This is a genomic window from Rhodococcus sp. MEB032, from assembly GCF_030208925.1.
Lineage (GTDB): Bacteria > Actinomycetota > Actinomycetes > Mycobacteriales > Mycobacteriaceae > Rhodococcus_F > Rhodococcus_F qingshengii.
Window position 1 is genome coordinate 115343 of record NZ_JARVSY010000015.1, and the last position, 57671, is coordinate 173013.

Sequence of the window (57671 nt, forward strand, 5' to 3'; positions counted from 1 at the left end):
GGCTTCCTGTCCGAGACGGACATGCGGAACCTGCGGGACGTCGTTGAAGACGCCGGTGTGAACCGGGTTGCCGGAGAGTGCTTCGAACGTCGCGCGCCCGACGAACTCCAGAGCGGATTCGGTCGGAATCACGCGGACGTGATGACCGCTCTCGGTGAAGCTGCGGATGATCGAGCACGCCTTGTACGCGGCGATACCCCCACCGACACCGACGACAATGCGCTTACGTATCGATGTGGGCGCGTCGGACACTCCCCCGACACCCGAACGAGGTTCGGGTGCGGCAGATGTGGTGCTCACTCGCCTTCGGTGTGCTCGAGGAGATCAGCGTGGATTTCACGCAACGCGATGGACAGCGGCTTTTCCTGCAGACCGGGCTCGACCAGAGGTCCGACGTATTCGAGGATGCCGTCACCGAGCTGGTTGTAGTAGTCGTTGATCTGGCGCGCGCGCTTGGCCGAGTAGATGACCAGGGCGTACTTGGAAGAGGTGCGTTCGAGCAACTCGTCGATCGGCGGGTTGGTGATGCCGAGCGGGGTGTCGTAGGCAGGCAGAGCGCCCTGACCTGCTGCGGACGCGGCTGAAGTGCTGCTCACTCTTGTGTCTCCTGAATTAGATCTTCATTGAAGAACTAGTTTTATCGATCCGGATATCTGAGAAACGGGGTGGAAATCGGTTCCCGAAGGGTGCGGAATCAGTTCCCAACCAACAAGGATACCAACTCATCGCAAGCACGGCTTACATCCTCGTTCACGATGACCGTGTCGAACTCGTCCTGTGCGGCCAATTCCACTCGGGCCGTCTCGAGTCGGCGCGCCACGACGTCTTCCGTTTCGGTTCCACGTCCGGTCAGCCGTTGCACCAGAACGTCCCAGCTCGGTGGAGCCATGAACACCAACAGAGCCTCGGGCATCGCCTTGCGGACAGCTCGTGCTCCGGCGAGATCGACCTCGACGAGAACGGGCTTTCCAGCTTCGAGCGCTTCTTCGACCGGAGCTGCGGGGGTGCCGGAGCGCTGCAGGCCGCCGTGGATTTCCGCCCATTCGAGAAGTTCACCGGAGTCGATCATCCGTTGAAATTCTTCACGGGAGGTGAATCGGTAGTCCTTGCCGTCCACTTCACCTGGACGGGGATCGCGAGTGGTCGCCGAAACACTGAAAACGAGTTCAGGCAACCGAGTTCTCAGCTCGCGAACGACGCTGGACTTACCGACAGCCGAAGGGCCGGCCAGTACAACCAGCCGACCCCTCCGCACTGCGGTCTTGCTCTCTGACACTGTTGCGTCAGCAATCATCAGACACTGCCGCGTCAGCAATCATCACTTGTCGGCTCAGGCCTCGAAGTCGAACTTGGTGAGCAGAGCCTTGCGCTGCCGATCACCGAGGCCACGAAGGCGACGGGTCGGTGCAATCTCCAGCTCGGTCATGATCTCCTGAGCCTTGACCTTGCCCACCTTGGGCAGCGCCTCGAGCAGTGCCGAAACCTTCATCTTGCCCAAGATTTCGTTGTCTTCGGCGTCCTTGAGGACCTGCTTGAGGTCGGTGCCGCCACGCTTCAGGCGCTCCTTGAGCTCAGCCCTGGCCTTGCGGGCAGCAGCTGCCTTCTCCAAAGCAGCAGCGCGCTGCTCATCAGTCAACTGGGGAAGGGCCACGGTTCCTCCGTCTCGTCGTGTGCAAATTTTGTCTATTCCGCTGATAACCAGCAGCGATAGCGACCGTACTCACGCCTGGCGCGAATTGCTAACCCACCCCCCGCGGTCCGATGCAGATCGCGGTGGGTTATGCGCGTCGAATCGATGTCACGGATCGTCACCGTTTTCGGCTGGATCGAGACGAATTCGACGCCACACGAACGTGCGTACAGTACCGAAATAGACTGTAACACAATGTATTTCGACCCATAGCGTGCGACACCCCCGTGCGAGTGTGCGAAATCGTTACCTGCGGGAATGAACGTGGTCGCCGACACATCCAAAATTTTCGAGCATTTTCGGCGCCTATGCGCGTGTCGCGGCCCGTTTTCAGGTCTGCAGCGACGATTTCGGATCGCCGGCGTCGACCGTCTCGGGTTCGATGCGACTCACGCCGGGGGCGGCCAGAGCGAGCACTACCGCGAGGCTCGCCCAGAGCAATGAATTCTCCAGCACGAAGCCGACTACCGGGATATCCATGTCCGCGCCGACTCGAGGAAGCCGAAACAGCACTACGACAGCGGTGAGACCGATCGCGATCCAGGACCACACAGGGACCGATCGAGTGCCCTCCCCCACGCCCGACTTGATCGGAACGAGGAGTACACCCACCGCCGGCACCAACCACACGAAGTGGTGCGTCCAGGCAATGGGAGTCACGATTGCCGCCAGCAGAGCCACCACCGTGAAACCGGCGAGATCGCCCCGCAGGCGCTGAGCGCGCCGCGTCGCGACAATTCCGAGGACACCCAACACCGCACAGGCGACGAGCCACGCCGGACCCACCAGGCCCTCGGGAAGTAGCCGCAAAGCCATTCCACGCACGGACTGGTTACCGAACACGGACGGGTCACCGACGGCGACGCGCCCCGAGAGTGAGGCGATGTCGCCGAAGTAGTCGATCGTCTGGCGCGGGAGAACCGCAAAGCCCAGAGCCGTGGCGCCGAGGAAGCCGGCGAGGCCGCCCGCAACTGCTTTCCAGCGCCCGGTGATCACGTAGTAACCGATGTAGACGAGTGGCACCAGTTTGACCGCGCCGGCGATCCCCACCAGCACACCCTCGGGAATCCACCGTGGTCGAGCCAGCACGTCGATCAAGCACAGGAGAGTCAGAAACAACCCGACCTGGCCGTACCCGAGGTGATCGGAGATCGGCGATGCCGCCGTCCACAGGACCAGGAAACCCACGTAGACGACGACTGGCCGCTTACGTGTGAACGGGACTTCGCGATAGCTGAGCACGATGATCGCGGCCAGCATCAGGAGGCTGACGAAACTCCATCCCCACTGGACCGCACCCCAGGAACCCAGGGCGACTGGAACGGCGACGAGCGCAGCGAAGGGCGGATACGTGAACGGCAGTCTCGCGTTGAACGACTCGTCGTACAGGTTCGACCCGTCGAGGACGGCCTGACCCGCCGTCCGGTACACGGCGAGATCGTCGCCGTGTACGCCGGTGACGGATTGGAACCCGGTGGCCAGCAGCGCGCACGCCGCGACGAGAAGTCCGATCTGCCACCAACGATTCACCGACGGACGGTACCACCGGGTTCCACCGCTCGAACGAGCCTCGAGGTCACTCACGGATCAGTTCGCCAATGCGGCTTCGATCTCGTCTCGGTCACGCATTGCTGCCTCCCGAAGTGCCGATACCGAAGGACCATGCTTGAGCACCCCACGGGAAGTGTTCGGCAGCAGGAGCTCGGTCGATCCCGCGAAGATGTCTGCGAGATCCGCTGCCGTCGCACCCTGAGCGCCGAGTCCCGGAGCGAGAATCGGGCCGTTGAACTGCGACAGGTCCAGACCGTGGTCCCGAGTTGCACCGACCACCAGTCCGACGGTGTCACGGCCGTCGCCGTTCGCATCGACCGCAGCGTCGACGATCGACTGAGCCACGCTCACACCGTCAGTCGACGACTGTTGAAGTACGCCGCCTTCCGGATTGGAGGTTCGTGCCAGGACGAAGATCCCGCGGGCGTTCTGCCGTGCCAGTTCGAGTGTCGGAGTCAGCGCCCCGAATCCCAGGTACGGCGAAACGGTGACCGAGTCGGAGGCCAACGGCGAATCACCCAACCAGGCTTGCGCGTACGCGTCCATCGTCGAACCGATGTCACCGCGCTTGGCATCCGCGACGACCAAAGTTCCCGCATCACGAAGAACCGAGATGGTCCGCTCCAACACGGCGAAGCCGGCGCTGCCGTAAGCCTCGAAGAACGCGACCTGAGGTTTGACCAGTCCGACCTCACCGGTGAAGGCCTCGACGCAGATCTCGGCGAAAGTCTCGAGACCTTCGGCCGTACGCGGCAGTCCCCACGCGTCGAGAAGCGCGGGATGCGGGTCGATACCGACGCACAGCCGCCCCCGGTCCGCGATCGCGGACCGGAGACGCTGCCCCCAACTGTGACTCACGACTGCTGTGCCGGCTGACGAAGACCTGCGTGCAATTCCTGCAGGGAGTGAACTCCGATGTCGCCGCGAATGGCTGCTTCGATGCCCTGCACGGCAGCCGAGGCGCCCTGCACCGTCGTGATGCACGGGATGTTCGACGCAACCGCTGCGCTTCGGATCTCGTAGCCGTCGACACGCGGGCCGTTGTTGCCGTACGGCGTGTTGATGACCATGGCGACCTCGCCGCTGCGGATCTGGTCGACGATGGTCTCGGCACCGGCCGGAACATCTTCACCCGACTGCTTGTACACCTGCTTGCACTCGATACCGTTGCGCCGCAAAACATCTGCGGTTCCTTCGGTGGCAAGAATGGTGAATCCGAGGTCTGCCAGGCGCTTGACCGGGAAGATCAGCGAACGCTTGTCCTTGTTGGCGACCGAGACGAACACCGCGCCCGTGGTGGGCAACGAACCGTAGGCGGCAGTCTGCGACTTGGCAAAAGCCGTACCGAAGTCGAAGTCGATTCCCATGACTTCACCGGTGGACTTCATTTCCGGGCTGAGCAAGGTATCCACGCCGGTACCGTCGGCGCGGCGGAAGCGGTTGAACGGCAACACAGCTTCCTTGACCGCGATCGGTGCACCGGCCGGGGTGTTTCCGCCGTCGCCCTTCGCCGGCAGAATGCCGCTCGCACGCAGTTCCGCGATGGATTCGCCGAGCATGACGCGGGCGCATGCCTTGGCCAGCTGGACGGCCGTCGCCTTGGACACGAACGGAACCGTGCGGCTGGCGCGGGGATTTGCTTCCAGCACGTAGAGGATGTCGTCCTTGAGGGCGTACTGGACGTTGAGCAGGCCCTTGACGCCGATGCCCTTCGCGAGAGCCTCGGTGGAGCGGCGGACGTTCTCGAGATCCGCCCGGCCCAGAGTGATGGGCGGGAGCGCACACGCCGAGTCACCGGAGTGAATGCCGGCTTCCTCGATGTGCTCCATGACGCCGCCGAGGTACACCTCGGTGCCGTCACACAGAGCGTCGACGTCGATCTCGACCGCGTCTTCGAGGAAGCGGTCGACCAGGACCGGACGATCGTCGGAGATCTCCGTGGCGCGCGAGATGTAGTCGGCGAGGGAAGCCTCGTCGTAGACGATCTCCATGCCGCGACCACCGAGCACGTACGACGGACGCACCAGCACCGGGTAGCCGATGCCTGCTGCGATCTCGCGGGCGCCGTCGAACGTGGTGGCGGTACCGAACTTCGGTGCAGGCAGACCGGCTTCGGTGAGCACGCGACCGAATTCGCCGCGGTCCTCCGCCAGGTCGATGGCTGCGGGGCTGGTTCCCACGATGGGGACGCCGGCAGCTTCGAGACGCTTCGCCAGTCCGAGCGGGGTCTGGCCGCCGAGCTGGACGATGACGCCGGCAACGGTGCCCGACTGCGCCTCCGCGCGGTAGACCTCGAAGACGTCCTCGAACGTCAGCGGCTCGAAGTACAGGCGATCAGCGGTGTCGTAGTCCGTGGAGACGGTCTCGGGGTTGCAGTTGACCATGACGGTCTCGTACCCGGCCTCGGACAGCGTCTGCGCCGCGTGGACACACGAGTAGTCGAACTCGATGCCCTGACCGATGCGGTTGGGGCCGGATCCGAGGATCAGAACCTTGGGTCGCTCGGTCTGCGGAGCAACTTCGGACTCGGCCTCGGGATCGAGCTCGTAGGTCGAGTAGTGGTACGGCGTCTTGGCCTCGAACTCTGCGGCGCAGGTGTCGACGGTCTTGTAGACAGGGCGCACGCCCAGCTGATCACGCAGAGCGCGAACGGCGTCCTCACCTGCGTGCGTGTCACCACCGAGTTCGGGGCGCAGAGCCGCGATCTGGCGGTCCGAGATGCCGTGGTACTTGGCCTGACGCAGGGAAGCCTCGTCGAAAGACTCTGCAGCGCGCAGCTTTTCACCGAGCTCGTGAATCTGCTGGAACTGGTCGAGGAACCACGGATCGATCTTGGTGGCGTCGAAGAGCTGCTCGACAGTTGCGCCGAGCGCGAATGCCTTCTCGATGCCGTACATGCGGCCGTCCTGCGGAACGCTCAGATCGGCGAGCAGTGCATCCAGGCTCTCCGTCTCGATGTCGGCGCCGGTCCAGTAACCCGCACGCTTGGTCTCGAGCGAACGCATGACCTTGCCGAAAGCCTCGGTGAAGTTGCGGCCGATGCTCATGGCCTCGCCCACCGACTTCATCGTGGTGGTCAGAGTTCCGTCGGCACCGGGGAACTTCTCGAAAGCGAACCGCGGAGCCTTGACGACGACGTAGTCGAGCGTCGGCTCGAAGCAAGCCGGGGTTTCCTTGGTGATGTCGTTGACGATCTCGTCGAGCGTGTAGCCGATGGCAAGCTTGGCCGCCATCTTCGCGATCGGGTAACCGGTCGCCTTCGACGCCAGAGCCGACGAGCGGGAGACACGCGGGTTCATCTCGATGACGACCAGGCGGCCGTCCTTCGGGTCCATCGCGAACTGGATGTTGCAGCCGCCGGTGTCGACGCCCACCTCACGCAGAATGTCGATGGAAAGGTCGCGCATCGCCTGGTACTCGCGGTCGGTCAGCGTCATCGCCGGGGCGACGGTGACCGAGTCTCCGGTGTGGACACCGACCGGGTCGACGTTCTCGATGGAGCAGACGATCACGACGTTGTCGCGACTGTCGCGCATGAGCTCGAGTTCGTATTCCTTCCAGCCGAGGATGGATTCCTCGATCAGGACGTTCGCCGTCGGCGACGCGGCCAGACCGCCACCGGCGATGCGGTTGAGATCGTCGACGTCGTACGCCATGCCGGAACCGAGGCCGCCCATGGTGAAGGACGGACGCACGACAACCGGGTAGCCGAGTTCGGCGACCGTGGCGTGTACTTCGTCCATCGTGTAGCAAACTGCGGACTTCGCGGATTCGCCACCGACCTTGGCGACGATGTCCTTGAACTTCTGGCGATCCTCGCCGCGCTGGATGGCGTCGAAGTCGGCGCCGATCAGTTCGACGTCGTACTTCTCGAGGATGCCCTGCTCGTGCAGCGCCACTGCGGCGTTGAGCGCAGTCTGACCGCCGAGCGTCGCGAGGACGGCGTCGATCTTGTTGCCCTGCAAGGCTTCCTTGGCGATGACCTTCTCGAGGAACTCGGCCGTGATCGGCTCGACGTACGTGGCGTCGGCGAACTCGGGGTCCGTCATGATGGTGGCCGGGTTGGAGTTGACCAGGCTGACGCGCAGGCCCTCCTCCTGGAGGACGCGGCAGGCCTGGGTGCCCGAGTAGTCGAACTCGCAGGCCTGACCGATGACGATCGGACCGGAGCCGATTACCAGGATGTGCTTGAGATCTGTACGGCGTGGCATTAGTTCTTGACTCCGGTTTCTTTCCGTGCGGAGAGCAGGCTGGTGAAGCGGTCGAAGAGGTACGCGGCGTCGTGCGGGCCGGCTGCCGCCTCGGGGTGGTACTGCACCGAGAAGGCCGAATCGTCCAGCAGGCGAACACCTTCGACGGCTCCGTCGTTGGCGCAGGTGTGGCTGACCACCGCGCGGCCGAACGGGGTGTCGAATTCCTGACCGGCTTCGCCTTCGAGCGCGAAGCCGTGGTTCTGAGCGGTGATCGCGATGCGACCGGTCTGATGCTCGATCACCGGGATGTTGATTCCGCGGTGGCCGAACTTCATCTTGTAGGTGCTCAGGCCCAGGGCGCGGCCCAGGATCTGGTTGCCAAAGCAGATACCGAACAGCGGCAAGCCCTGTCCGATGACCTCTTTCGTGAGGTGGACTGCGCCGTCGGCGGTGGCTGGGTCACCGGGACCGTTGGAGAGGAACACTCCGTCGGCCTTCAGGTCGAGGATCTGTTCGAGACTCGCGTTGGACGGCAACACGTGGACGCGAATACCGCGCTCGGCGAACATGCGCGGGGTGTTGGTCTTGATACCGAGGTCGATGGCGGCAACCGTGTACAGCGCCTCCCCGCCCTTCGGCTCGACGACGTAGCCGCTGGTGGTGCTGACCTCACCGGCAAGATCGGCGCCGAGCATGGTCGGCTGATCCTGAACCCGTCGGACCAGTTCGTCATCGGCGGCGATGGCTTCACCGGAAAAAATTCCGGCCTTCATCGAACCGCGAGTACGCAGGTGGCGAACCAGGGCACGAGTGTCGATCCCGGCGATTCCGACGATGCCCTGCTCTTCGAGCTTGGCCTGCAGCGAACCAGTTGCACGCCAGCTCGAGGTGACGCGCGAGGGGTCACGAACGACGTACCCGGCAACCCAGATCTTGGCGCCGGCACGCTCGCCGGTCGGTCCGACCGACTCGTCGTCTTCGTCGTTCCAGCCGGTGTTGCCGATCTGCGGTGCGGTGGAGACGACGATCTGGCGGTGGTAGCTGGGATCGGTGAGCGTTTCCTGGTAGCCGGTCATTCCGGTGCTGAACACCGCTTCGCCCAGGGTCTGTCCAACCGCACCGAAGGTGGTTCCGCGGAACACCCGTCCGTCTTCGAGGACCAGTACTGCGGGGCTGTTGTCAAAGCCGCTCATGCGTTCTTTCCGTTCTGCTCGATGTCGCCAGAGCTTGCGTCTTCGTTGTCATTCGTCTTGTTCGAAGCGGTCTTGTTCGAAGCAGTCACCGGCTTGACCCAGTCCGGATAAACCGTCTTGTCGTCACCGCGCACGCCCGTGTCGATCTCGGTTCCGCTCGGCAATTCCCAGCGAATCACCAGGACGCCGTCCTTGCTCATGACCTTGCCGGCAAGACCGTTCTCCGTGCGGATCGCGCGGATCGACTTCTCCGGAATCCAGATCGCCGACGCGCCGTCACGCTCGACCAGAATTCCGCCGCTGTAGCGGCTGATCTCGCAGGTGGCGCGGAAACCGAGGTCGCCGACGGCGATACGGTCCTGCCAACTGGGTGCGATGGTGCTGCCGACGTACAGGCCGGTGGTCGGCAGGACGAGCAGTTCACCCAGGGTTGCCGGTACCGTCGGCAGTTCGCCGATCTTGTCTTTCTGGCGTCGAGCGCGTCCACGCCAGCCGACGTACATCAGGCCGATCATCGCGACCCAGAAGATCGCCAGACCGATGATCCACAGTGCTCTATCCATGACGCGCTACTCCTCGCTACTCCGCAGCCGCACATTCCCGTCGTGTGCGGTGATGCGGCCACGTAACAGTGTGGTCGTGACCCGAGCGGGCAATGTCATCGACTCGTACGGAGTGTTATGCGCGACACTCGCCAGGTCGGGACCGTGGACCGTCCACTCGGCCGACGGATCGACCAATGTCAGGTTCGCGGGCTCCCCCACCTCGATGGGACGGCCCTGATCGTCGAGGCCGACGATTGCCGCGGGGCGCTCGCTCATGACCCGGGCAACACCGCGCCAGTCCAACAAGCCGGGCTGGACCATCGTCTGCACGATGATCGAGAGTGCGGTCTCGAGGCCGAGCATTCCAGGGCGAGCGGCTGCGAACTCGCAGCACTTGTCCTGCTCGGCGTGCGGAGCATGGTCGGTCGCGACGCAGTCGATGATTCCCTCGGCCAGACCCTTGCGCAGCGCGGCAACGTCACTGGCCTCACGCAAGGGCGGGTTGACCTTGTTGATCGCGTCGTACGTCTCGAGCCGTGAATCGTCGAGGAGCAGGTGATGCGGGGTGACCTCGGCGGTGATCGAAATCCCTTGGCTGCGAGCCCACTTCACGAGTTCGACGGTTCCGGCGGTGGAGGCGTGGCAGATGTGAACGCGGGCGCCGGCGTCACGCGCGAGCAGTGCGTCGCGGGCCACGATCGATTCTTCGGCTGCTCGCGGCCATCCGGCCAGGCCGAGACGCGCGGCCGTGGGGCCCTCGTGGGCGACCGCACCGACGGTCAAACGCGGCTCTTCCGCGTGCTGGGCGATCAGGACGCCCAGTGAGCTGGAGTATTCGAGCGCGCGACGCATGATCAGTGGGTCGTAGACGCAGTGGCCGTCGTCGGAGAACATCTTGACCTTGCCGACGCCTGCGGCCATGGTCGCCATCTCGGCGAGTTGCTTGCCTTCCAGGCCCGCTGTGACTGCGCCGACGGGGTGGACGTCGACGAGGCCGACTTCCTGCCCGCGTCGCCAGACGTGATCGGTGATGACCACCGAATCGGCGACGGGACTCGTGTTGGCCATCGCGAAGACCGCGGTGTATCCACCCAGAGCCGCTGCCGAGCTTCCGGTTTCGATGGTCTCGGTGTCTTCGCGGCCGGGCTCACGCAGATGTGTGTGCAGGTCCACGAAGCCGGGAAGCAGGATCTGCCCGCCGGCATCGATCACCTCGGATGCCGTGGCCGGATCGAGGTCCACGCCGATCTCGAGGATCGTGCCGTCGCCGACGAGTACGTCGGTGGGCTCACCTTCTCCGTAGATCAGGACTCCGCGGAGCAGGACACTCACGGGTGATTCTCCGTTCTCGTTTCTGGTCACAGCGCACCGTCCTCCGACCCGACCAGCAGTCGGAACAAGACAGCCATGCGCATGTGTACGCCGTTGGTAACCTGTTGCAGTACAGCAGTTTTGGAGGAATCGGCAACGGCGGATGCAATCTCCATGCCGCGCAGCATCGGGCCGGGGTGCAGGACCACCGCGTGATCGGCCAGCATCGCCAGCCGCTTCTCGGACAGGCCGTAGTTGATCGAGTACTCGCGCTGCGACGGGAAGAAGCCACCGTTCATGCGTTCGGCCTGAACCCGCAGCATCAGCACCGCGTCGAGTCCGGGCAGTTCCGCGTCGAGCGAATGCGAGACCGTGACCGGCCACGTGCGCGCACCGACCGGCAGCAGTGTCGGCGGCGCAACAAGAACAACCTCGGCACCGAGCATCGAGAGCAGCAGTGCGTTGGAGCGGGCGACACGGCTGTGCAGGATGTCGCCGACGATGGCGATCCGCTTGCCCTCGATGTCGCCGAGACGCTGGCGAAGGGTCAAAGCGTCGAGAAGCGCCTGAGTGGGGTGCTCGTGCGTGCCGTCACCTGCGTTGATGACTGCCGGGCCACCGTCGTCGGCCGCTCCGGTCCACTTTGCGATCTGGTGGGCGGCGCCCGAAGCCGGGTGGCGCACGATGAGTGCGTCGGCACCGGCCGCGCGCAGGGTCATCGCGGTATCGCGCAGGGATTCACCTTTGGACACCGAGGAACTGGATGCGCTGACATTGATGACGTCGGCACTCATCCATTTGCCTGCCACCTCGAAAGACACCCGGGTGCGCGTCGAGTTCTCGAAGAACACCGTCATGACCGTGCGTCCGCGCAGCGTCGGGAGCTTGCGTACCTCTCGTCCCAGAAGTGCCTGCTCGAACCGTTCTGCCTCGTCGAGAAGTTCTACCGCGGACTCACGATCGAGGTCCGCGATGGAAAGTAGGTGCTTCACGCGCTCTTACCCCCGGAGATGACTACCGCTTCCCTGCCGTCGTGCTCCTGGAGGAGAACCTTGACGTCCTCGGACCTCGCGGTCGGGACGTTCTTGCCGACGTAGTCGGCGCGCAGCGGGAGTTCGCGGTGACCACGATCCACGAGCACTGCGAGTTGGACCGCGCGGGGGCGGCCCAGATCGCGCAACGCGTCAAGTGCCGAGCGCACGGTGCGACCGGAGAAGAGGACGTCGTCCACGAGAACGACCAGCGCATTGTCGACGCCACCTTCGGGGACGGACGTGCGCTCGAGCGGGCGGTGCGGCTTGTTCCGGAGATCGTCGCGGTAGAGGGTGATGTCGAGAGATCCGATGGGAAGACGCACACCGGAGAATTCTTCGATCTTGGCGCGCAGTCGCGTGGCGAGGGTGGTTCCACGCGTCGGGATCCCGATCAGGACCACACGAGGGGCAGTTCCCTCGGGTCCGTCGAGTGCGGTCTTCTCGATGATCTCGTGAGCGATCCGCGCGATGGTCCGGCCCACATCCTGGGCGGACAACAATTCGCGGGTTTCGCTACCTGCCTCGGCACCGACCGGCGCCTTCGAGTTACCTGGACCTGCAAGATCGGATGGGCGAGACCCTTCGGGTACGCTCATGCAGCGACCTCCTTCTCCGCCTCACTGGACGGATCGTTAAAGGATGTCTGACGGTCCCCACCCTATCAGCCGACAGACCTGATCCCGCCGTGCGAGCAGCGACTCCGACCGGTTGTGTGCAGACACACAACGCGCTCGGTGACACTCGCACGGCGGTGGTGGAACAAAACTTGCTACTCGGTACCCGAATCCGATTCCTGCGCGCGCTGGGAGGTCGCGGCCGCAGCCGATCGAACCTGCGGCGCAACGAGAACGACCTGGCCGAGGATTCCGTTGACGAATCCCGGAGAGTCGTCCGTCGAGAGCTGCTTCGCGAGTTCGACGGCCTCGTCCACGGCGACAACCGGCGGAACGTCCGTCGCGTGGAAGAGCTCCCACACGGCGATACGCAGAATCGCACGGTCGACGGCGGGCAGACGCTCGAGCGTCCAGTCCTGCAGATGCGAGGAGATGACCTGATCGATCCGGTCCAGATTCTCCGCAACGCCGGACACCAACGTGACGGTGTAGGCCGCGACGGGTGCTACCGCGTCGTCCTTGACGGACAGATCGGAACGCTCCGACGCCAGTGCGACCGGATCGAGGTCACGTGCCTCGGCTTCGAAGAGGAAGTCGACGGCACGCTTGCGCGCCTTGTGGCGTGCACCGAGTTTCTTATGTGTGCCGGACACTCAGGAATTCACACGCCCGAGGTAGTTGCCGTCACGAGAATCGACCTTGAGCTTGTCACCGGTGTTGATGAAGAGCGGGACGTTGATCTCGGCACCGGTCTCGAGGGTGGCAGGCTTGGTGCCGCCGGTGGAGCGGTCGCCCTGCAGGCCCGGATCGGTGTGCTTGACGACGAGCTCGACGGTGACCGGAAGCTCGACGAAGAGGGGAACGTCTTCGTGGGTCGCGACCTGGACTGCCATGTTCTCGAGCAGGAAACGCGACTGGTCGCCGACGGTGGATTCGCTGATCGACACCTGGTCGTAGGTGTCGCCGTCCATGAAGATGTAGTCGCTGCCGTCGTGGTACAGGTACGTCATGTCACGACGGTCGACCGTGGCGGTCTCGACCTTCACACCGGCGTTGAACGTCTTGTCCACTACCTTGCCCGAGAGCACGTTCTTGAGCTTGGTGCGCACGAAGGCAGGGCCCTTGCCGGGCTTGACGTGCTGGAACTCGATGATCGTCCACAGCTGGCCTTCGATCTGCAGAACCAGACCATTCTTGAAATCACTGGTGGAAGCCACTTGCTTCGCGTCTCCTAGGGGTCGGGAAACCGTCTCAGACGACGGTAAGGTCTTTTGCGGTCAGTGTGAGCAGCTCTGGCCCCTGCTCACGAACAACGAGCGTGTCCTCGATCCGTACACCTCCGCGCCCGGAGAAGTACACGCCCGGCTCGACGGTCACCGCCGCGCCGGAAAGAAGTGTACCGGTGCCGAGCTTGCCGATCCCCGGTGCTTCGTGGATTTCGAGCCCCACACCGTGGCCGAGGCCGTGCAGGAACAACTCGCCGTAGCCTGCATCGTCGATCACCGCACGGGCGACGGCGTCGACTGCCGCACATTCGACACCCGGCGCGAGCGCGTCGCAACCGGCAGCTTGCGAACGCGCGACGAGCTCGTAAATCTCCCGTTGCCAATCGGAAACGGACTCGAGCACGTAGGTCCGTGTCATGTCCGAGTGGTACCCACCGACCTGGGCGCCGAAGTCGAGTTTGACGAAGTCACCCGACGCCAGGATCGCGTCGGTCGGTCGGTGATGCGGAATCGCCGAGTTGGCGCCGGCCGCCACGATCGTCTCGAAGGAAATACCGTCCGCCCCGTTGTCGAGCATCAGATTTTCCAGCTCGCGGCCGACCTCTCGTTCCGTTCGGCCAGGTCGCAGGCCACCGCGAGCGATCAACTGCGCCAACGCGACATCGGCTGCGGTGCACGCGGCTCGCAACAACTCCACCTCGTACTCGTCCTTGACCATGCGCAATTGTTCGACGAGTCCGCTCACCGGTTCGAACCGGATCTTCGGCGCTGCTTCGGTCCAAGCCCGATGTTCGGCGAACGTCGCCACATGTGACTCGAACGCGAGAACGGGCGCCGTGGACTTCTCGATCAAGTGCGCAGCACTCGAACGGGCGATTTCGGCCCGAAGGTCCGGCACCTGCTCTGACACCTGCGTCACGTAGCGGCCGTCGGTGCATATCACCGTCTCACGCTCGTCGGACGCTGAATCCGATGCACTGACGACGAGCGCCGCATTGGAACCGGTGAAACCGGTGAGGTATCTGATGTTGAGGAGATCTGTGACGAGAATCGCGTCGAGTTCGCGCTCCGAGAGGAGGCGTCTGAGGGATTCACGGCGTGTTCTGAAGTCGACCGGCATCCCTCGAACCTACCGCCCGCGCAGACCTGCCGATCAACTCGAAACTCGCGGTTACAGCAATAACTGTGGGTTAGGCCACAAGGTGTAATGGGTTCTAGTTAGGCTGTACCCATGAATGCGTGGTTGGTACGTGGCCTCGGCATGGCCCTGATACATGTTGTGTTTCGTGCGTTGCTCGGTGCAGCGATCGCACAGTGGCCACTTCAGGGGTCCACCCTGCGCTGGCTGTCCCTGTTGATCGTCATCGTCTTCGCCGCGATCTGGGGTGGTATCGACGGCATTCGTGACCGCCGGAACTTCCCCGAACCCGAGGACGGCGCCGATCTGACCATGCTGTGGCTCAAGGCCGCATTGGTCGGCGGGTTCGTCGCCGGCGCTGCCAGCTGGGCACTCAGCCTCGTCCCCTCCCTCGAACTCACCCAGCAGGGCTTGTTCTTCGAGGTGACCTCCGGTGCGGCGTTCACGATCCTTCTCATCTTCGTCCCCGCCATGATCGCCATCACCGTCGGACGCTTCTTCGTCAGCCGTGAACAGCGCAAGAACGGAACAGCTCCGCAGACCCCGTCCCACGAGCGTCACCACGAACCGGTGCCCGTCAGCGAGGGCTACGACTCCCCCACCGAGCAGCACGCATACAGCGGAGCCGCGATGTCCGTCGAGGAATCCGACGCCGATACCGCGGTCTTCCCGGCGATCGATCTGGGCAAGCGCGAGCAGTAACGCCCACCGTCCACACAACCGAATGCGGCCCCGAGGATATTTTCCTCGGGGCCGCATTCGTGTGGCTGTTTTTTCGACTTCCCTCGTTCAGCCTCGCTCGGCGAGGAACCTGATCGCCAGCGGATACGCGGCGACGCCGAGTCCGACGATCACTCCGGTCGCAATCGGACTCAGGTAGGAGTGGTGCCGAAACTCTTCTCGCGCATGAACGTTCGAGATGTGTACCTCGACGAGACCTGCGGTCAGTTCGGCGCATGCATCTCGCAGGACCACCGACGTGTGCGTCAAGCCACCGGCATTGAGGATCACCGGTTCCCCCGCGTCCGCCGCGTCGTGGATCCAACCGAGCAGATCGCCTTCGTGATCGCTCTGACGGACGATCACCTCGACGCCGAGCTCCTTGCCTGCCGCGACGCACAATTCGATCAGATCGTCGTGTGTGGTCGCGCCGTAGACCTCGGGCTGACGCTTACCCAGACGCCCCAGATTGGGTCCGTTGACGACGTTGATCCTCACAACAGGACCGTTCCGCCGGCCGGCCGCGCATCGCGGGCAATCGCGGAGTACGCCGCAACCAGCAGACTCGGATCCGGCCCCTCGAGGCGACCCGGCTTGGCCAGTCCGTCGAGGACCACGAAACGCAGCAGCCCGGCACGGTTCTTCTTGTCGGTCTGCATTCCCTTCATCAGATCGCCGAACGCATCACCGTCGTACGACGTCGGCAGCCCGACGAGATCGAGGATCGACTTGTGACGATCCGCGGTGGCGTCGTCGAGTCGGCCCGCGAGCCGTCCGAGTTCGGCAGCGAAGACCAGGCCGACGGAGACAGCGGCACCGTGGCGCCACTTGTAGCGCTCACGACGTTCGATCGCGTGGCCGAGGGTGTGGCCGTAGTTGAGGATTTCGCGCAGATCCGACTCACGCAGATCCGCGGCCACGACCTTGGCCTTGACCTCTACGGAGCGCCGAATCAACTCGGGCAGAACAGTTCCCGACGGATCGAGAGCTGCCTTGGGATCGGCTTCGATGAGATCCAGGATCACCGGGTCGGCGATGAATCCGGTCTTGATGACCTCGGCCATGCCGGCAACGATCTCGTTGTGCGGCACAGTCTCGAGCGTCGCGAGATCGATGAACACCGCTCCCGGTTCGTGGAACGAACCGACGAGGTTCTTGCCCGCTTCGGTGTTGATACCGGTCTTGCCGCCCACTGCTGCGTCGACCATCGCGAGCAAGGTGGTGGGGACGTGAACTACCTTGACACCGCGCATCCACGTAGCCGCGACGAAGCCGGTGAGGTCGGTCGCCGCTCCCCCGCCCAAACTCATGATCGCGTCGCTGCGAGTCAGGCCGATCCGGCCGAGCACGTCCCAGCAGAAGCCCGCGACAGCAAGATCCTTGCCGTCCTCGGCATCGGGGATCTCGATACGGTGGGCGTCGATTCCCTTCTCCGCCAACGCAGCCCGTACGGCCTCCGCGGTCTCTGCCAGCGGCGGCTGATGGAAGATCGCGACAGTGCGCGCGCCGTCGAACTCGGCAACGAGATCACCGAGCAGGCCGCGGCCGATCACGACCGGGTAAGGACTTGCGGTCTTCACCTCTACACGTACGGGTTCGGTCACTGCTCCACTACTCCGCTCCGGTTGTTCATTTGTCTTGAAGTTTCGACACCAGTTGCCCGACGACACGCGCCGGACTTCGGCCGTCGGTCCGAATCCGAATCGTGGCCGAACGCCGGTACAGCGGACGACGACGCCTCATCAACTCCTGGTACTTGACCTTGGGATCTCCGCCGGCCAGCAGCGGGCGATGATTGTTCGCCCCAGTGCGGCGAAGCCCTTCGGCGACACTGATCTCGAGGTAGATGACCGTGTGCCCCTGGAGCAGTTCGCGCGTGCGATCGGAGAGGATCGCACCACCGCCGAGCGAGACGATTCCGTCGGTGGCCTGCAACGCTTCGCGAACCACCGATTCCTCGATCTCACGAAACCGAGGCTCTCCGTCATGGGTGAAGATCTCCGGGATCGTCCTACCCGTGGTCCGTTCGATCTCGGCGTCGGTATCGACCAATTCGAGTTCGAGTGCCTGCGCGAGACGTCGACCGATGGTCGATTTGCCGGCACCGGGCGGACCGATGAGTACAGCCTTCGGCTTCATCGATACGTGAGTCCTATCGAGGCGGTCGGGCTGCGATGCCCTCGGCGTAACGACGGTAGTTGGCAGTGGTTTCAGCAATGGAATCACCACCGAACTTTTCGAGTGCGGCCTGAGCCACGACGAGCGCAACCATCGACTCGGCGACGACGCCGGCAGCCGGAACCGCGCACACGTCGCTGCGCTGGTGGATGGCAACCGCTTCCTCGCCGCTCTCCATGTCGACCGTCGCCAGAGCGCGCGGAACCGTCGAGATCGGCTTCATCGCGGCGCGAACTCGAAGAGCCTCACCATTGGTCATGCCACCTTCGATACCGCCTGCGCGGTTCGTGGAGCGCACGATGCCGTCCGGGCCCGGGCGGATTTCGTCGTGAGCTTCGCTGCCACGACGGCGCGCGGTCTCGAAGCCGTCGCCGACCTCGACACCCTTGATGGCCTGAATTCCCATGAGAGCAGCAGCAAGTCGTGAATCGAGACGCTCGGCGCCGCTGACGAAAGTGCCGAGTCCGACCGGCAGGCCGTGGATGACGACCTCCACGACGCCACCGAGGGTGTCGCCGTCCTTCTTCGCCGATTCGATTTCGGCGATCATCGACTCTTCTGCAGCCTTGTCGAATGCGCGGACCGGGCTCGCGTCGATCGCGTCGAGATCCTTGCCCTCCGGCACGGGTCCGACGTACGGCTCGGAAGCACCGATGGAAATAACGTGTGAAACGACCTCGGCACCGAATACCTGACGCAGGAAGGACCGTGCGACGGTTCCAGCGGCCACGCGGGCTGCGGTCTCGCGAGCGCTGGCGCGCTCGAGGACGGGACGCGCATCGTTGAAGCCGTACTTGAGCATGCCGCTGTAATCGGCGTGTCCGGGACGCGGGCGCGTCAACGGGGCATTGCGAGCCTGATCGGCGAGCAGGTCCGGGTCGACCGGGTCGGCGGACATGATGGTTTCCCACTTGGGCCACTCGGTGTTGCCGATCTCGATGGCCACGGGGCCACCGAGCGTAAATCCGTGGCGGACACCGCCGATGATGGTGACCTTGTCGGCCTCGAACTTCATCCGTGCGCCACGGCCGTAACCGAGTCGACGACGGGCAAGTTCCGACGAGATGGCCTCAGAGGTCACTTCGACCCCCGCGACCATGCCCTCGAGCATCGCGACGAGGGCGGGACCATGGGATTCTCCGGCAGTTATCCAACGCAGCACGCCGACCATCTTTCCACGTCGCAGACCTCAGTTGTCACAGTGGTCCTCCCGGTGAACACAGATGGCCCACACGCACGAGGCGTGTGGGCCATCTCAGAGGTACCTGTGGGTCTAGAACAGGCGGAATCCTCCACCGTTTGCGTTGATGTCAGCCAAACCGATGTTGATGTCCGCCGAGTTGTCGGGAGCGTGGAACGGCGGCGGAAGCGGCTCGAAGCAGTACGGTTCGAAACCGTTGCTGATCAAGCCCACCAGGCGGTCACCGACGACGAGCGGTCCACCGGAATCACCGGGAATCGAGCACGTGTGCTCGACGATCTCACCGTAGACGGAGTCGTAACCCCAGGTGATACCGCACGTGTTGCCGGTCGAACGGCCTTCCTTGCACACGATCGTGCCCGGTGCCGGCGGGGCGCCGATTCCGTTGATCGTCGTGCCGCCGACGGTACGCAGCGGAGCTACCTTGGCGTCGTCGAGATCGATCACGGCGATGTCCGAGACCGGACTCGAGTAAGAGAACCGACCGATGGGTCCGGCCTCGGGCAGGTACTCGGCGAACACCCGGTCCCCGACAACTCCGCAGTGTCCGGCGGTGAGTGCCACGAGAGAACCGGCGTTGTCATAGCCGACCGCGGTCAACGTGCATGCTGCAACTCGGTCAGGATCGGAGTGATCCACGTCCGGCAGCAGGATTCCTGAGCCCCCGCCCAGTGCCACCGATGAAGGTGCAGGCGCGGCGCCGGCGACGCCCGCTCCTGCAGCCACAGCCGCCAAACAGGCTGCCGCAGCGACGAAAAGCCTTGTGCGCATAGGTTCCCCCGATAATCGAGTGCGAAACGAGATTCGTTTTGTCCCATTTCCGAAATATCAGTGAACGACAGTGTGTGGACATTCGGCAAGTCCGACTCGCCGCATACTGGGACCGCGCGCCTACGATGCCCGAACATATGAAACCGACGGTTACGTCTTTCCCGCAGATCACGGTCCGTCGTTGAATCCTCAATGATGCGAGCTTTTTTCGTGAACGTTGCGCTCGTCACGTCAGCCAGGCAAACGCAATCGAACCGCAGGCTGCCAGGCACATCGAGGGCCCGTGCGCAATGGGCGAATTGTGAGCTACCGACCCTCGTCGTCGCAGTTCCAGCGCGGTGCCCAGCGTTGCGGTGAGCACCGACGCGGAGATCAACGACCACAGCCAGGCGTCCGCTCCCACCAATCCGGTCACGGCGCCCAGAGGAAGAGAGAGCTTCACATCGCCGACACCCATGGAACCAGGCGAGATCACGTGCGCCAGGAGGTGGATTCCGGCGAGCAGTGCCGATCCCACCGCGGCCGCCCACACCGTTCCCGACACCGTTGCGTAGATCATCACGACGGCGTAGCCAGGCAAGGTGAAACTGTTGGGCAGCCGGCGGACAGCCAGGTCGACAGTCGAGATCGCGACGCACCACCACACCACGGCGAGACCGGAAAGCAACTGCACCACCGAGGTATTCAGCGCACCGACGACAACCCAGCCTGTTGCGACGGCGCACTGCGGCACCCAACAGAGAGTCACGACTGGTCGACAACCGTGTCGCCTCAACCAACTGTCGACGATCGCCCGAGCACCGAAACCAGCGACTACCCCAGCGCCTGCCAAGACCACCAACGTCCACATGGTTCGAGCTTGGCGTCTGGCGTTCACCAGCGGCAGACTACGAATCGTGTTGTGGACTACCTCAACACTGTGAACGCAGCTAGGCGATAGCGGCTGCCATCGCCTCTCGCGGAGCGGGCTTGCCCGTGAACTGCTCTACCTGACCGAAGGCCTGATTGAGCAACATCTCGAGACCACCGATCACCGTGCCACCAGCCGCCTCGACAGCCGAAGCGAGTGGCGTCGGCCAGGGGTTGTAGATCGCGTCGAGAACAAATCGCGCCTTCCCCAATTGCTGAGCAGAGGGCGCTGCCGCTTCTGCGGGAACGGTGCTGACCAAGACCGAGGATTCGGCGCAGATCCCACCGAGTCGTACGTCGTCGAAGGCGACCAGATCAATGTCCAACCCGACAGCACCGCCGCATTCGATGGCACCGGATGCTCGCCCCGGATCACGCGCGACCACGGTGACTGTCCGAACGCCCATGTCGGCCAACGCGACCAATGCCGGCCGCGCGGTGCCTCCCGCGCCGACAACTACCGCCGAAGTGCCGCTGAGATCGCCGACGCCGCCGGCGATCAACGCACCGCTGACTCCGTCGACGTCCGTGCAGTCCGCACGCCAACCGCCGTCGATGCGAACCAGGGTGTTGGCCGAGCCGATGGTCACTGCTCGCCGTGTGCGTTCGGTGGCATATTCGAGTGCTGCGATCTTGCCCGGCATCGTCACGGAGAGGCCGACCCATTCGGGACCGAGCGAGTCCACGAGGGCAGGCAACTGCTCGCCGGTGCATTCGATCCGCTCGTAGGTCCAATCGCTCAGACCTAAAGCCTCGTACGCAGCAAGATGAAGCAACGGCGACTTCGAGTGAGCGATCGGGCTTCCGAGAACTGCCGCCTTACGCGGCGTCGCGAGCGAAGTCGCGGTACTACCGTCCACTGTCGAGAATCCCACTTTGCTGTGCCAGTTCGATGTTGGCCAGATGCTCCTCGTAGCTCTTGGTGAAGAGCGTCTGGCCTTCCTTGTTGATCGTGACGAAGTACAACCAGTCACCGGCCGCGGGCGATTCCACGGCCTTCAGCGCGTCGATGCTCGGCGAAGCGATGGGCGTTGCAGGCAGACCGGGCATTGCGTACGTGTTCCACGGCGTGACGCGCTCACGGTCGGCATCCGTGGTTGCGACCTCGGTGGTGTCGAGTGAGTAGTTGACCGTGGAGTCGAACTGCAGCGGCTGATCGACTGCGAGCCGGTTGACGATCACCCGCGCGACCTTGGCCATGTCAGCGGGCAACGCCTCACGCTCGACCAGCGACGCTGCCACCAACAACTGGTACGGCGACATTCCGACGCCGCTGCCGGCTGTCAGGATCCCCGTGGCCTCGTATTTGGCGGCGCTGCCCTCGACCAACGACCGCAGGATCTCGGTGGGCGTCGCAGTGGGATCGAAATCCCAACTGCTGGCGGCGATCAGGCCTTCGAGCTGACGGTCCTTGTCCGGCACGCTCTTGACCGACGACATCGCCCAATCGGGCACGCCGAGCGAAGCCAGATCGGAAGATGCTCCCGCAGTGTTCAATTCGTCTGTCGAGACACACTTCTGAGCGGAAACCGGGCCGACACAACTCGCCTCGGAAATCAGGTTGTAGATGCCCTTCTTGAGCGAGCCGGTCTGCGCGTCCGAACTGTCGTGCAGCTGACGACCCTCGGCGATGACAACACTGCCGACTCGGGAGTCCGGGGCAACCAAGGTGTCGAGTGCGCTCGCGGCGCTACTCTGCACCGGCACCTGGTAGAAGCCTGGTTGCACCTTCTGGATCTCCGACGGATTGGCGATCGCGGCGTTGTAGAAAGCAGCCGAACTCGCGACGACATTCTTCGCTTCCAGCGTCGCACCGATCTCCGATGCGGTTTCTCCGCTGTTGATCTGGATGACTACGGGCGCGCCGCCCGGGCCGGCAAAATCCTCCGCGGTCTTGTTGCGATCCATGTACCAGAGAGCGCCGTATGCACCGACACCGAGGACTGCGATCACCAACACCAGCAGGGCGAGAACGCCGACCTTCTTGCCACGCTTGGCGCGCTTGTTGCGCGCTTCGCGTTGCTTGCGTGCCTCGGCTCGCGACATATGCGGCGGATCGATGTTCTGCGGCAGTGCACGCATGACCATGGTCTCGTCGTTGTCGAAGTCGAACGAACTGGTGGGCCGGCTTCCGCCGCCCTCATCCCACCGCGCGTTCACAGATCGCCCTCCAGTGCAGCGTCCTTCGACGACTCCCCTGGTTTCACAGCTCTACTCCGCTCGTCCAGCCAGCCTTGCAGGATTTCCACCGCCGCAGCCTGATCGATCATCGGTCGCTGACCGCGTGCCTTGACTCCACTTTCGCGGAGATTGCGCGCAGCCGTGACGGTCGTCAGTCGTTCGTCGGACAGTCTCACCGGGATCGGTTCGACGGCCCGCTGCAGTCGTTTGGCGAATGCAGTCGCGATACCGGCGGCTTTACCTTGCTCACCGCGCAGCGTCTGTGGCAGTCCGACGATAACCTCAACCGCCTCGTATTCGGACACGATGGCGATAATGCGCCGGATATCCGGCGCGTCGGGCCCACGCTCCTTCGAGCGTGGAACCGTTTCCACCGGTGTCGCGAGGATGCCGTCGGGGTCGCTGGACGCGACGCCGATGCGAACACTGCCCACGTCGATGGCGATGCGCCGCCCGCGACCAGGGTCGTCGATGCCGGGGCGATCGGGACCCTGTTGCGTAGCCACCACCGTCAGCTGCCGCCCGCCAGCTCTCCGACTCTGTCCCGGATCGCATCGAGCGCCGCCGGGATTCCTGCGGAGTCCGAACCCGAACCCTGGGCCATGTCGGGCTTTCCGCCGCCGCGGCCACCGATCTTGGGACCGAACGACGCGACCAGCTCGCCGGCCTTCACACCGAGACCTTGAGCTGCCTTGCTCGAGGCGACCACGAACGGAACCTTGCCGTCGACGTCACCGAGCAGAGCTACGACGGCAGGTTCGGAGCCAAGGCGACCCTTGATGTCCGTGACGAGGCTGCGCAGGTCGTTTCCGCCGACTCCGGCGGGAGCAGGCTCGGCGATGACGAGGACACTGCCGATGCGCTTGGCCTTGGCGACGTACTCGCCTGCCGACGCCAGCACAGCCTTGGCCTTTGTCTGCTCGAGTTCCTTCTCGGCCACCTTGAGTCGCTCGACGAGCGCCTCGACGCGGGCGGGCACCTCTTCCGAAGGAACCTTCAGCGAGGAGGAGAGTCCGGCCAGGAGCGCGCGTTCCTTGGCGAGGTAGCGGTAGGAGTCCAAACCGACGTACGCCTCGACGCGTCGGATTCCGGAGCCGACCGACTGCTCACCGAGCAGCGTGACCTGACCGATCTGTGCGGAGCTTCCGACGTGAGTGCCACCGCACAGTTCCATCGAGAACGGGCCGCCGATTTCGACGACGCGAACCTCGTCGCCGTAGTTCTCACCGAAGAGTGCCATCGCACCCATCGCCTTGGCCTTGTCGAGATCCGTGACAAATGTGTTGACCGCGTAGTTCGACGCCACGGCTTCGTTGGTGAGTGCCTCGATGTCCTGCTTCTGGGAGTCGGACAGCGCGCCCTGCCACGAGAAGTCGAAGCGGAGGTAACCCGGCTTGTTGAGCGAGCCTGCCTGCACCGCGTTGGGGCCGAGCACCTGACGCAGCGCAGCGTGCACCATGTGGGTGCCGGAGTGCCCCTGGGTTGCGCCCTTGCGCCACTCGGCGTCGACGTGCGCGAGTACGACGTCGCCCTCGGTGATCTCGCCCTTCTGCACCGTCACCTTGTGCGTCCAGACCTTCTTGGCGATCTTCTGTACGTCGTTGACCTTGGCTTCGAGGCCCGGAGCGGTGAGCGAACCGATGTCGGCGATCTGTCCACCGGACTCTGCGTAGAGCGGGCTTCGGTCGAGGATGACCTCGACGTCCTGACCGGCCCTCGCTACCGGGACACGGACGCCGTCGACGATCAGTGCGAGGACGTGAGCCTCGGAGACGAGCTCGTCGAAACCGGTGAACTCGGTGGCGCCTCGGTCGAGCAGTTCCTTGTAGACCGTGAGGTCGGCGTGGGCGTGCTTACGAGCCTGAGCGTCGTCCTTGGCGCGCTTGCGCTGCTCGGCCATGAGCGTGCGGAAGCCGTCCTCGTCCACGGTGAGACCGGCCTCGGACGCCATCTCGAGCGTGAGGTCGATCGGGAAGCCGTAGGTGTCGTGCAGTGCAAACGCCTGATCGCCGGCGATGACCGACTTTCCGGACGACTTGACCGTCTCGGCAGCATTCTCGAACAGAGCAGAACCCGAAGCCAGCGTCTTGAGGAACGCGGTCTCCTCGCCGACGGCAACGTTCTCGATGCGCGTGAAGTCGGTTTCCAGAACCGGGTACGACGGCGCCATCGTGTCGCGGACGACGATCATGAACTCGCGCATGGTGGGCTGCTCGCTGCCGAGCAGTTTGGCCGAACGCACGATGCGACGCAGCAACCGGCGCAGGACGTAGCCGCGGCCGTAGTTGCCGGGGTTCACACCGTCGGCGATCAACATCGCTGCGGTGCGTGCGTGGTCGGCGATGACGCGGAAACGGACGTCTGAAGTGTGGTCGGTCCCGTAGACACTGCCGGTCAGTTCGGCGGCCTTGTCGATGACGGGGCGGAGAAGATCTGTCTCGTAGACGTTTTCGACGCCCTGCAGGAGGAACGCAACGCGCTCGACGCCCATGCCGGTGTCGATGTTCTTCTTCGGCAACGGTCCGAGGATCGGGTAGTCGCCCTTGTTGGTGCCCTCGCCGCGCTCGTTCTGCATGAACACGAGGTTCCAGATCTCGATGTAGCGATCCTCGTCGGCTTCGGGGCCACCCTCGACGCCGTATTCGGCGCCGCGGTCGTAGAAGATCTCCGAGCAGGGGCCGCACGGCCCGGGAATGCCCATGGACCAGTAGTTGTCCTTCATGCCGCGGCGCTGGATGCGCTCTTCGGGCACTCCTACCTCGTCGCGCCAGATCGAGAATGCTTCGTCGTCGTCGAGGTAGACGGTGGCCCACAGGCGCGTGGGATCGATGCCGTATCCGCCGTCCTCGACCGAACCTGTCAGCAACTGCCAGGCGTGGGAGATGGCTTCCTTCTTGAAGTAGTCACCGAAGGAGAAGTTGCCCGCCATCTGGAAGAAGGTGTTGTGGCGGGTGGTGATGCCGACCTCTTCGATGTCCAGGGTGCGGACGCACTTCTGCACGGACGTCGCCCGTGAGTAGGACGGCGTCTGCTGCCCGAGGAAGAACGGCACGAACGGAACCATGCCCGCGTTGACGAACAGAAGGTTCGGGTCGTCGAGAATCAGCGAGGCGCTGGGCACCTCGGTGTGGCCGGCCTTGACGAAGTGGTCGAGGAATCGCCTGCGGATCTCGTGGGTTTGCACTAACCGGTCCTTACCTTCAAGAGCGTCGAGCTATGGGTGTCCAGACTAACGCGTCGGCCGGTGGAACCTGGCAGGCGTCAGCCACGAACTATTCGGCGAAGTTTGCTCACCCGATCGGCGATCTCCCGCTCGTTGCCGTGCGCGGTGGGCTGGTAATAGTCGACACCCACCAGATCGTCCGGTGGATACTGTTGCCGCAGAACACCATCACGTGTGTCGTGCGGGTACTTGTATCCGACTGCGTTGCCCAATTGCTCGGCGCCCTTGTAGTGCCCGTCACGCAGGTGCGGCGGTACCAGTCCGGATTTTCCGGCGGCCACGTCGGCCATGGCCGCGCCGAGTGCGGCGATGACCGCACCCGATTTGGGAGCCGTCGCCAGATGAATGGTGGCCTGTGCCAGCGCCAGACGAGCCTCCGGCATACCGATCAGCTGCACTGCCTGCGCCGCGGCGGTGGCAGTCTGCAGCGCCATCGGATCAGCCATGCCGATGTCTTCGCTGGCGTGAACCACCAGACGCCGTGCGATGAAGCGAGGGTCTTCGCCCGCGGTCAGCATCCGCGCGAGGTAGTGCAGGGCGGCGTCGACGTCTGATCCACGAACGCTCTTGATGAATGCACTGATGACGTCGTAGTGCTGATCTCCGGCACGGTCGTACCGAACCGCGGCCTTGTCGACACTTGCCTCGACGGTCGCGAGGTCGAGCACCACCGGGCCCGAAGCGTCACCTGCGGTGTCCAGTGCAGCCCCGGCGGCAGCCTCGAGTGCCGTCAGGGCTCGGCGGGCGTCGCCGGCCGCCAGACGAACGAGGTGTTCCATCGCGTCGTCGTCGATCGTGATCGCTCCGCCGAACCCGCGTTCGTCGGCGACAGCGCGCTCGAGCAGTTCCTGGACATCCGCAGCGGTGAGCGATTGCAGTTGCAGGACCAACGAGCGCGACAACAGAGCGGAGACGACCGAGAACGACGGGTTCTCGGTGGTCGCGCCGACCAAGAGCACGATGCGGTTCTCGACCGCGGCGAGCAAGGCGTCCTGCTGGGTCTTGGAGAAGCGATGAACTTCGTCGATGAACAAGACGGTTTGTTCGCCGTTCAGCAGGCGGCGGCGCGCGAGTTCGATGACACCGCGGACTTCTTTGACTCCGGCGGACAGAGCCGACAGAGCCTCGAACCGGCGGCCGGTAGCACCCGAGATCAACGATGCGAGCGTGGTCTTGCCGGTGCCGGGAGGTCCGTACAGAAGTACCGATGCGGCGCCGGACCCCTCGACCATTCTGCGGAGTGGCGCGCCGGGCCCGAGTAAGTGCTGTTGGCCGACAACTTCACCAAGAGTGAGCGGACGCATGCGGACAGCCAGAGGAGCACCGGGCGGCACCGAGGACAGGGCGCGCTCGGCTACAGACACGACATCTGGTTCGTCGACGATCGCGGATTCCTCCGGAGTTGCCTCGAACAGGCCGTCTTCCGCCACCACGCCGTCTTTCGCCCCCACACTGTCTTCCGCTTGCCAATCGCTCACGAATCGACGCTACTAGAGACCACCGACGCCCGACACAATCCGCTGTTCCGCCAGCCCTCACCCAGTCGTGAATCCGCATTGGATAGCGTTGTCGCCATGAGCACCTCCGAGATCGCCACCGTCCTCGCGTGGCACGATGCACTCAACTCCCAAGACGTCGACACTCTGCTGCAGTTGTCGAGTGACGACATCGAGGTAGGCGGCCCCAAGGGCGCGAGCCAGGGACTCGCTGCCCTGCGCGAGTGGGCCACCAACGCCGGCATCACGCTCGTCCCCGGAAAGATGTACGTCCACCACGGCGTGGTCGTCGTCGAACAGACCGCAACGTGGGCAGCCGAACCGGACAAGTCCGCGACCCTGGCCTCTGCTTTCCGAGTCGTGGCCGACCAGGTGACGTCGACGTTCCGGCATCCCGATCTGGCGACGGCGCTCGCGGCGACGGACCTGTCCGAGAACGATCTGGTCTCCGACAACTGAGCGGACTCGACCGAGAAAGGGCGCTCGTGCTTCGTGCACGGGCGCCCTTCTGTGTGTGATCGGTCAGGGCCTCAGCTGAACTCGGTCCGCAGCGCCGCCACGACGTCGCGGGCGTGTGCCTCGACGGCGGCGTTGCCGGCGAGCTGAGCCGAGCGTGCGAGCCTGGCCCAGCGTCCGACCAGTGCGTCGGCGCGTGGAATCGAGAGATAATGTTCGCGGACGGCGGCGATACGCGAATGATCCTCGGGCAGGTACAGATAGGTACTGAGCCAGACCCAGATGAGTTGGGCCTCGACGATCCGGCGGCCCAATTCGGCCTCGTCGGCCAGGGCGGGCCACATCCCCACTACCTCGGCCCGCCAGGCATCGACCATCGCCGACGCCCGCTCTTCGGTCAGGTCGATGTTGCACAGGCAACCGGGGAAAGACACCAACGCGTAGGTGATGTCGAGGAGGGCATCGCGGTAGCCACCCCACTCGTAGTCGAGGAACTGCACGCCGTCGTCGTTGACAATTATGTTGTCGGGGCACAGGTCCGACGGACTGAAGGCACGGAACCGGCCACCGCTGAACAGTGTCTGCGCATGCTGAACCTGCTCGAGAATGTCCGAACTCACATCGATGCCGAGACTTTCCACCAGCATCGCGGGAACACCGGCCACGGCACGTCCCACCTGATCCGCAACTTCATCGGAGCAATGGGCAACCTCGGCTCGACGCAGCAGTGCGGTGAAGTCGTCCTCCCGGCCGACGGTCGCGGCGTGCATGCGTCCCATTGCCTGAGCCATGGCCATCAACGTGTAAGTGACGGTGTCCGGGTCGGAGTCTTCGAGTCGGACGCTGATTGCGGTGGCGTCGCCGAGATCACTCAGGATCAGGAGGCGAGCATCGAGGTCGGACGCCAACAGTTCGGCGCCGGGGCGTGCGTCCTTGGCAAGCGCGTTGGCGAACTGATACGACACCGCTTCACGAAGGAATGCGGTCTCGACGTCGAAGTCACCTTCGGACGCGGCCGGGAGCGCAATCGCTGTTTTGGTAGCTCCCTGGAAGTTGTCGCGGACCTGCTTGATCACCAAAGTTCGGGGCAGGGAGAACGGGTTCTCGGCGACACGAACGCGCAGCACGACGGTGCGGCCACTCCCCCCGAGATCTACGGGATCCACCAGGGTTACGGGTGCCCCTGTGCGGCGTGTCAGCAACTGCTCAGCAGCTGCGACGACTTCGGAAACGGGGTCTGCCAGTAATGCGGTCATCACCGACCAACTTACCCGTTAGTGACTCCGATCATGCCCAGCTCGTCCGCTCGCAGCGGAGAATTCAAGGCCTCACAGCAACAGAAATTGCCGACTACCTGCGGCGATGACAAAAGTCCCCAATCGCCACACCGGCACACAGTTCTCTCGAGAATTTTGCTGTCGGTGAGCAGAACTCCGAACCTGCGACGTCATGGAGTCTTGTCCTCGTCGACAAATCGAGAAATGCCTTTCAACGCTGCTTCGAATTCCTCGTCGGCCCGGGTTCTGAGCCAGAGAACAAGCACGCAGGCAGTGACGATCCCGAGCAGGTTGACAGCCAGTTGCAGAGACGACAACCCGGCGATCCGCCATTCTCCGTTTGCTGCCGCAACCACCGCGAAACCGGCGGCAGGAACCGTGGTGACAGAGATGAACACCCCGACCAAGGCAGCGGACTTCGACGAGACGAGTGCCAGCATCCCAGCCGCACCGGCAAGAAGCGCGACGACAAACGAAATGGGCCCGACCTTGTATACGAAATCGACCTCGTGGAGTGACTCGAGACTGACGACGTCCATCCATCCGAAGAACTTCACCACGAACGTTGCGGCAAGCGTCACGCCCATCGCGATGGGGAATCCGACGGCAAGCGCGAGAATCGAACGTCGACGCAACCGTCGATCTCGCCGTACGAGTGCGACTGCCAAAGCAGCCAGCGGACCGAACTCCGGACCGACGACCATGGCGCCGACGATCGTGATCTGAGAGTCGGTGACGACGCCGATCGCGGCCAGCAGACACGCAATGGTCAGGAACGCGACGAACAATCCGTTGAGAGTTGACTCTTCGCGAGTGCGGGACAGCAATTCCTCCCACACGACGGAATCCGCGGGATCACCAGGCACGTCACGCTCGGCTTTGCGCGCCGACGCCGACAACACCGTCTCGACCGGTACGAGCGTCATTCCGCCGTCCTCGGCGACGCCGAGTTCGTTCAGGGCATCGACGACGTCGTTTGCCGCCTCACGGGCGACGTCGGCCTCCACCATGTCGCCGGCAGGATGAACCGCGACATCGCGCATCACGACGATGTGTGTCGCGCCCCGCTGCGACGCGAGCGCACCGAGAACTTGCTCGGTGCGCTCGGTCGGGCAGATCACCCGCAAATGCAGCATGGCGATCCGGTGTCGGCTCTACTTGGCTTCGCCGGTGTCGCCTTCGGACTTCTTGTCCTCCGACTTCTTCTCGGGCTTCGCGTCGATACCCGATTCCTTGCGCTGCTGAGCCGAGATCGGTGCCGGAGCATCCGTCAGCGGGTCGACGCCGCCGCCGGATTTCGGGAACGCGATGACCTCACGGATGGAATCCATGCCGGCGAGGAGCGCGGTGATGCGGTCCCAGCCGAATGCGATTCCGCCGTGCGGCGGCGCACCGAAGGCGAAGGCGTCGAGGAGGAAGCCGAACTGCTCCTGCGCCTCTTCCTCGGAGATACCCATCACCTTGAACACTCGTTCCTGAATGTCCTTGCGGTGGATACGAATACTGCCGCCGCCGATCTCGTTGCCGTTGCAGACGATGTCGTAGGCGTAGGCGAGAGCGGAATCCGGATCGGTGTCGAACGTGTCGAAGAACTCCGGCTTCGGCGACGTGAACGCGTGGTGCACGGCGGTCCACGCGGAGTGGCCGAGAGCGACGTCACCGGATGCAGTGGCGTCGGCGGTCGGCTCGAACATCGGAGCGTCGACGATCCACACGAACGCCCACGCGTCAGGATCAATGAGGTCCTTCTTGCGGGCGATCTCACCACGGGCAGCGCCGAGGAGGGCGCGCATCGGCTTCGTTGCACCAGCTGCGAAGAAGACGCAGTCTCCCGGCTGAGCTCCGACGTGAGCCGCCAGGCCCTCACGCTCGGCGTCGGTCAGGTTCTTGGCAACAGGTCCACCGAGAGTGCCGTCTTCACCGACCAACACGTACGCCAGACCCTTGGCCCCACGCTGCTTGGCCCATTCCTGCCAGGCGTCGAGTTGCTTGCGCGGCTGGCTTGCACCACCGGGCATCACGACGGCGCCGACGTACTCCGCTTGAAACACGCGGAACGTCGTGTCCTTGAAGAAGTCCATGCACTCGACGAGTTCGATGTCGAAACGCAGGTCCGGCTTGTCGCTGCCGTAACGACGCATTGCCTCGGTGTAGGTCATGCGGTCGATCGGCGTCTTGATCTCGTGGCCGACGAGCTTCCAGAGCGCCGTCAGGATTTCCTCGGCGAGCAGGATGATGTCGTCCTGGTTGACGAAAGCCATCTCGATGTCGAGCTGAGTGAACTCGGGCTGGCGATCGGCGCGGAAATCCTCGTCGCGGTAGCAACGTGCGATCTGGTAGTAGCGCTCGATGCCGCCGACCATGAGGAGCTGCTTGAACAGCTGCGGGCTCTGCGGCAGTGCGTAGAAGCTACCGGGCTGAAGGCGCGACGGCACCAGGAAGTCACGGGCACCCTCGGGCGTCGAGCGCGTGAGCGTCGGAGTCTCGACCTCGACGAACTCGTGATGCGCGAGAACGCCGCGCGCTGCAGCACTTACCTTGGAGCGCAAGCGAATTGCGGAGCCGGGGCCTTCACGACGCAGGTCGAGGTAGCGGTACTTGAGGCGCGCTTCTTCGCCGACCTGATCGTCGAGCTGGAACGGCAGCGGTGCGCTTTCGTTGAGAACCTCGAGTTCAGTGGCGTTGACCTCGATTGCTCCGGTGGGGATCTCGAAGTTCTGGTTGCCCTCGGGGCGAACCTCGACCGTTCCGGTCACGCGAACGCAGTATTCCGCGCGCAGACGGTGCGCCTGCTCGGCCACGTCACCTGCCCGGAAAACTACCTGCGCAACTCCGGATGCATCACGGAGATCGATGAAGATCACTCCGCCGTGATCACGACGCCTGGCTACCCAACCGGTGAGCGTTACGGTCTGCTCTGCCTGCTCGGGTCGCAATGAACCGGCGAGATGTGTGCGCAGCACGGGATTCCTTTCGAACTACTTCCAATAACCGACGACCGACTACTTTGCCTGCGATCCTACGGAGCGAACTGCACAGAGCGGAAACGCGGACCCGCATCGCATGCGAAGCTATCTCCAGAAGTGACGGCAAGCACTTGTTCACGACAGCAGAAAGCGGACATAGATGACCTTCAACGAGGGGGCCCGCGGCGAAGCGGGACGCGTTCAGGTTCAAGGCGGCGGGGGTGGCGGTGGCCGCGGCGGCAAAATCGCGATCGGCGGTGGCGCGGGCGGCATTATCGTTCTGATCCTGGCGCTGTTGTTCGGCGGTGACCCCGGCTCACTCCTGGGTACGTCTACCGAGACTTCGAGTTCGTCGACCGGACTGTCGTCGGTCGACGAGTGCACCGGCGCTCAGGCAAACGCCGATGTGAACTGCCGCGTCACACTGACCGTCGGAAGCCTCGACGACGTTTGGGAACAGCAGTTGGTCAAGCAGACCGGCACGGCGTACGTGCGACCCGAAGTCATTCTGTTCAGCGGTTCGGTCAACACCGGTTGCGGCCAGGCGTCTAGTGACGTCGGTCCGTTCTACTGCCCGGCCGACCAGACTGCGTACTTCGACACGAGTTTCTTCCAACTACTCGTCGACCGTTTCGGTTCCAGCGCCGGACCGCTCGCACAGGAGTACGTGGTCGCGCACGAGTTCGGACATCACATCCAGAATCAGCTCGGCGACATCGGCCGCGCGCAGGCCGACCCGCAGGGTGAGCAGTCGGGTGCGGTTCGCACCGAACTCCAGGCCGATTGCTACGCAGGCGTCTGGGCACATTTTGCGGACACGATTCCCGATCAGGCGACCGGTCAACCGTTCCTGAAGCCCTTGTCAAAAGACGACATTCGCGACGCGTTGTCCGCCGCCTCGTCGGTGGGCGACGACCGTATCCAAAAGTCCACGACCGGTCGGGTCAACCCTGAAGGTTGGACACACGGCTCCTCCGCACAGCGTCAGGCGTGGTTCATGACCGGATACCAGACCGGCCAGATTTCGTCGTGTGACACGTACTCGGCGCGGGATCTGAACAACCCGCCCGACCTCAAGCGATAGCGAATCTCCGAAACCATCCCACCGACAATTTTTTCTGTCTTGACAGATTTAGTTGTCGGTGGGATGGTTTTCTCATGTTGGACGTAGCAGTCATCGATCGCCCCGGAGCTGCCGAGGCGTCGCTCGATCCGATTCGGCAACGGATTCTGGCCGAATTGGCGGTGCCGGGATCGGCATCCTCGCTGGCGCCCCGGATCGGGCTGACACGCCAGAAGGTGAACTACCACCTGCGCACTCTCGAAGACCACGGACTTGTCGAGCTCGTCGAGGAACGCAAGCGAGGCAACATGACCGAGCGAATCATGCAGGCCAGTGCCGCGTCGTACGTCATATCCCCTGCCGCCATGTCGGCGCTCGCCCCGGACCCGGGCCGGTTCCCCGATCAGCTCTCGGCGCGCTGGCTCGTCAGTCTCGCAGCGCGGATCGTCCGAGAGGTCGGCGAACTGATCGCCGGAGCAACTGCAGCCGGAAAACCGTTGGCGTCCTTTGCCATCGACAGCGACATCACCTTTGCCACGGCGGCCGACCGTGCCGCCTTCGCCGGCGAACTCGGCGAGTCGATCAACTCACTCGTCGCCAAGTATCACGACGGCAATTCCGAAGGCGGACGCAAACACCGCCTCGTTGTCGCCCTGCATCCCAGCCTCACCACACCCCAAACCATCACAACCCAAGCGATCGACGCGCCCGAAACGGAGAAGTAGCAATGTCCGAGAAATTCGAAATCCGCCGCGAGGTGGTCGTCCCAGGAACCCCCGAGCAGATCTGGGCCGCCATCTCGGCCGAAACGGCCGGCTGGATGTTCCCCTCCCCTCTCGAGATCCCCGCCGACGGCAGCCGCCCGGACAGCCCGATCATCGCGACCTGGGAGCCGCCCCGCGAACTCGCCATCCACATGCAAGGCCCCGACGGCTGGTTCAACAACCTCGAATACGTCGTCGAAGCACGCGACGAGAGCACCGCCGTTGTCCGCTACGTCCACGCCGGAGTGTTTGCCGATGACTGGGACAACCAGTACGACGGCGCGAGCAAGCACACGGACTTCTACCTGCACAGTCTCGGCCAATACGTGCGGTACTTCGCCGGAAAACCCGTCACCTATGTCTCGGCCGAAGGCCCGGAATCCTCGTCCGCGCCGCAAGCGATGGGAACGCTTCGCAGCGCCCTCGGAATCACCTCGGGCGCCGGTGTCGGTGACTCCGCGTCGGTGGAAGTCCCCGGAATCGGAACCGTCGACGCGATTGTCGACTACATCAACGACTGGTTCATCGGCTTGCGCACCGAGGACGCATTGCTGCGGTTCTACAGCCGAAATGCTTTCGGCGGCAACGTCGACGCGGCCCATCACCTCTTCGCAGAGGGCGCTGACGGTGGATCAGCAACGGCAGCGTGGCAGGGCTGGCTCGACGGCGTGTTCGCCTGAGTCGTCACACTCCCCGCTCTGCTGACACGCGACCGTCGTCGATCGCGGTCAGCAGAGCGGCATGATCGCGTGCATTGCGCTTGGCGTAGGCAGCCGCGAACTCCCCGATCGCGAAATCGAATTCGGTTCCGTCACCGAGATATTCGGCGATCGCTATCCGATCGGACGAGCGAGCGTGTGCGTAGGCAAGGACCCTGGCGCACAGGCGCCCGTAGAGTTCCAGCCCCTGCGGCACCATCTCTTCGATGACTGCCGACCCTTTACCGTCACGCAGTTGACGAATGTAGAAATCGTGCTCACCCTCGTCGAGCCCCGGCCCTCGTTCCCAGCCGAGAAAGATGTCGCTTGTCGCTTGCATCAAGCGTTGCCCGTTGACGACGCGTTCCCCTTCGTTCTTGAAGGTCGGACCGTCGACGTAGCCGGACAATACCGAGGGTTGCGCTTCCTTGACCTGCAGAATCAACGGATCGTCGTCGTCGACTCCTTTCATGAGGATCATCCATGCGCGTGTTCCGACGCTCCCGACACCGACAACCTTCCGCGCAATGTGCGTCATCTCGAAGCTTTCGAGCAACACCCGACGGTCCCACTGCAGCGTGCTCCGATACGACCGAACGCGCTGACGTAGCAACTCCTCGATCTGCGTGAGATCGGTCCCTGCGAACAACTCGTTTGCGGGCACGATCAGCGGCGGATCACTGATGAATTGCCGCCGGCCGTCGACGATTTCGGTGAACTTGCCTGCCGCCTGCACACTGTCGCGGCGACGAGCCTTGTCCAGCGTCGCTTGTGTGCGAGCAAGCATGCGCTTCTTCAGGTCGATCTGGAGAGCCTCGAGCCCGTCCTCGGGTGCGATGTGCGAGTACCAGACTGCAAGATTTCCCAATCCTGCCTGGGTGATCATGGTTTCCCGATACTCGGCCGCGCATCCGCGAACGATCTTCTTCCGCTCCTTGCCCGAAAATCCGTTGTCCTTTGCGGCGATCACCAAACTTGCGGCCAGTCGTTTCACGTCCCATTCGAACGGTCCCGGGTACGTTTCGTCGAAGTCGTTGATGTCGAACGCGAGCTTTCGCTCGGGCGTCGCATAGATACCGAAGTTGCTCAGGTGCGCGTCGCCGCAGAGTTGGCTGGCAAGACCCGAATCCGGACTGTGTGACAAATCGTCGGCCATCACCAGAGCAGCGCCGCGGAAGAACGAGAACCGCGATGCCGACATCCGCCCGTATCGGATGGGCACCAGGTCCTGTACCCGCGACTTCGCCTGCAATTCGAGCAGTGATATCGGATCACGGTCACTCTCTGCCAGATCCGCGAGCGCGGCCAATGGCGTATCTCTACGCGCCTGACGGCCGCGCGCCCGCCTTTCGTCGACCGTGAGATGCTCGGTACGCACTGCTGTCATCTGCCCGACCTTTCACTCGCAACGGCTATCGCTACGAACTCGACGCGTCGGGCGTCGTGCGGCCTCCTGATCCGCGCGCTGCGCGTACCAGGAGTTCCGGACTTGACACCAACGCCTTGCGCCACGGAAGTACCCCGTCGATCTCAATCTGAATCGACAGGCTCAGCACGGTCCTAATAAGAACGATCATGCCCAGAACTGCGGCGTCTGTCAGCGACGGCGACGACGTCACCGTCTTCACCAGATCAGCGGCGACAAGGATCTCGAGGCCGAGAAGGATGACCGCGCCCATGGTCTCGCGCAGAGTACGAAACGCCGAACTACCGTCCCGCGTTCGACTCCATGCGCGCCCCGCGATCACGAATGCGAACACGAACCCGAGAACCATGGCGACAACACCGAGTACCTCGAACCATTCGGTGACCAGCTCGAAGAACCTGATTTTGTCCATGGTCATGATTCTCGAGGTAATGCACCGATAAGTCGAGGTGACACGACGGCGTCAGCTGAAGATCCGCTCGATGTCGTCGAGTCGCAGCTCGGTCGCGCGGGGAGAATAGCCCGAGCCCCACAGGCTGTCGTCGACGTAATGGACGTTCCCCGAGCGGACAGCGGGAAGACGCTCCCAGAGCGGGTTCATCGCCAACTGCGCGCGGACGTCCTGCTGGTCCTGGAATGCGCCCACGATGATCACGTCGCTGGTCACCTGATCGAGTTGCTCCGCTGTGAGTGTGCGCGTGAACTCCTCCGATGTAGCTCGTTCGCCGGGGAAACCGAGGGCGTCGAGAAGAGCGTCGACCTGGTTGTAGACGACACCGTTCTCGCCGGTGCGGAGGAGGGTCACCGACGGCAACGAACCGAGGGCGGAGAGTCGATCCTTGATTGTGAGGAGGCGCTCTTCCGTTCTCGCGTTCAATTCCGCAGCAGCGTCTTCGCGTCGGACCGCGACGCCCATCGAGGTGACCAACTTCTTCATCTCGGCCCACGTGAGGTACCCGTTGAAGCCGGCGAATACTGGAACACCGGTCGCGGAGAGTTCGTCGTAGGACTTTGCCGCATAAGCATTTCCGGCGGTCAGGAGCATGACGATCAGATCCGGCGACGCGCCGATGATCGCTTCCTTGTTCCACGTCCCCGCCGTGCCGAGGTTCGGGATGTTCGCAGCCTCCGGCATCGTACGCAACACCGCGTCACCGCTCACACCCTCGAGACCGAAGAAGCCGCCGACGATCTTCTCCGGCGGCACACCGAGGTCGAGCACCGTCGCCATGGCGCTGACATGGGCGATGACCATTCGCTGCGGGTCCGACGGAATCTCGACACTGCCCGTCTCATCCTGCACTGTGACGAGACCACTTGGCGCCGAGCCGTTTTCGTCGCTGCTGCACGCTGCAAGCAAGGTCGCGGCCGCGGCACCGAGCCCGGCGCCGAGGAAACCCCTGCGCGTCAGCGCATCGACGATGCGTTTCCACTGCTCGTCTGTATCGAGTGCGGTGTTATCGAGTGCGGGCGCCAGGCAGATCGAGTTCGGCACAGTTCGGTCCATTCGTTCGAGCGGTCGAGAATCACCTCGATTGTGGCTATCGAACCGTCGAAACTGAACAGGATTTCGAGCCGACAACTATCGCTGTCCGGTCACACCTTCTTGACGACGCTCGACTTCAATTGCATCGGTCCGATGCCGTCGACCTTGCAGTCGATGTCGTGGTCACCAACACCCTGAACAAGGCGGATGTTGCGAACTTTCGTACCTGACTTGATGCCGGTCGGACTGCCCTTCACCTTGAGCGTCTTGACGACCGTCACCGTGTCGCCGTCCGCAAGAATGTTGCCTACGGCATCTTTCACCACACCCAGGTCCTCGCCGGCACTATCGGTCGGCGCCCACTCGTGCGCGCAGGACGGGCAGACCATCAACGCGCCCATCTCGTAGGTGTATTCGCCGGCGCATTCAGGGCAAGGGGGCAAGGTGTCTTCCACGCGGTTCATCCTATCCACCAGGCACCCGATCCCCATTTTTGCATTTCATGAGGCATTCTTGGGCGAAATATTGCATTCGATGAAACTTTGCACTCTGTGCAATTATGGATGAAATGGGAACCGAAACTCTCGGATTGCGCGAACGAAAACGAATTGCGACGAGGCAGCTGATCGAGCACACCGCCGTCGAACTCGTTCTCGACCTGGGCTATGACGAAGTGACCGTCGAGAAAATCTGCGAAGCCTGCAATCTGTCGACCCGCACGTTCTTCAACTACTTCCCCACCAAGGACGCAGCGATCGGTGGGCTCATGCTCGTCGTGCCAAGTGAGACGACCATGCTCACGCTCATCGGCGAGCACCCGGACGATCCGCTGCGCGGCGCCCTCGCGGTATTCGAGGCGGCGATGCAAATCGTCGACGAGCGACCCGATCTGCTCGCGCATCGACGCGAATTGTTCGAGCGTCATCCCACGCTGTTGCAACAACATCTGGCCACCTTCCACGATCTTGAAGACACGCTCACCCGGATCCTCACGCGGGAGTTGTCGAACAGAACCGAGTATCGCCGCCTGCACTCGGACACAGCCGCTGCCGACGAAGCCACAGCAACGGTCATCACCGCAGGCGCCGCGATGCGTTACGTCTTCCGAAAATGGCAGAACAGTGAACGGGCAAGCCCCAGAACAGATTTGCTCGATCCGGCACTACTCCTGATGGCTCGAATACTGAGGTCCGAGAGCTGATCCACACTCTCGCACCCGCCGTCACTCAACTAAGGAACTACATGTCCACTCGAGAAGCTGCGACCGTCGAGCCCGACGGCACGCATACCGACACCGAGGCCTCGCCGGACAAACGGTCGATCATCCTCGTTTTTGTCGGGCTGATGATCACGATGCTTCTGGCTTCGCTCGACCAGATGATCTTCAGTACCGCGTTGCCCACCATCGTGGGCGAATTGAACGGCGTCAACCACATGGTCTGGGTGACGACGGCATACATCCTCGCCTCGACCGTCATGATGCCGGTGTACGGAAAACTCGGTGACCTGATCGGCCGCAAGGGCCTCTTCATCGGCGCCATCAGCATTTTCATCGTCGGTTCGGTGATCGGCGGTCTGTCCCACGACATGACCACACTCATCGCTGGTCGAGCCGTGCAGGGACTCGGCGGCGGCGGATTGATCCTGCTTTCCCAGGCGATCATCGCCGACGTCGTCCCCGCCAGGCAACGCGGCCGGTACATGGGTGCGATGGGCGGGGTGTTCGCACTGGCTTCGGTTGCCGGTCCCCTACTCGGCGGCTGGTTCACCGAGGGCATCGGCTGGCGTTGGGCCTTCTGGATCAACATCCCCCTAGGCCTACTCGCCATCGCGAGCGCGATGGCATTTCTGCACCTGCGGAAGCCGAACCTCGGCAAGCCTCGCATCGACTATCTGGGCATGGTTCTCGTCGCGACGGCAGCGACGTGTCTGATCCTGTTCACGACCTGGGGCGGAAACACCTACGCCTGGGGATCGGCCGTCATCATCGGGTTGATCGTCGGCTGCGTCGTGACGGCAGTGGCTTTTGTCTTCGTCGAGAAGCGTGCCGACGAACCGGTGATTCCGATGCATCTGTTCGCTCAGCGCAACTTCGTGTTGACCACCGTCGCCGGCCTGATCATCGGAATCGCCATGTTCGGTGCGCTCGCCTACCTGCCGACCTACATCCAAATGGTGACAGGCAAGAACGCCACCGAAGCTGGATTGATGATGATTCCCATGATGGCGGGCCTGCTCGTCGCCTCCATCGGGTCCGGCCAGCTGGTCAGCAAGACCGGCCGCTACAAGATCTTCCCCATCGTCGGAACATCCATCGTCGCTGTTGCTCTGGTCCTGCTCTCACGTCTGACGCCGTCGACCTCACTGCTGGTCTTCGGTTGCTACATCGCACTCATGGGTATCGGACTCGGCCTCGTCATGCAGATCTTGATCTTGATCGTGCAGAACACCTTCCCCGCGGCCGAAGTGGGAACGGCCACCGCGTCGAACAACTTCTTCCGCCAGATCGGTGCGTCGTTGGGCAGCGCGATCGTGGGCAGCCTGTTCGCCTCGCGTCTGACCAATCTCCTGGCCGAGCGACTCCCGGCGAATGGCGGCGCGGTCGGTGGTGACGAGAACTCCTTGACCCCGGGAATCCTCTGGAAGTTGCCGAGCCAGGTTCGCGAGATCATCGTCGGCGCGTACAACGACGCGCTCGCGCCGATCTTCCTCTACCTCGTCCCCTTGGTCATCGCAGCGGTCGTGTTGTTGCTCTTCGTCAAGGAGAAGCCACTCGCGACGACGATCGATCGCTCGGCGCCCCCGCTCGAGTAATTGACTATCGTGGCGTGATGTCGCACGCACCGAATACGCCCAGACGCACTCTCGCTGTTCTGGGCGTATTCGGCGTTGCGGTGGTCGTAGTTGTCGCCGGCGCACTGTGGTGGTTCGCGCGCGGCGACGACGCTCTTGCCGGCGAGAATCTTGATTCGTTCCCGGCCGTCGACCACAGCATTCTCAGCGCTCAGCAGAGTGCGCTACTGGGCGTCCTCGAGCAGGAATGGGAGTCAGGGAGTCCCGGCACCAAGTACGCCGAGGGTGTCGAAGAATCGTGGTGTGCCGATTTCGTGAGCTGGTCGATGAACCAGATCGGCACGCCGTTCTCGAACCCCAACTCAGGGTCGTGGCGCATCCCCGGGGTGTACACGCTGCAGGAGTATTACGAGTCCATCGACGCGTTTGTCCCCTACGGTCGGGACTACCAACCCAAGGTCGGCGACACGATCCTGTACGGCGACTCGAGCCCCTTCGGCCAACACGTCAACGTCGTTCTGTTCAACGACGCCGGCACTCTGACGACCGTCGGCGGCAACGAGAACAACAAGGTCATGCTCCATCGCGTCGTCCCGTCGGAAGTCCCGGGGATCGTCGGGTTCGGCGTCATCTGAGCCGAGCCTCACTGTCGTTGCTTGATGGTTCTTGCGAAGTGCAGAGGTGAGGCTACAGATTCGGGGTTGCCGTTGGATGGCACTTGCTATCAACCAATATTCGGATAATTCCGTGTTTCCGTCATTGACAGATATCAGACATCTGTGAAGAAGTTTCCCTGCCAACTAGATTCGTATCCAGCTGTCCCTCACCCAGAACAGGAATTCGATGCGCCCTGGTGAGCTCACCACTCTCGAGCAGATACAACTCATGGCCCGCGCGGCTGCTGCGCAGGCCATGAGTGCTCCGTCGACGCTCCGACTGCGGCTCGGCCGCTACCCCACTCGCACACCCGAGCTGCGCAAACGCCCACTCCCCGACACCAAGCTGTGCAGCGAAGCGCTCGATCACGCCAGAGGAACCCTCTCCCCCGCGGTCTTGAACCACAGCCTGCGCTGCTGGATCTGGGCCGACGCCTTCGCGCAGATCGATGCGATCGAGTACGACCCCGAAGATCTCTTCACTGCGTGCGCCCTTCACGATGTCGGACTGGGCGCAGAAGGATCGGCCGAGCACGGGTGTTTCACCTACATCAGTGCCGCAGACGCAGAAGAACTCGCGACCCGAGTGGGAACTTCGGAGGGGTCCCTACAGCGAATCGGCGAAGCGATCCGTCTGCACATGGATCTGACCGTCGACCGCGGCGCGGGCGCTGACGCCTATCTACTGCATGCCGCAGCGCATTTCGACGTTGCCGGTCGGCGTGCGCCCGAAATTCCGCGAGCAACTGTTGATGCAACAATCGCGGAGTACCCGCGAACAGGGTTCACCGACGAGTTCACGCAGTCGATGCGGCGCGAGGTCCAGCTCCGTCCGCACTCTCGCGCGGCGACGCTCTGGAGATCGGGCATGGCACTGCCGCTCCGAACCAATCCCCTGGATTGGAAGAGCCGCAAGCTACGTCCAGTCCTCGAGCACCGCGGTTCGTGATCCTCCGACGTTCCCGGTATTCACCACGCCCACGGGTTCGATCAACATCACCTCCGCTTCCTCTTCGGCGATGGGACAATGCTCGACTCCGCGAGGTACAACGAACAATTCACCGGGCCCCAGCGAAACATCTCCGTCGCGCAGTTGGATTCGGATCTGCCCCTTTGTCACCAGAAACATTTCGTCGGTGTCGGTGTGGGAGTGCCAGACGAATTCACCTTTGATCTTGACGATCTTGATCTCGTAGTCATTGAGGCCCGCAATCTTCTTGGGCGACCAGTGCTCGGTGAACTGACCGAACTTCTCGCGGAGCGATACCGCTGTTGCCGAACTGTTCATGTTGTTCCTCCCTCGGGCGCGCCACCACTGCGATGACGACCCCGCCACTCTTCGTCACCCGAGGCAGCTGCGTCTTGTACGTTTCTGACATGGATCCCCGCGGCGCACAGATCACCGCGTGGGCACCGGGCCTCGCGGGAATCACCGAGGTCTTCCATGCCGATTTCGTCGGACACGCCTATCCCAAACACACGCACGATCAGTGGTCCCTGATGCTCGTCGACCGCGGCACGATTGCATACGACCTCGATCATCGCGCTCATGGCGCAGCACCAGAGATCGTGACTCTGTTGCCGCCAGGCATCGCACACGACGGAGTTCCGGTCACCGAGGCCGGATTTCGTCAACGAATCCTCTACCTCGACACGTCAGTTCTCGGCGAGGTCCTCATAGGCCCGGCGGTGGACAGCCCCGAGATTCGAGACCCTCTGCTGCGCCATCGCATCGATCAACTGCACTCTGCACTCGGCCCGGACGGCGAATCACTCGAGGCCGAAAGTCGCCTGGGGTTCCTCGCTGAAAGATTGAACGAGATCCTCACACCGGCCACAGGTCGATCCCTTCACACGCCGACCGTTGACGAACGCGTTGCCGATCAACTTCGGGACCTGCTCGATGCGCGACTCACAACGGGAATCACGATGCGGGAAGCGTCGAACATCCTGCAGCGGAAGCCCACGTATCTGATCAAGAACTTCGCGAAGCATTTCGGGCTTCCGCCTCACAAGTACGTGACGGGACGTCGAATCGATCTGGCGCGACGCGCAATCCTCGCCGGGCGCGAATTGGCGGACGTGGCCGTCGACGTCGGATTCCACGATCAATCCCACCTGTCGCGGCACTTCGTCAAGCATGTCGGGGCGCCGCCCGGCAAATACTCACTGAACGTGGCCAGTGGAGCGCGCTAGTCGCAGCACCTGGCACCGGTTTCGTTGAGCAGACACTGGTTCCGGTCAGCTGGAGTCTGTGTCCACTGAATGAAAACGGTGTCAGGTCCCAACGATCAAGCAGCCGTCTCGAGGTCGACCAGGAGGAAGTCCTCGCGCCGCGGCCCGTATTCACGATCGGTCAGCTGGTACGAGCGCAACGCACGAGGTGCACGCGCCAACTCGTAGAAGCGCTCGGAGCCAGGCACGAATTGCCTCGTAGCCCAACCCCAGTTCGGGCCGTGCGGAAACTTCGGGTCGGGCAGCATGTCGGACTCCATCGACATGAGCCGCAGGCGCCGAACTACCCCGGTCGTGGCGGCATCTGCGCCGAAGTCTATCCACGCCTGACGCGCGTTTGGGTCGTCACGAGGAGTTCCGGCAAGTAGGTGCAATGCACCCGCGACCTCGGCAACCGCCCACCGGCGCGGGTTGTCGACATTCCAGGAGAGTCCCCACCGGACGGTCTCCCCCAATTCTGGAGGGACAAACCACCGAAGACGCAGACCGTCGATGACTACCGGCGTGATCATCGCGTCGAGGTTCGCCGACGCACCGACCATTCGACCGGCTCGACCGCATCGTCGAGCCCGAGAACCACGCGAGCTGCATTGCGCCCTTGATCGAACAGGGACTGGCGAACCGTTGTCAGGCCGGCGTCCGATGCGGCTGTTGTGTCGTCCCATCCGACGACTGCGACATCGTCGGGCAGCGCGAGGCCGAGTTCACGGATCGCGTCCAGAACCCCCAGAGCCAGTTCGTCACTCATCGCCAAGATGACATCGGGCCTTCGGCTCTCGGGAACGTCGAGCAGGGACCGAGCCATCCGCGCACCCTCGCTCCGCTCGTTGACGGTGACCACCCCCACCCGCACCGAGGGCCAATCGAGGCCCGCGTCGCGGACGGCGCGCTCGTAGCCCTCGAGCCGATGGCGGGACACCGGAAAGAACGCTTCACCTGGATCCACGTCCATCCGAATCTCGGACCGACGCTCACGATCCCACGGAAGGCTGATCACCGCGGGCCGCTGCGCCCCCGACAACCCGACTGCCCCGATCGCAACGGCGCCGGCAACATCGTCCATCCCGACGAGATCCACACCCTCGTGCAACGGACCACCCTGGATGCATGCGGGTTTTCCGGTGCCGACAATCGCGTCGAGGATGGGATCGTTGAAGACGGTGGTCCAGACGACAAAACCGTCTACTGCCGCGTCGCGAACTCTGTCGACGTCTCCGGCTTTCCCCGAGTTCGGCAGCATCATCAGCCCGGCGTTCGCATCCAGGCACGCTTCGGCGACTCCCGAGAGGAATCGCCGAGCTACTGCGTCTTCGAAGGCGTACGTCAGCTTCTCGCTGAAGACGACCGCGATGTTGTTGAATTTCCCGCTCCGCAAGGACTGCGCCGCCCGGTTCGGGCCCGCGTACTCGAGCTCTTCGGCGGCGGCGAACACCTTGGCCCGCGTTGATTCAGACACGCGCTCGGGCTGTGCGAAGGAGTACGACACCGACATCACCGACACGCCTGCGGCCTTGGCGACGTCGGCCATCGTCGGACGACTCGAACGCTGCGCACGTATGGCCATGAGCATCAGCATAGCGAGTGAAAAATATCCATTGCGCAGGTGTGTATCGATACATGTATCGTTACACAACATGAGTGCTCGACTGCCGAAGGCAACCACGCTACGGCTGATGACACTGGCCGGAGCAGCCTTCGCCTACGTGACGGCCGAAATGCTCCCCGTCGGACTGCTCAGCGAAATCTCGACGGACCTCGACATCACCGAAGGGCGTGTCGGCCTACTGCTGACCTTCTACGCATACGGTGTCGCGGTCTTGACGCTTCCGCTGATCGGAGCGGTCAAAACCTGGCCGCGACGACGCGTCGTCGTTCTGACGGTGGCCACCCTCGCGGTGTCGCAACTGGTCGCAGCATTGGCCGTCAACTATCCGATGCTCGTGATCGGACGATTGCTCTGCGCTGCGACGCACGGAGTGTTCTGGGCTGTCGTTGCACCGGTCGCTGCCACCCTGGTTCCGCGCGGACAACAGGGCAAGGCCATCGCGATGGTGTATGCCGGTACGTCTCTCGCTTTTGTTCTCGGAGGACCCCTGTCTTCGGCGATCGGCCAGTCCTGGGGTTGGCGGACCGCGTCGGCGGCAATCGGTGTGGTGGCAGTGGGCATTGCTTTCTCACTGCATCGTGCGTTGCCAGAAATGCCGGTCGATCAACACCATCGGAGTAAGCGAGACAAACCGAAGCCGACACCGGCGATGAAACGGGCACTCGCCGTCATCTGCGCGGCAACGCTGTTTGCCGCCTTTGGGCAATTCGCTTCGTACACGTTCTTCACACTTCTGGTGGAGGAAAGCCTCGGCTCGTCCGGTGGCATCCGTACCGCGATGCTTCTGGTCTACGGCGCCGCCGGCGCCGTCGGAGTGTGGGTCGCCGGCAAGTACTACGACCGCCGACCGCGCCTCTTCACGCTCATCTCGATCGCGACGGTGGCAGGCGCGCTGGCCATCTTCTGGCTCTTGGCGCCGTCGATGGGAGCGTTCGCTGTCGTCGCCACGATCTTGTGGGGTGCGGCGTTCACTACCGTTCCGATCTGCCTCCAGTCCTCGGTTCTGCGCGCCGTCCCTATCGGGACCGACCGTGCCTCGGCCATCTACGTTGTCGTGTTCCAGATCGCGATTGCAACGGGCGCTCTGCTCGGTGCGGCCGTCGTCGACAGTGGCGGGCTCTCACATCTGGCGGGCATCGGGGTCGCTCTGATGATCGCTTCGTTGGCGATAGTCGGGTTCGGCCGACGCGCGTTTCCCCAGGAACCGGAACGGTCTACTCACTCCCCCACCGACGCGCCGGCCGGACTCTCGTCGTAGATCAGGGTGTATCGCCAGAACAGTCGTCTCCTGATCCGGCTACCTGGCAGACACAACGCGGCCGCGCGCCGGACGTCAGCCATCGACTCACCCGGTTCCGCGGTGGGAGCTGTCATCGCCTTCAGTGGCTCGGAGGCAACCCGTCGATGCTTGACGACGCCGACGACGGGATTGCACACGGTCGCCAACACCGACAGGAGTGCGTCGGTGGCTGTGGTCGATCGATAACACCCGACCACGACGAGCCGCCCGCCCGGTTCGAGCAGGCTACTCAGCTGCTTCATCGATTCTTCGAGTGGAAGATGATGCAACGCTGCGACGACTGTGATCGCGTCGTACTTCGCCTCGGATGCAAAGTCCTCGATCCGCTGCGCGTCGATGATCACGTTCCCGTCGTCGACAAACCTTGCGCGCACGGCGGCCGAGGTTGTCAGGTCGGGTTCCACACCGACCACCACGTCGAACCGCCGACGCAAGAGGTCGATCAGATTGCCGGTCCCGCTCCCCACGTCGAGAGCGCGACCGGACCTGACCCCGCGCAGATTACGTAGAACCCACCGGCCGTAGTGATCGTTGTGACTCCACGGATGGCGTCGATTGAAACCGTCCAAGCGAGCAATCACACCCATACCCGACGGTATCAATCCGAGCCCGCGCACCGGCCGTCACAACCGCGGGTCGACCGGCTCCGATTCGAGAGCCAGCACCGCGAACACGGCCTGGTGCGCTCGCCACAAAGGTTCACGGTCGACGAGCCTGGATACCGCCTCCATGCCGAGCGCGTACTCGCGCAGCGCCATCGACTGCTTGTGTCCGAGGTTGCGGTTACGCAATCTCGCAAGCGTCGACGGTTCGAGGTAGTCGGCACCGTAGATCAATCGCAGGTACTCCCGGCCGCGGACCTTGATCCCCGGCTGAACCTTCGCGTTGTACCCCCGCGGTCCGTGAATCTGATTCGCCAGCGGTTTGACGACCATCCCCTCACCACCGTCGCCGGTGAGCGACTCCCACCACTTCGTCGCTTCGGACACCGAGTCCTCGGAACCGAGATCGACCACCAGGCGACGTGTAGTGGTAAATCGACTCGGGTCGGCCGCGGCCAGGCGATCCGAAATACCGAGGTGCCATTCGTGATCCCGTTCCCCGTACGACTGGCCCTCGGCCGCCAGAATCTGGAACGGCGCGATGGTGACGCCGTCCAGTCCGTTCGTCGGCCACACGTACCGTCGGTACGCCTCGCCGAAGCGCTCGATACTGGCGGCCCGAACAGTTGTCTGTTCGAACATCTCCGCCACGTCCAGGCCCCGCGACCCGGCCCGCGCCAGCACGGCCTCGCGAGCTGTGAGGTCTGATCGCCCGGCCGCCGCGACCGACGCGTACTGCGAGCGCAGCAGACCTTCCGCTTTGACGTTCCACGGCAACAGTTCGCAGTCGAGGAGCAGCCAGTCGGTGCCCAACTCTTCCCACAACCCAGCGGAGGTGACTGCGGCGGCGACGTCGTCGATCAACTGCTGAGTCAGGTCGTCGTCGAAGAACTGGCGGCCGGTGCGGGTGTGCACCATCCCGGTGAGCGCATCCGGAGCGTCGAAGCGGGACTGAGCAACCGATCGATCACGGCACACGAGCACCACTGCCCGCGAACCCATGTGCTTCTCTTCGCAGATCACTGTTCCGATTCCGCCGGCCCGGTATGCGTCGAACGCGGTCGACGGGTGTTCCAGATAGTCATCGGATTGGGCGCTCGCGCAGGGCGCCATGGTCGGCGGTAGGTACCGCAGCCATTGCGGCGCGACCGCGAATCGGCTCATCACTTCCAGGGCGCCGGCAGCGTTGTCGGTGCGAACGGACACTCGACCGCGCAGTTCGGTGTCGACGCCGGTCGTTTCGAGGACGTCGGCGAGATCGAGCACGTCCGGATCACGAGTCGGCGGTGCCAGCGGTACCACCGGCTCGTACCAAACCTGCTCCGCCGGAACCGACACGATCTCTCGTTCCGGGTATCGAAGAGCCGTGAGGGATCCACCGAACACACAGCCGGTGTCGAGGCACGCGGTGTTGTTGATCCATTCCACCTCGTGCACCGGCGTGTGACCGTAGAGGACCATGGCTGATCCTCGGTAGTCCTGCGCCCACGGGTATCGAACGGGTAAGCCGAATTCGTCCGTTTCACCGGTGGTTTCACCGTAGAGCGCAAAGCTTCGCACTCGGCCGGACGCCCTGTTGTGGTAGTCCTCCTTGAGACCGGCGTGCGCAACCACGAGTTTGCCGTCGTCCAGAACGAGGTGCGCGACGAGCCCGTCACAGAAGTCGACGACGCTGTCCCGGAACTCCGCCGACTCGGTGGCAATCTGCTCGAGGGTCTCGGCGAGTCCGTGACTGGCCGTGACCTTCTTACCGCGCAAGGCCTTGACGAGTTTGTTCTCGTGGTTACCCGGAACCGCTATCGCATGTCCCGCCGCGACCATCCCCATGACCAGACGCAGCACACCGACCGAATCCGGTCCTCGATCCACGTAGTCACCGAGGAAGACGGCAGTTCGCCCTTCCGGCGGCACCGCATCGACAGCTCTGCCGTCCGTCCCGTAGTCGACGGTGTAGCCGAGTTTCACGAGGAGCGTCTCGAGCTCGCTTCGACATCCGTGGATGTCACCGATGACGTCGAACGGACCACGCTCGACACGCAGATCGCTGCGGAGCGGGTGGCGCAAGAATGTGGCTTCGAAAACCGCGTCCTCACCTCTGAGGATGTGAACCGTACGGAAACCTTCCTTACCCAACCCGCGGAGCGAGCGAGTCAACTGTTGGTGCTGACGGCGAATCACGTCGCGTCCGAACGTCCGATCAGAGCGTGCGTCGTTGCGCGCAGAACAGACCGATTCCGGAATATCGAGCACGACTGCCACCGGCAGTATGTCGTGCTCGCGAGCCAACGCAACGAGTCGCTTGCGCGCGGCGGGCTGGACGTTGGTCGCGTCGACCACCGTGAGGCGTCCGCGTCGCAAACGCTTGGCCGCGACGAACTCCAGCACTTCGAAAGCATCGGACGTCGACTCCTGTGAGTTCGGATCATCACTGACCCACCCTCTCAATGTGTCACTCGAGAGAGTTTCGAACTCACCGAAGTGACGCGCCGCGAAGGTCGACTTTCCCGAGCCACTGACGCCGATGAGTACTACCAGGGCGAGATCTGGAATCTCGTACACCGTCATGACGTTCGTGCCTCCTTCGTGAAGATTGCCATCTGTGTCGGCCCGCCAAGGACCGGATCAATTGCTCCGACAAATTCGAACTCCACGCAATAGCCGTGGACTCGGGCCGTTTCGGTTGCCCAGTCGCGGAATTGGGTTCGGGAGAACTCGAACCTGTGATCGGGGTGCCTGAACTCTCCCGCGGCCAATGCCGGATACAGCACGTTGTAGTCGGCATTCGGAGTAGTCAGCAGCACATACTGCGGTGCTGCGTCCACGAAGACCGATCTGACCAGCGCCGGCAGGCGCGCCGTGTCGACGTGCTCGACCACCTCCATCAGCACGGCTGCGTCGAAGCCTTTCAAGCGTGCGTCGCGGTACGTCGCGGACGACTGCATCAAAGACACACGTTCACGTTGGGCGTCGGACATTTCGGAGAACTTCAATCTGCGTTGCGCCCGTGTCAGTTCGCGCGCGCTCACATCGACGCCGACAAGTTTGTCGAATTGAGCGTGCGGCATCAGCACCTCGATCAGTTTGCCTTCGCCGCAACCGATGTCGACAATCGTTCTGACGTGCAGTCGCTGAAGCGTCGCCAAAACTGCGTCGACGCGAAGCCGTGCCAGCGGCGGATCCGGTCGCGGTACTTCGATCTGCGCCTCGGCTTGTTCGGGAATCAGTCGATCGACCACCGATTCGACCAGGTCGCGTCGACGCGCCAGGTAGCGGGACATGATCAGCGCGGAATCCGGATGCGACGCTAACCACTCTCCAGCGACGCGGATCAACTTGTCTGCCTCGTCGGGTCCCACCCAGTAGTGCTTCACGTCGTCGAGGACCGGCAACAGCACGTAGAGGTGCCGAAGGGCACTCTGCACCGTGTGTTCCCCGGTGAGCGTCAACGACACGAAGTCGGAGTTTCCCCACGTCGGCAGGTGCGGATCAAGCTGCACCGGTATCGCGGTCACATCCCAGCCCAGCGGCTCGAACAACCGACGAGGCAATTCCGCATCGCCGCCGCACGGAACCACCGGAATCGAGACGGTCAACGCGAGTTCGGTTCCGACGAGTTCCGGGTGCGACTTGCACGTTCCCGTCAACGCGGTGCGAAACAGCTTCGACAGAGCAACCGAGAGTATGGACGACGCCGCATACGGCCGATCGTTGACATACTCACCCAGCGAAAAGTTGTCGCCACTCTTGCCGCGTCGATACCTACTCTGCACAAGTTCGATGGGGTCGACGTCCACAATCACTGCCACCGTGGTCTTTTCGGCCGAGGCCTCCGGGTACAGAACCGTGGCGGTGCCGATCGCCAAGTCGAAGCTTTGCACGCGGTCGGGATGTTTGTGCAGCAGGTAGCTCAACGCGGTCGCATCAGGAGTCTGCGGGGTCGGGGTGGACGTCAGTGTGAGTAGCACCAGGCGAATGTAGCCCGGCAAACGTCCGGGGCGCCTCCGATTTACGCGCCCGCGGCCGTCAGAACAAAGTGAGAGCTGCTCCCGCACCCACCAGTTCCCGGGGCGCCTCACGCGGCTCACTGCCAGCTGCACTGACGTCTCGATGCTCCGAACGACCACCCAACCCATGGCGCTCGACCAATGGCTCGACACGGCTTGCGAGCCAACGCTTGTATTCGGGAGTGACATACGCGCCCCGCCCGTACAGCTCGCGGTAGCGACGGATGAGCGCCGGATGTTCCTGAGCAAGCCAATTCATGAACCAACCCCGAGTACTCCCCCGCAGGTGCATCGGGAAGACCGTCACACTCGTCGCACCGGCTTCGGACAGTGCCTCGAACAGCCCGTCGAGATGACTGGTGGAATCGGTGAGGAACGGAATGACCGGCGCCACCATGACATTGCACGAGAATCCCGCGTCGGTGATGGCGCGGATCATCTCGAGACGCGCCCGCGGCGACGGGGTACCAGGCTCGATCTGCTTCTGAAGTGCAGCGTCGTTGATCGCCAACGACACTCCGATTCCGACGTCGACCTGCGCCGCCGCCATTTTCAACAGCGGCAGGTCCCGTCGGAGCAAAGTTCCCTTCGTCAAGATCGAGAAGGGAGTTCCGGATTCGGTCAACGCGCGAATAATGCCGGGCATCAAGCGGTATCGGCCCTCCGCTCGCTGATAGGGATCGGTGTTGGTACCCAGTGCCACCGCCTCCCGCTTCCAGGACTTTCGCGCCAACTCTTTGCGGAGCACCGCGGCAATGTTCGTCTTCACGACCACTTGGGAATCGAAATCCGCGCCGGCGTCGAGGTCGAGATACTCGTGACTCGGTCTCGCGAAACAATATCGGCATGCGTGCGAGCAACCACGAAAAGCGTTGACGGTGAAGCTGAACGGCAACGTCGACTCTTCGGGCATCTTGTTGAGCGCGCTCTTGCAGAGCACCTCGTGAAACGTGATTCCCTCGAACTCGGGAGTCTGCACGGAGCGAACCAACCCGGCTCGTTCGAGTCCGGGTAGCGCTCCGTCATCTGCATCCAATGCCTGACCCGACCACCTCATGGCCCCAAGTCGAACACTTGTTCTAAGGTATGTCAAGATGGAGCGAATACCCGACCGTGCCTCACCACGGCCGGGAAGTTGTTGGCAGAATTCGGTGCATGTCGAACAGAATCAATATTTCGTCCGGTTCCGAATGGGAACCCAAGATCGGTTACTCCCGTGCCGTGCGCATCGGTAACCAGATCGCAGTCTCCGGCACCACCGCTCCTGGTGAGACCCTCACAGATCAGACCCGCGCGGCGCTCGAAACTATCAAGGCAGCACTTGCCGAGGCCGGCGCCTCGCTCGACGACGTCATCCGCACTCGCATGTACCTGCGCGACATGACGCAGTGGGAGCAGGCCGCTCTCGCGCACGGTGAAGTGTTCGGCGAGATTCGTCCCGCCACGACGATCCTCGAGGTCAGCTCGCTGATCGACCCCGCTCTGCTCATCGAGATCGAGGCCGACGCGGTTCTCAGCTGATCGCCAATCCGGACATTTGTGAAATGGGCGCCTAGTCTGAGCCGATGAAACCGATGCGGCTGTATCCGTTGACGCTCGCGCTCGGCATCACCGCCGCTTTCCTCTCGCCCGGTTCTGCACTCGCAGAACCGGGCGAGAGTCTTTCGACGGCTTGCGGCAGCCAGTTGAGCAATGCCGAGGTGGGCCGGATTGCCGAACTCAGCGACGTCACGACCCTGAACGGTGCCGGACTGCCTCGGCTCGAGACCGCTGTCGAACGTCATCGTGAGATCACGTCGATCCTCGTCTCCCACCACGATTGGCGAGGCCTGTTCTCCGTCGGCCTCGACGCTGTCGAGCACGAGGCGGTGATGCCGCTGCAGCGAGACCCCGCGGCCTTCGACAATGACGAGTGGGCCCATTCGGTCAGCTACGAATTGCTGCGAAGGTACCTGGTGAACGTCCATGCGGAGTTCACCGGCACTCCCACAGATCCGGCGTGGAACAACTACTTCACCCTGACGCGTCAGTGCGACGCCAGTCCGGCACGAGTCGCCATGGCCGGCTACAACGCGCATCTCACCGTCGACCTCGCTCACGCCGTCGCCGCTTCCGGAACCACAGCAGAGGATGTCCCCGATTTCTACAAGATCGTCGATTCCATTGCCGTCAAAGGTGGTTCGATCGTGACGCTCACCAAGGCCGAGTACGACGCCGATCTCGGGCCCCTCTGGCGGTTCTACTTCGTCGGCGAAGGACTCGACCGATTGGCCGGAAACTCGCAGCCCTCGGAACTGTTGCTCCGCGCCGCCGACAGCGGATACAACACCATCACGCTGGCCAACGGGTTCGCCCTCCAGAATCCGCAGACACGTCCCGGCGCAGAACAGGAGATCGACGCGCTCTGGCGTACTACAGATTCCGCTCTCGACGTACTCTCGCGACTCGGTGGTCTCTGACATCTCACCCTCCGCTGCCTGAACCGGACACACCTGCGACAATGACCCCATGACGGGGCACTCGACGGGGCAAGGCATGCAGAGTCCCGCCATGCGCCGGGTGCGAGACCTGTTGCGCGGGCCCGCAATTGTCTGCGATGGCCGGGCAACCATCCGCGAGGCCGCGAAGTTGATGACCGATGCGGGCCGCCGCGCTGTTGTGATCCCGACGGAGACAAACGGTTTCGGAATCTTCACCGAAGGTGACCTACGTGCTCGTGTGGTAGTCGGTGGTATCGACAGCAATCAGCCGGTATCAACGGTGATGACGCCGTCAGCAGTGACAGTCGATCCGGATCGATTGGGCGCCGACGCCGTGACCGACATGCTCGAGTACGGATTGCGCCATCTCCCGGTCGTGACCGAGGCAGGCGCACTGATGGGCGTGCTCGAACTCAGCGACCTCCTGACTTCGGCCACCAATCAGGGTTTCGAACTGCGCGCAGCGCTCGCCACAGCACAGGATGACGCCCACCTCGTCGAAACAGCCCGCGCGGTCCCTGTTCTGGTGACGGAATTGGTGGCGTCACGGGTCTCACCGCTCGACATCGGTGCGACGCTGGCGGTGCTGATCGACGTGACGGTCAGGCGCGCCATCGAATTGGTGGTGGGCGGAGACGAGCGACCGGATTTCGCGTGGCTGTCGCTCGGCAGCGTCGCCAGACGTGAAGCGCTCCCCTCTTCGGATATCGACAGTGCGCTGGTGTGGGGCGGCGAATCTCATCACGAGGGAGCCGACGCCGCGAAGACGATCCACGACATCCTCGATCTCTGCGGGTTCCCTCGCGACACCAAGAACGCCGTCGCGACCCAGGCCAGGTTCGCTCGGACGCTCCCACAATGGCGCACTGCGCTGCGGAAATGGGTATCCAATCCGTACCAGGACCAGGCCCTGGTCATGTTGTCGATGCTGGCGGATGCCCGCGTCGTCGCGGGCGATCCGGCGTTGGATCCTCGCCCTGCGGCGTTGGATCAACTGCGACTGCACCCGGCCGTCATGCGACTGCTCCTTCGCGAAGCCGTCGGAGACAAGGCAAAGCTCCATTCGTTCAAGGACGTGATGACGCGTCGGACCGGAACCGTCGACCTCAAAGCCAGCGCCGTCCAACCGATCGTGAACATCGCTCGTTGGGCGGGGATTTCCGTGGGCGCCCGCACGAGTTCGACACTCGAACGCCTCAAGGCTGCAGCGGGAAGCGGTTTCCTACTCGACGACGACGCCCAGGTACTGATCGAATCTTTCGAGGTGTTGCAGCAGATTCGTGTCCGCCACCAGACCGATCAGTTCGCGGCAGGTCGGCCACCGACCGACGAAGTCGTGATCTCCGAACTCACTCCGCTCTCGCGGAGCTTGCTGAGCAATGCAGTGCGCGAGGTCGCAGGTGTGCAACGACGACTCGAATATGCCGCGTCCGCGTCGGCGCTACCCGACATCGACCCGTGAATCACACTGCGCTCGAACAGGTTCTAGCGGCGGAGCGCCTCGAAGGCTGGGATCCGAGTAACGAGCAGATCGCGGAACTCGAGGCCGTCATGATCGGGATGCTCTCTCGGCGTGAGTATTTCGAGCAGGAATTGGCGCGAGCCGTCGGCCTCTCGTCTGCGATTCCCCCGCGGATCCGCTGGCGACGATCAGCGCCGTACGTCTATCGCGGTACATCGGTTCTCGAGAACAATTTCGACGTACGAGATCCCGCCGCACTGCAATCACTCGAGTTCGCGGCGACCGCGCTTCGTCTGGGTGAGGCGCATCTCGGCAGCGACCTCGTACCGCACACGCGAGACACAGCCGAACTTCTCCTACTTCACCAGCACGTTTTCCAAGATCTGTACCAGTGGGCCGGACACATCAGAACCGTCGACATCAGGAAAGGTGCGGCAACGTTTGCTCCGGTCTCGGCGATTCGGAACTACCTGTCCGAGGTCGAAGAGATCATCGCCGCCGTCGATTGGGTAGCACTCGATCACGGCGCTGCGTCGTTCGCGCTCGCATCGGTGTACTCGACGCTCAATCATGCCCACCCGTTTCGGGAAGGAAACGGGCGAACCGGAACCCTCTTCCTGCACCGACTCGCCGCGGACACCCGGTATCAGCTCGACTTGTCGCGGGTGAGCAGAACCGAGTGGGTATCCGCGTCGAGGGATTCTGCGCCTTTCCGGCCCACCGGAACCCCGTCGCCTCGCCCGTTCATCGATCTGTTCAATCGCGCGCTGACTCGCTGACGCAAACATCTGCTGCCCGTTCCAGGCGGACTGAACACCGTTACTGCTGAGTGAGCACCGCTTCCGACACTCTGGAAGCGGTGCTCACTCGAGGAAAAGGGTGCTCACTCGACCATCAACCGGGCAGCGCGAACTCCCCTGCGTCGGACCAGCGCTGACGCTCGGCCCCGAACGCGACGGACTGCATCGCACGGAACTCCTCGATCGAGCGCGAGTTCGACGCGAGGAACTCCTGATGCTCGGCCAGCGAGAAGCTGCCGTCCTCGATCTCGACGCCCCCGCCGCGGCCGGCGGCGGTGTCCGCGCGCAGATCCATCAACTCTTCCGGCTCGACGGGGTACCAGGAGATCCGGTCGAAGAATCGCAGCAACCACGGAGTGCCCTCCTCGAACGGGCCCGACTTCGCGGGGTGGCGGTGATTCCACACCTGCGTCGTACGTCCAACGAACTGGTACCCACCTGGGCCTTCCATGCCGTAGATGCAGAGGTAAGCCCCACCGATCCCGACGGCGTTTTCGGGGGTCCAGGTACGGGCGGGGTTGTACTTGGTCGTGACAAGGCGATGACGTGGGTCGAGCGGCGTCGCGACCGGAGCTCCGAGGTAGACGTCGCCGAGTCCGAGCACCATGTATTCGGCGCCGAAAACGGTGTCGAATACGTCGTTCACGGATTCGAGACCGTTCATCCGGCGGATGAACTCGATGTTCCACGGGCACCACGGCGCGTCCGCGCGCACTCCGTGCATGTACCGCTGGATCGCTTCGCGCGTTGCCGGGTCGTCCCACGACAGTGGCATCCGCACAGTGCGACTGGGCACAACAAGTTCGTTGGCAGCAGGCAAGGTGTCCTCCGCCTCGGCGAGCATTCCCATCAGTTTGCCGACGGGCAGCACGTCCGGGTCGACGCGGACCTGCAGGCTGCGGATTCCCGGGGTGAGATCGAGTAGTCCGGCCGGCTTCTCGGCTTCGAGTCGCTGATGCAGTGCATGAGCACGCGCACGTAACGCCAGGTCGAGATTCATGTCGCCGTATTCGACCAACACGTTGTCATCGCCTGAGCGCCGGTACGTGACCGCGGTGTCGCCGTCACGGCGGGCTATGACGCCGTCGTCGCCGTCACCACCGGAGGAATGAACAACCGAATTGGACGCTCGACGCGATACTCCGAGGTCACGCCGGGAGGCTGCCCGTTCGGCGCGGACCGGCACGAAGCGAATCTTGTTCCCGGGAGCCAACTGTCCGAGCTTCCAGCGATCAGCGGACACCACTGTGATCGGGCAGACGAAGCCGCCGAGGCTCGGTCCGTCTGGTCCGAGGAGGATGGGCGTGTCGCCGGTGAAGTCGAGTGCACCGATCGAATACGCGTTGTCGTGGATGTTCGAAGGGTGAAGTCCCGCTTCGCCGCCGGTGGTTCTGGCCCAGTCAGGTTTCGGACCTATCAACCGGACACCGGTGCGGTCGGAGTTGAAGTGGACCTCGTACTCGGTCGCGTACAGCGTGTCGATGTCGGAGCGGGTGAAGAACTCCGGCGCCCCGTGCGGGCCCTCGGTCACCGCAAGTTCCCAGCACGTGTGTATCGCCGGAACATGCTCGGCGGGAACAGCTCCCGCGACCCCGGTCGCCTGTCCGAGTTTGAGAACGTCTCCTGCCCGCAGAGTCCTACCTTCGTGTCCCCCGAACCTGCCCAGGGTGAAGGTCGACGCACTGCCGAGATAGTCGTCGGTCTCGATTCCGCCCTGTACGAGTACGTAGATGCGCAGTCCCGGGCCGCTGACCGTTCCGACGTCGAGCACCGATCCAGCGGGGACGAGAACGGGACGCCACTGACCGTGTACGACGCCGTCGACGGTCACCGACACCGGGGCACCTGTGATGCAGACCGTGGTGTCTTCGTCGAACGTCATGGCAGGTCCGGCCATCGCGCATTCGATGCCGGGGGCGCCTTCGGGGTTTCCGAGTGCGGTGTTTCCCAACCGAAACGACAGGTCGTCCATCGGGCCCGATGGTGGGACTCCGATCTGCCAGTATCCGACGCGTCCTGGATAGTCCTGAACCGTCGTCAGCATTCCGGGACGCACGATGGTCAGTTTTGCGTTCATTCGTCTGCTCCCGGCCGTGTGACGATCATGCGGACGGCCGTGGGATCGAAGCCGTTGCACGGGTTGTTGATCTGCGGGCAGTTGGACACGAGGACGAGCACGTCACGTTCGGCACGCAACGCGAGCCGCTTGCCTGGTGCCGACAGTCCGTCGACGATTCCGAGTGTGCCGTCGGGGTCGACCGGGACGTTCATGAAGAAGTTGATGTTGGACACCAGGTCCCGCTTACCGAGCCCCCATTTTGCGCCCTCGACGAGGAAGTTCTCGACGCACGCGTGCTGATGCTTGGTGTGGTGGCCGTATCGCAGGGTGTTCGATTCCTGTGAGCACGCGCCGCCGACGGTGT

General features: G+C 63.4%; 57 protein-coding genes (2 of these 57 running past the window's edge). 15 read left to right on the top strand and 42 right to left on the bottom strand.

Features of this window, described 5'->3' with window-relative positions:
- The 15 genes from coaBC to QRN54_RS17510 all read right to left on the bottom strand — a co-directional run.
- Window positions 1–300, bottom strand: partial view of a bifunctional phosphopantothenoylcysteine decarboxylase/phosphopantothenate--cysteine ligase CoaBC gene (gene coaBC / locus QRN54_RS17440; protein WP_003944888.1) — the start only. Its footprint begins 999 nt before the window's first position; 300 of the gene's 1299 nt are visible here — the first part of the coding sequence; its start codon is at window positions 298–300; the stop codon falls past the left edge of the window.
- Window positions 297–596, bottom strand: a complete 300-nt coding sequence (gene rpoZ / locus QRN54_RS17445; protein WP_003944996.1) for a DNA-directed RNA polymerase subunit omega — start codon at window positions 594–596, stop codon at window positions 297–299. Before rpoZ ends, coaBC begins: the two co-directional genes overlap by 4 nt.
- Before the next feature lie 98 nt (window positions 597–694).
- Window positions 695–1294: a guanylate kinase gene (gene gmk, locus QRN54_RS17450; protein ID WP_003944801.1), complete on the bottom strand. Its 600-nt coding sequence runs from the start codon at window positions 1292–1294 to the stop codon at window positions 695–697.
- 36 nt (window positions 1295–1330) lie between these two features.
- A complete protein-coding gene (gene mihF / locus QRN54_RS17455; RefSeq protein WP_003944825.1) occupies window positions 1331–1651 on the bottom strand; it encodes an integration host factor, actinobacterial type in 321 nt (106 codons plus the stop codon).
- Between the two features lie 369 nt (window positions 1652–2020).
- Complete coding sequence (locus QRN54_RS17460; RefSeq protein WP_225320370.1) at window positions 2021–3220, bottom strand: glycosyltransferase 87 family protein; 1200 nt, start codon at window positions 3218–3220, stop codon at window positions 2021–2023.
- A 57-nt stretch (window positions 3221–3277) separates the two neighbouring features.
- The gene (gene pyrF / locus QRN54_RS17465) at window positions 3278–4099 is read right to left on the bottom strand and encodes an orotidine-5'-phosphate decarboxylase (protein WP_007728008.1); all 822 of its coding nucleotides are present in this window, start codon (window positions 4097–4099) and stop codon (window positions 3278–3280) included.
- Entirely contained in the window at window positions 4096–7452 is a 3357-nt protein-coding gene (gene carB / locus QRN54_RS17470; protein ID WP_003945010.1) for a carbamoyl-phosphate synthase large subunit, read from the bottom strand. The genes pyrF and carB overlap by 4 nt, the downstream gene beginning before the upstream one ends.
- Window positions 7452–8627 (bottom strand): glutamine-hydrolyzing carbamoyl-phosphate synthase small subunit, encoded by a 1176-nt coding sequence (carA, locus tag QRN54_RS17475; protein WP_007728009.1) that lies wholly within the window; start codon window positions 8625–8627, stop codon window positions 7452–7454. The genes carB and carA overlap by 1 nt, the downstream gene beginning before the upstream one ends.
- Window positions 8624–9190, bottom strand: a complete 567-nt coding sequence (locus tag QRN54_RS17480) for a PH-like domain-containing protein (protein WP_003944773.1) — start codon at window positions 9188–9190, stop codon at window positions 8624–8626. Before QRN54_RS17480 ends, carA begins: the two co-directional genes overlap by 4 nt.
- Before the next feature lie 6 nt (window positions 9191–9196).
- Window positions 9197–10504: a dihydroorotase gene (locus tag QRN54_RS17485; RefSeq protein WP_003944990.1), complete on the bottom strand. Its 1308-nt coding sequence runs from the start codon at window positions 10502–10504 to the stop codon at window positions 9197–9199.
- A gap of 26 nt (window positions 10505–10530) precedes the next feature.
- Window positions 10531–11475, bottom strand: a complete 945-nt coding sequence (locus QRN54_RS17490; RefSeq protein WP_285182638.1) for an aspartate carbamoyltransferase catalytic subunit — start codon at window positions 11473–11475, stop codon at window positions 10531–10533.
- Complete coding sequence (pyrR, locus tag QRN54_RS17495) at window positions 11472–12113, bottom strand: bifunctional pyr operon transcriptional regulator/uracil phosphoribosyltransferase PyrR (protein ID WP_003944977.1); 642 nt, start codon at window positions 12111–12113, stop codon at window positions 11472–11474. Before pyrR ends, QRN54_RS17490 begins: the two co-directional genes overlap by 4 nt.
- A gap of 173 nt (window positions 12114–12286) precedes the next feature.
- A complete protein-coding gene (gene nusB / locus QRN54_RS17500) occupies window positions 12287–12784 on the bottom strand; it encodes a transcription antitermination factor NusB (RefSeq protein WP_007728014.1) in 498 nt (165 codons plus the stop codon).
- Window positions 12785–13348, bottom strand: coding sequence for an elongation factor P (gene efp, locus QRN54_RS17505; RefSeq protein ID WP_003944958.1), 564 nt, complete (start codon window positions 13346–13348; stop codon window positions 12785–12787).
- Between the two features lie 34 nt (window positions 13349–13382).
- Complete coding sequence (locus QRN54_RS17510; RefSeq protein ID WP_003944812.1) at window positions 13383–14477, bottom strand: M24 family metallopeptidase; 1095 nt, start codon at window positions 14475–14477, stop codon at window positions 13383–13385.
- Window positions 14478–14588: 111 nt separating this feature from the next.
- Between QRN54_RS17510 and QRN54_RS17515 the strand changes: the two genes are divergently transcribed.
- Window positions 14589–15197: a B-4DMT family transporter gene (locus QRN54_RS17515; RefSeq protein WP_019748369.1), complete on the top strand. Its 609-nt coding sequence runs from the start codon at window positions 14589–14591 to the stop codon at window positions 15195–15197.
- Window positions 15198–15284: 87 nt separating this feature from the next.
- On the opposite strand, the gene aroQ is transcribed toward QRN54_RS17515, so the two are convergent.
- The 11 genes from aroQ to QRN54_RS17570 all read right to left on the bottom strand — a co-directional run bounded on the left by aroQ (window position 15285) and on the right by QRN54_RS17570 (window position 27129).
- Window positions 15285–15713, bottom strand: a complete 429-nt coding sequence (gene aroQ / locus QRN54_RS17520; protein ID WP_003944916.1) for a type II 3-dehydroquinate dehydratase — start codon at window positions 15711–15713, stop codon at window positions 15285–15287.
- The gene (gene aroB / locus QRN54_RS17525) at window positions 15710–16819 is read right to left on the bottom strand and encodes a 3-dehydroquinate synthase (protein WP_003944873.1); all 1110 of its coding nucleotides are present in this window, start codon (window positions 16817–16819) and stop codon (window positions 15710–15712) included. Before aroB ends, aroQ begins: the two co-directional genes overlap by 4 nt.
- Before the next feature lie 25 nt (window positions 16820–16844).
- Window positions 16845–17354, bottom strand: coding sequence for a shikimate kinase (locus QRN54_RS17530; RefSeq protein WP_030536425.1), 510 nt, complete (start codon window positions 17352–17354; stop codon window positions 16845–16847).
- A 13-nt stretch (window positions 17355–17367) separates the two neighbouring features.
- Window positions 17368–18555, bottom strand: coding sequence for a chorismate synthase (gene aroC / locus QRN54_RS17535; protein ID WP_003944974.1), 1188 nt, complete (start codon window positions 18553–18555; stop codon window positions 17368–17370).
- A gap of 111 nt (window positions 18556–18666) precedes the next feature.
- Window positions 18667–19365 carry a S1 family peptidase gene (locus QRN54_RS17540; RefSeq protein WP_285182645.1) on the bottom strand — a complete coding sequence of 233 codons (699 nt, stop codon included), beginning with the start codon at window positions 19363–19365 and terminating at the stop codon, window positions 18667–18669.
- Between the two features lie 226 nt (window positions 19366–19591).
- On the bottom strand, window positions 19592–20242 hold the full coding sequence (locus QRN54_RS17545; protein WP_285182650.1) for a prepilin peptidase: 651 nt from the start codon (window positions 20240–20242) through the stop codon (window positions 19592–19594).
- 52 nt (window positions 20243–20294) lie between these two features.
- Window positions 20295–21134, bottom strand: a complete 840-nt coding sequence (locus QRN54_RS17550) for a shikimate dehydrogenase (RefSeq protein ID WP_285182652.1) — start codon at window positions 21132–21134, stop codon at window positions 20295–20297.
- Window positions 21124–22434: an endolytic transglycosylase MltG gene (mltG, locus tag QRN54_RS17555; RefSeq protein ID WP_003945033.1), complete on the bottom strand. Its 1311-nt coding sequence runs from the start codon at window positions 22432–22434 to the stop codon at window positions 21124–21126. The genes QRN54_RS17550 and mltG overlap by 11 nt, the downstream gene beginning before the upstream one ends.
- Window positions 22431–22964 carry a Holliday junction resolvase RuvX gene (ruvX, locus tag QRN54_RS17560; protein ID WP_003944838.1) on the bottom strand — a complete coding sequence of 178 codons (534 nt, stop codon included), beginning with the start codon at window positions 22962–22964 and terminating at the stop codon, window positions 22431–22433. The genes mltG and ruvX overlap by 4 nt, the downstream gene beginning before the upstream one ends.
- A gap of 2 nt (window positions 22965–22966) precedes the next feature.
- Window positions 22967–25639 (bottom strand): alanine--tRNA ligase, encoded by a 2673-nt coding sequence (gene alaS, locus QRN54_RS17565; protein ID WP_064688265.1) that lies wholly within the window; start codon window positions 25637–25639, stop codon window positions 22967–22969.
- A gap of 77 nt (window positions 25640–25716) precedes the next feature.
- On the bottom strand, window positions 25717–27129 hold the full coding sequence (locus tag QRN54_RS17570) for a replication-associated recombination protein A (RefSeq protein ID WP_502944059.1): 1413 nt from the start codon (window positions 27127–27129) through the stop codon (window positions 25717–25719).
- Window positions 27130–27252: 123 nt separating this feature from the next.
- On the opposite strand from QRN54_RS17570, the gene QRN54_RS17575 reads away from it, so the two are divergent.
- Entirely contained in the window at window positions 27253–27633 is a 381-nt protein-coding gene (locus tag QRN54_RS17575; RefSeq protein ID WP_003944973.1) for a nuclear transport factor 2 family protein, read from the top strand.
- Between the two features lie 71 nt (window positions 27634–27704).
- Here the strand turns inward: QRN54_RS17575 and QRN54_RS17580 are convergent, their stop codons facing one another.
- From QRN54_RS17580 to aspS, 3 genes are all read right to left on the bottom strand, one after another.
- Entirely contained in the window at window positions 27705–28886 is a 1182-nt protein-coding gene (locus tag QRN54_RS17580; RefSeq protein ID WP_047270379.1) for a protein kinase family protein, read from the bottom strand.
- Window positions 28887–29077: 191 nt separating this feature from the next.
- Window positions 29078–30043: a DUF389 domain-containing protein gene (locus tag QRN54_RS17585; RefSeq protein WP_042448764.1), complete on the bottom strand. Its 966-nt coding sequence runs from the start codon at window positions 30041–30043 to the stop codon at window positions 29078–29080.
- Between the two features lie 18 nt (window positions 30044–30061).
- On the bottom strand, window positions 30062–31870 hold the full coding sequence (aspS, locus tag QRN54_RS17590; RefSeq protein ID WP_003944808.1) for an aspartate--tRNA ligase: 1809 nt from the start codon (window positions 31868–31870) through the stop codon (window positions 30062–30064).
- 163 nt (window positions 31871–32033) lie between these two features.
- On the opposite strand from aspS, the gene ypfJ reads away from it, so the two are divergent.
- The 3 genes from ypfJ to QRN54_RS17605 all read left to right on the top strand — a co-directional run bounded on the left by ypfJ (window position 32034) and on the right by QRN54_RS17605 (window position 34380).
- Window positions 32034–32957: a KPN_02809 family neutral zinc metallopeptidase gene (ypfJ, locus tag QRN54_RS17595; protein ID WP_003945028.1), complete on the top strand. Its 924-nt coding sequence runs from the start codon at window positions 32034–32036 to the stop codon at window positions 32955–32957.
- A 74-nt stretch (window positions 32958–33031) separates the two neighbouring features.
- Window positions 33032–33661 carry an ArsR/SmtB family transcription factor gene (locus QRN54_RS17600; RefSeq protein WP_007728048.1) on the top strand — a complete coding sequence of 210 codons (630 nt, stop codon included), beginning with the start codon at window positions 33032–33034 and terminating at the stop codon, window positions 33659–33661.
- Window positions 33662–33663: 2 nt separating this feature from the next.
- Window positions 33664–34380 (top strand): SRPBCC family protein, encoded by a 717-nt coding sequence (locus QRN54_RS17605; RefSeq protein ID WP_285182658.1) that lies wholly within the window; start codon window positions 33664–33666, stop codon window positions 34378–34380.
- 4 nt (window positions 34381–34384) lie between these two features.
- Here QRN54_RS17605 and QRN54_RS17610 read toward each other — a convergent pair whose 3' ends face one another.
- The 4 genes from QRN54_RS17610 to QRN54_RS17625 all read right to left on the bottom strand — a co-directional run bounded on the left by QRN54_RS17610 (window position 34385) and on the right by QRN54_RS17625 (window position 37765).
- The gene (locus QRN54_RS17610) at window positions 34385–35785 is read right to left on the bottom strand and encodes a DUF2252 domain-containing protein (protein WP_064444572.1); all 1401 of its coding nucleotides are present in this window, start codon (window positions 35783–35785) and stop codon (window positions 34385–34387) included.
- A gap of 31 nt (window positions 35786–35816) precedes the next feature.
- A complete protein-coding gene (locus QRN54_RS17615; protein ID WP_007728052.1) occupies window positions 35817–36236 on the bottom strand; it encodes a DUF1622 domain-containing protein in 420 nt (139 codons plus the stop codon).
- 51 nt (window positions 36237–36287) lie between these two features.
- Entirely contained in the window at window positions 36288–37319 is a 1032-nt protein-coding gene (locus tag QRN54_RS17620) for an ABC transporter substrate-binding protein (protein WP_228402242.1), read from the bottom strand.
- Window positions 37320–37420: 101 nt separating this feature from the next.
- A complete protein-coding gene (locus QRN54_RS17625; RefSeq protein WP_003944988.1) occupies window positions 37421–37765 on the bottom strand; it encodes a zinc ribbon domain-containing protein YjdM in 345 nt (114 codons plus the stop codon).
- 113 nt (window positions 37766–37878) lie between these two features.
- Between QRN54_RS17625 and QRN54_RS17630 the strand changes: the two genes are divergently transcribed.
- From QRN54_RS17630 to QRN54_RS17645, 4 genes are all read left to right on the top strand, one after another.
- Window positions 37879–38511: a TetR/AcrR family transcriptional regulator gene (locus tag QRN54_RS17630; protein WP_003944787.1), complete on the top strand. Its 633-nt coding sequence runs from the start codon at window positions 37879–37881 to the stop codon at window positions 38509–38511.
- Between the two features lie 41 nt (window positions 38512–38552).
- Window positions 38553–40124 (top strand): MDR family MFS transporter, encoded by a 1572-nt coding sequence (locus QRN54_RS17635; RefSeq protein WP_003944867.1) that lies wholly within the window; start codon window positions 38553–38555, stop codon window positions 40122–40124.
- Between the two features lie 17 nt (window positions 40125–40141).
- A complete protein-coding gene (locus QRN54_RS17640) occupies window positions 40142–40738 on the top strand; it encodes a CHAP domain-containing protein (RefSeq protein ID WP_285182660.1) in 597 nt (198 codons plus the stop codon).
- A gap of 208 nt (window positions 40739–40946) precedes the next feature.
- Entirely contained in the window at window positions 40947–41708 is a 762-nt protein-coding gene (locus QRN54_RS17645; RefSeq protein ID WP_285182662.1) for an HD domain-containing protein, read from the top strand.
- Here QRN54_RS17645 and QRN54_RS17650 read toward each other — a convergent pair.
- A complete protein-coding gene (locus QRN54_RS17650; RefSeq protein WP_054781205.1) occupies window positions 41676–42047 on the bottom strand; it encodes a cupin domain-containing protein in 372 nt (123 codons plus the stop codon). The two genes, QRN54_RS17645 and QRN54_RS17650, sit on opposite strands and share 33 nt — an antisense overlap.
- Before the next feature lie 89 nt (window positions 42048–42136).
- Between QRN54_RS17650 and QRN54_RS17655 the strand changes: the two genes are divergently transcribed.
- Complete coding sequence (locus tag QRN54_RS17655; RefSeq protein WP_064444568.1) at window positions 42137–42955, top strand: helix-turn-helix domain-containing protein; 819 nt, start codon at window positions 42137–42139, stop codon at window positions 42953–42955.
- Between the two features lie 95 nt (window positions 42956–43050).
- Here the strand turns inward: QRN54_RS17655 and QRN54_RS17660 are convergent, their stop codons facing one another.
- Window positions 43051–43506, bottom strand: coding sequence for a hypothetical protein (locus QRN54_RS17660; RefSeq protein ID WP_279395254.1), 456 nt, complete (start codon window positions 43504–43506; stop codon window positions 43051–43053).
- Window positions 43503–44558, bottom strand: coding sequence for a LacI family DNA-binding transcriptional regulator (locus tag QRN54_RS17665; protein WP_256938262.1), 1056 nt, complete (start codon window positions 44556–44558; stop codon window positions 43503–43505). Before QRN54_RS17665 ends, QRN54_RS17660 begins: the two co-directional genes overlap by 4 nt.
- 70 nt (window positions 44559–44628) lie before the next feature.
- Here QRN54_RS17665 and QRN54_RS17670 point away from each other — a divergent pair, with 70 nt between their 5' ends.
- On the top strand, window positions 44629–45858 hold the full coding sequence (locus QRN54_RS17670; protein WP_285182664.1) for an MFS transporter: 1230 nt from the start codon (window positions 44629–44631) through the stop codon (window positions 45856–45858).
- Here the strand turns inward: QRN54_RS17670 and QRN54_RS17675 are convergent.
- The 4 genes from QRN54_RS17675 to QRN54_RS17690 are packed head-to-tail and all read right to left on the bottom strand — an operon-like array spanning window position 45819 to window position 51563.
- Window positions 45819–46487, bottom strand: a complete 669-nt coding sequence (locus tag QRN54_RS17675) for a class I SAM-dependent methyltransferase (RefSeq protein ID WP_042449164.1) — start codon at window positions 46485–46487, stop codon at window positions 45819–45821. The two genes, QRN54_RS17670 and QRN54_RS17675, sit on opposite strands and share 40 nt — an antisense overlap.
- 36 nt (window positions 46488–46523) lie before the next feature.
- Window positions 46524–49067: a polynucleotide kinase-phosphatase gene (locus tag QRN54_RS17680; protein WP_285182667.1), complete on the bottom strand. Its 2544-nt coding sequence runs from the start codon at window positions 49065–49067 to the stop codon at window positions 46524–46526.
- Entirely contained in the window at window positions 49064–50467 is a 1404-nt protein-coding gene (locus tag QRN54_RS17685; protein WP_370333883.1) for a 3' terminal RNA ribose 2'-O-methyltransferase Hen1, read from the bottom strand. Before QRN54_RS17685 ends, QRN54_RS17680 begins: the two co-directional genes overlap by 4 nt.
- 58 nt (window positions 50468–50525) lie before the next feature.
- Entirely contained in the window at window positions 50526–51563 is a 1038-nt protein-coding gene (locus tag QRN54_RS17690) for an Rv2578c family radical SAM protein (protein WP_003944842.1), read from the bottom strand.
- A gap of 98 nt (window positions 51564–51661) precedes the next feature.
- Here QRN54_RS17690 and QRN54_RS17695 point away from each other — a divergent pair, with 98 nt between their 5' ends.
- Genes QRN54_RS17695 through QRN54_RS17710 form a run of 4 tightly spaced genes read left to right on the top strand, consistent with a single transcriptional unit; the run spans window position 51662 to window position 55227 of the window.
- On the top strand, window positions 51662–52027 hold the full coding sequence (locus tag QRN54_RS17695) for a RidA family protein (protein ID WP_019748335.1): 366 nt from the start codon (window positions 51662–51664) through the stop codon (window positions 52025–52027).
- Between the two features lie 53 nt (window positions 52028–52080).
- On the top strand, window positions 52081–52965 hold the full coding sequence (locus QRN54_RS17700; protein ID WP_082845804.1) for a DUF5995 family protein: 885 nt from the start codon (window positions 52081–52083) through the stop codon (window positions 52963–52965).
- Window positions 52966–53014: 49 nt separating this feature from the next.
- A complete protein-coding gene (locus QRN54_RS17705) occupies window positions 53015–54448 on the top strand; it encodes a putative nucleotidyltransferase substrate binding domain-containing protein (protein ID WP_230691685.1) in 1434 nt (477 codons plus the stop codon).
- Window positions 54445–55227: a Fic/DOC family protein gene (locus QRN54_RS17710; RefSeq protein ID WP_065352441.1), complete on the top strand. Its 783-nt coding sequence runs from the start codon at window positions 54445–54447 to the stop codon at window positions 55225–55227. The genes QRN54_RS17705 and QRN54_RS17710 overlap by 4 nt, the downstream gene beginning before the upstream one ends.
- A 115-nt stretch (window positions 55228–55342) precedes the next feature.
- Here the strand turns inward: QRN54_RS17710 and QRN54_RS17715 are convergent, their stop codons facing one another.
- Window positions 55343–57325 carry a 5-oxoprolinase/urea amidolyase family protein gene (locus QRN54_RS17715; protein ID WP_003944981.1) on the bottom strand — a complete coding sequence of 661 codons (1983 nt, stop codon included), beginning with the start codon at window positions 57323–57325 and terminating at the stop codon, window positions 55343–55345.
- On the bottom strand, window positions 57322–57671 hold the 3' portion of the coding sequence (locus QRN54_RS17720) for an urea amidolyase associated protein UAAP2 (RefSeq protein ID WP_007728099.1). The gene runs 304 nt beyond the window's last position; the window shows 350 of its 654 coding nt (coding positions 305–654); its start codon lies off the right edge, out of view; it ends in the stop codon at window positions 57322–57324. Before QRN54_RS17720 ends, QRN54_RS17715 begins: the two co-directional genes overlap by 4 nt.

Coding starts and splice junctions, on each gene's coding strand:
- carB (WP_003945010.1), bottom strand. CDS start 7,452: ATGCCACGCCGTACAGATCTCAAGCACATCCTGGTAATCGGCTCCGGT.
- gmk (WP_003944801.1), bottom strand. CDS start 1,294: ATGATTGCTGACGCAACAGTGTCAGAGAGCAAGACCGCAGTGCGGAGG.
- QRN54_RS17660 (WP_279395254.1), bottom strand. CDS start 43,506: ATGATCACGCCGGTAGTCATCGACGGTCTGCGTCTTCGGTGGTTTGTC.
- QRN54_RS17690 (WP_003944842.1), bottom strand. CDS start 51,563: ATGAGGTGGTCGGGTCAGGCATTGGATGCAGATGACGGAGCGCTACCC.
- QRN54_RS17700 (WP_082845804.1), top strand. CDS start 52,081: ATGCGGCTGTATCCGTTGACGCTCGCGCTCGGCATCACCGCCGCTTTC.
- QRN54_RS17705 (WP_230691685.1), top strand. CDS start 53,015: ATGACGGGGCACTCGACGGGGCAAGGCATGCAGAGTCCCGCCATGCGC.
- QRN54_RS17575 (WP_003944973.1), top strand. CDS start 27,253: ATGAGCACCTCCGAGATCGCCACCGTCCTCGCGTGGCACGATGCACTC.
- QRN54_RS17605 (WP_285182658.1), top strand. CDS start 33,664: ATGTCCGAGAAATTCGAAATCCGCCGCGAGGTGGTCGTCCCAGGAACC.
- QRN54_RS17645 (WP_285182662.1), top strand. CDS start 40,947: ATGCGCCCTGGTGAGCTCACCACTCTCGAGCAGATACAACTCATGGCC.
- QRN54_RS17680 (WP_285182667.1), bottom strand. CDS start 49,067: ATGACGGTGTACGAGATTCCAGATCTCGCCCTGGTAGTACTCATCGGC.
- pyrR (WP_003944977.1), bottom strand. CDS start 12,113: ATGAGCGTACCCGAAGGGTCTCGCCCATCCGATCTTGCAGGTCCAGGT.
- QRN54_RS17670 (WP_285182664.1), top strand. CDS start 44,629: ATGAGTGCTCGACTGCCGAAGGCAACCACGCTACGGCTGATGACACTG.
- QRN54_RS17600 (WP_007728048.1), top strand. CDS start 33,032: ATGTTGGACGTAGCAGTCATCGATCGCCCCGGAGCTGCCGAGGCGTCG.
- QRN54_RS17630 (WP_003944787.1), top strand. CDS start 37,879: ATGGGAACCGAAACTCTCGGATTGCGCGAACGAAAACGAATTGCGACG.
- QRN54_RS17695 (WP_019748335.1), top strand. CDS start 51,662: ATGTCGAACAGAATCAATATTTCGTCCGGTTCCGAATGGGAACCCAAG.
- QRN54_RS17650 (WP_054781205.1), bottom strand. CDS start 42,047: ATGAACAGTTCGGCAACAGCGGTATCGCTCCGCGAGAAGTTCGGTCAG.
- ypfJ (WP_003945028.1), top strand. CDS start 32,034: ATGACCTTCAACGAGGGGGCCCGCGGCGAAGCGGGACGCGTTCAGGTT.
- QRN54_RS17610 (WP_064444572.1), bottom strand. CDS start 35,785: ATGACAGCAGTGCGTACCGAGCATCTCACGGTCGACGAAAGGCGGGCG.
- QRN54_RS17580 (WP_047270379.1), bottom strand. CDS start 28,886: ATGACCGCATTACTGGCAGACCCCGTTTCCGAAGTCGTCGCAGCTGCT.
- QRN54_RS17540 (WP_285182645.1), bottom strand. CDS start 19,365: ATGCGCACAAGGCTTTTCGTCGCTGCGGCAGCCTGTTTGGCGGCTGTG.
- carA (WP_007728009.1), bottom strand. CDS start 8,627: ATGAGCGGCTTTGACAACAGCCCCGCAGTACTGGTCCTCGAAGACGGA.
- QRN54_RS17510 (WP_003944812.1), bottom strand. CDS start 14,477: ATGCCGGTCGACTTCAGAACACGCCGTGAATCCCTCAGACGCCTCCTC.
- QRN54_RS17635 (WP_003944867.1), top strand. CDS start 38,553: ATGTCCACTCGAGAAGCTGCGACCGTCGAGCCCGACGGCACGCATACC.
- QRN54_RS17640 (WP_285182660.1), top strand. CDS start 40,142: ATGTCGCACGCACCGAATACGCCCAGACGCACTCTCGCTGTTCTGGGC.
- QRN54_RS17585 (WP_042448764.1), bottom strand. CDS start 30,043: ATGCTGCATTTGCGGGTGATCTGCCCGACCGAGCGCACCGAGCAAGTT.
- QRN54_RS17515 (WP_019748369.1), top strand. CDS start 14,589: ATGAATGCGTGGTTGGTACGTGGCCTCGGCATGGCCCTGATACATGTT.
- QRN54_RS17530 (WP_030536425.1), bottom strand. CDS start 17,354: ATGAAGCCGAAGGCTGTACTCATCGGTCCGCCCGGTGCCGGCAAATCG.
- QRN54_RS17665 (WP_256938262.1), bottom strand. CDS start 44,558: ATGGCCATACGTGCGCAGCGTTCGAGTCGTCCGACGATGGCCGACGTC.
- QRN54_RS17480 (WP_003944773.1), bottom strand. CDS start 9,190: ATGGATAGAGCACTGTGGATCATCGGTCTGGCGATCTTCTGGGTCGCG.
- QRN54_RS17715 (WP_003944981.1), bottom strand. CDS start 57,325: ATGAACGCAAAACTGACCATCGTGCGTCCCGGAATGCTGACGACGGTT.
- QRN54_RS17615 (WP_007728052.1), bottom strand. CDS start 36,236: ATGGACAAAATCAGGTTCTTCGAGCTGGTCACCGAATGGTTCGAGGTA.
- QRN54_RS17655 (WP_064444568.1), top strand. CDS start 42,137: ATGGATCCCCGCGGCGCACAGATCACCGCGTGGGCACCGGGCCTCGCG.
- QRN54_RS17675 (WP_042449164.1), bottom strand. CDS start 46,487: ATGGGTGTGATTGCTCGCTTGGACGGTTTCAATCGACGCCATCCGTGG.